The organism is Facivitalis istanbulensis (assembly GCF_040560405.1).
Classification (GTDB): Bacteria; Pseudomonadota; Alphaproteobacteria; order Sphingomonadales; family Sphingomonadaceae; genus Sphingomonas; species Sphingomonas istanbulensis.
The window spans coordinates 1-45,388 of the sequence record NZ_JAVSCQ010000033.1; the positions used below are offsets into that span (position 1 = coordinate 1).

Genomic DNA, 45,388 nt, shown 5'->3' on the forward strand with positions numbered 1-45,388 from the left:
CGACCCTCCCGGCTGTCCGTCAGGCCATCCTTGATCGTCTGTTACGCCCGCCGTCGCGACACTGTCCGAACTGCGGAACGGCGCTACCATCACCGCGTCCCACACTTCTGCCAAAGTAGTGCTAGGCATGAGCGAGTTCATTCAGCACGAACCGCACGACGAAACCGTGTGGATTTGCCTTTGTGACAATACCCCGTGCACAGACGCCTTTGCCACATGCGCCACGAACGGCGAGGATATGGAACCGAGCATGGGGAGCGATTGGGACGGTCTGTATCGCTGCGACCGCTGCTATCGCATCATCGACCAGAGCGACCGGCGCGTGGTCGGCATGGCCCCGCAGCGCTATCGCCTGGATTGGCAGGGGATTGAGATCGAGGCGCGCTATTGGCCCATCAAATGGGGTGCTATCGCCCATCTTGAAATCGAAAGCGTCGCGCCCGAGCGCGCGCCGCTGCCGATCAGCGCAACCGGCTACCGTTCCCATTTCCACCAGCCCGGCACCATCGAGGCAAACGGCGGTGCCGTGGTGGCGTAGGTCATTGCATGGCTGAACGCGGAATCGGAGACCAGCCGCGAATGGCTCGCCTATGTCGAGCGCAGCAGGCAACTGAGCTTGTTTTGAGATCGAATCGACGGTGCGGTGCGGTGCGGTGCGGTGCGGTGCGGTGCGGTGCGGTGCGGTGCGGTGCGGTGCGCGAGAAGCTCGCCAAGCGCGGTAGGCAAATCCGCAATTATTTCTGCACAGTTCCTACACAGGTAAAAAATGGCAGTTTTTATGACGAAATATCAATTAGATACAAGCGTCCTGTATAATGGTCGGGGAGAGAGGATTCGAACCTCCGGCCCCTGCCTCCCGAAGGCAGTGCTCTACCAGGCTGAGCTACTCCCCGACTAAGAGAGTACGGACCGTTTTCAGCGATCTTCGGGAAGACCGGTCCGTGCTGGAGGCGCGCCAATAGCCAGCGGTGCGGATACTGGCAAGCGGTTTTTTCGCCCCCCTGGAGAATTGTTCAGACCGCGCGGCCCAGCCGCCCCGCCAGATCGACGATATATTGCCAGGCGACACGCCCCGAACGGCTGCCGCGCCGCGTCGCCCAGTTGATCGCCTCCTGCGCGTCGAAGGGCAGATCGTGACGCTCCACATAGGCCCGCACGATCGCGACATAGCCATCCTGGTCGAACGCATGGAACCCCAGGCTGAGGCCAAAGCGATCGGCGAGCGCCAATTGATCGTCCACCACGTCGCGCGGATTGATCGCACTGTCCTGCTCGCTCATGTCGCGCGGCAGCAGATGGCGGCGATTGGCGGTGACCAGCAGCCGGACATGCGCGGGCCGCGCCTCCGCCCCGCCGTCGAGCAGCGAGCGCAGCGTGCGCGCCTCGCCCGCATCCTCAAACCCCAGATCGTCGATGAAGAGCGCAAAGGCGCGGTCGACCGGTTCGAGCTGCGCGAACAGGGCCGGCAGGCTGTCCAGCCGATCGACCGAAACCAGCGCCAGACGCCGCGGATGCGCCTGCTGGATCGCCGCGACACTGGCCTTGACCAGCGCCGATTTCCCCGTGCCCCGCGCGCCCCAGAGCAGCACGTCATGCGCCGAATGGCCCTCGGCCAATCGCCGGAGATTGGTGAGCAACGCTTCGCGCTGCCGATCCAGTCCTTGCAGCATCGACAGCGGCAGCGGCGCGAAATGGCGTGCCGCCTGCAACACGCCATCGCGCCAGATATAGGCGGGATGCGCCAACGGATCGTCGGACGGCGCGGGTGGCGGGGCCATGCGATCGAGCGCGGCCGCGATCCGTTCCAGCGCGGAGGTCGAAGAATCGGTCATGCCCCCATGCCTAGGCCACCAACCACCCGCTGCAAAGCGCAAGAGCCTTAAAGGGCGGCGCGGTGCGCCATGATCGCCGGATCGCCCGGCGCCAGCGCCAACGCCTTGTCGAACAACTGGCGCGCGCCCTCCCCCTCGCCCGCCGCCATGAGCGCGACACCATATGCATCCGCCACCGCCGCGTTCATCGGCGCCAGTCGATAGGCCAGCGCGCCATAGCGGCGTGCGACGACCCCATCCCCGGCACCGGCATAGGCCAGCGCCAGATCGCGGATCAGCGCCACGTCATGGCTCCCCATCTGGACACGCAAGCCCTCCAGCGTCTCGATCGCGGCATCCCACGTCCCGGCCCGGAGCTGCCACTGGCCGAGCAGCCGACGCGCCGCCACGCTTTGTGGATTCTGGGACAGATACAGGCCCAGCCCCACCGCCGCGTCACGCGTGCGCGCGGTTCGGCCATAGCCCTCGACCAGACGCAGCATGGTCGGTTCGTCAAAGGTCAGGTCGGCCGCGCGCGCATAGGCCGTGATCGCCTCGGGCATCCGCCCGACCCCCGAAAGAACGTCGCCCAGCGCCAGTTGCGCCGCCGGAGCGCCCGGGCTCGCCCGGACCAGGGCCTGCGCCCGTGCAACCGCGACAGCCCCCCGCCCGGTGCTGGCCAATGCACGCAGCACAGCGATGGCATAGGTGGGATCGTCCGGGGTCTGCGCGGCCTGAGCCAACAGGTCTGCAGCGGACTGATCCGGGAGGAAGACGGTCGAACGCCCCGGCTGTCCCCGCGCCGCCCGGTCGAGAAGCCCGGCGGCCGCGCCATCGTCCCGTCCCGCCGCCGCGCGCGCGGCCAGACGAAGCGCATAACCCTCCGCATCCGGTCGCGCGACGATCGGGCTTAACGTCGCCGAAGCCGCCGCCCGGTCGCCCGTGTCGATCTGGGCTGCCGCCAGCAACTGGCGCGCCGCGACGTTCATCGGCTGCATCGTCACCAGCCGTCCCCAGGCCCGCACCGCCAGTTGCGGCCGACCCTGCGCATAAGCCAGCGCTCCTTCCAGCAATTCCCCTGCGGGCACCCGCCGAAGCCTGCCGCCGGTCAATTGCAGCAGATGCTGTGCCAGCCCGTATCGGCCCGCACGGGCGGCGATGACGGCCTGGATAAAATAGGCTTGCGGACTGCCCGGCCGCGACACCAGGGCGGCGCGGCTGGCGGCCAGCGCGGCGCTCGCCTGGCCATTGTCGCCCAGCGTCGCGGCATATTTGATCAGCGCGGGGTGGTAATAGGCATCGCGCTGCAACGCCGCGCGGAACCAGGGTAGCGCGGCGATCAGGCCATAACGGGCCCGCACAATCTCCCCCCGCAGGGTCAACGCGGCGGGATCGGCGGGAGCCAGCGCCACCGCCCGCTGCGCCGCTGCCGCCGCGCCGCTCATGTCGCCCGCGCCGAAGCGGCTACGGCCCAGATCGGTCCAGCCGCGCGCATCGCCCGGATAGGCCGTCACCAGCGCGGCCAGTATCGCCCGCACCTTCCGGTCATTGCCTTCCCGCGCCTGGACCAGCCGTGCCCGGGCCCGGCGCATATCCGCATCGGAAACTTCCGGCATCCGGTCGACGGCATCCTGCGCGCCCTCCAGATCACCCTGGAGGATCAGGCTTTCGACGCGCATCGCCAGTGTGCGGGACAGCGGAACGCCCGCCGCCTGCGCCCGATCGAGCGCGGCCGCCGCCGTCACGCCCTCATCGAGCAGCAGACTGGTCCGGGCCAGCAGCATCTGCGCGTCCGCGGAGCGTGGCAAGGCCGCCGCCGCGCGTCGGGCCTGATCGTGCGCGGCATGATAATTGCCGGTTTCGAGCGCGATCGACGCCCGCCGCATGGCCGCTACCGGGTCGACCGGCGGCGCCCCCCGGTTCAGCAGCAGCAGGATCAGCGCGGTCATCGCCAGGGCGATCCCGCCCAGCAAGCCGAACAATTTGAGCCGCAGGCGCACCGACCGCCGCTTCCATGGCCGCCGCTTGCGCCGCATCATCGGATAGACACCCGATGCCCGCCGTTCCTTGCCGCGATAGACCTGCCCCGGACCCTGCGTGTCCGTCACCGCGCGCCCGACGGCCAGAGGATGACGCGCAACGTCTGCAACAGGATCAGCGAGTCCAGAAAGGGCGAATAATTCTTCGCATAGTAAAGGTCATATTCCAGCTTGTGTCGCGCATCGTCGATCGACGCGCCATAGGGATAGTTGAGCTGGGCCCAGCCGGTGATGCCGGGCTTGACCATGTGCCGTTCGGCGTAGAAGGGAATCTCCGCCTCCAACTGCTCGACGAACTGCGGCCGCTCGGGGCGTGGGCCGACAAAGCTCATTTCGCCTTTCAGCACCGACCAGATCTGCGGCAGCTCGTCGATCCGCACCTTGCGGATGACACGGCCGATCCGCGTAATCCGGGGATCGTCCTTCTCGGCCCAGACCGGCCGCCCCGCGACCTCGGCATCCTGTCGCATCGACCGCAGCTTCACGATGTCGAAGGGCTGATTGAACAGCCCGACCCGGCGCTGGCGGTAAAAGGCCGCACCCTTGGACTCGAGCCGGATCGCGACCGCCGTCAGCAGGATCAACGGCACGGCCACGATCAGCAGCAACAGGCTGACCGTGATGTCGAAGGCCCGCTTGAACAGGGCCGACCACATCCGGCCCGAGGAAAAACCGTCCGAGAAGATCAGCCAGCTGTGGCTCACCGAGCCAAGGTCGATACGGCCGGTCACCCGTTCCAGGAAGCTCGACAGTTCGGACACCTGCACGCCGGTGGTGCGGACACGCAGAAGATCCTGATAGGGCAGCGCGTTGCGCCGTTCCTGAAGCGCAAGCACGATCTCGCTGGCATTGCGATCGATCACGAAGGCCGGGAGATTGGGAATGGTCGACCGATCGACCGCCATGCCGACGGCGGTCTCGCTCGCGTTCATCGCGATCGCCGCCGCGACGACGAAATTCGCCCCCGGCTGCCTGGCCAATGCTAGCACCTGCGCCGCGCGTTCGCCGGCGCCCAGCAGGATCACCCGCCGCTTGAACCTGTCCCCGCCCAGCACCCGGCCCAGCACGCCGCGCACCACGACCAGCAGGACGACGGCGATGACCATCGAGTAGAGCAGGCTCGACCGCCAATAGGACAAGCCCGGAAAGAAGAAGAAGATCAGCGACAGGAAGATCACGCCGAGCGATACCGCCACCATCAGGCGCGCCGCCGCAAAGCGCAGCGACAGGAACGACGCCGCCGCATACGCACCGACCGCCAGCAACGCGATCTGCAACGGCATGGCGAAGCTCAACACCTGCGGCAGGCGTTCGGCGAGCGACCCGGGGGGATAGCCGATCTGCGACGCGCGGATCAGCCAGCCGATCTCGGCCGCCGCCATCAGCAGCAGAAAATCGACCAGCCCGAGCAAAAGCGCCGAATGGGGGACATAGTGCCTGAAGAGACGGATCATTACCGAAGGTGCGTTCCCAACCAGCGCCTGAGCACCGAATGCCCCGATTTTTGCAAAGAATGACAAACGAAGCGTGAAGATATGCGTTGTGTCACGCTATATACCACCACGGCGTCCGATGACGATGCGAACTTACAAAGGGCAAACATGCATAATCCGATTGTTCCGGTCATTCTGTCAGGCGGCTCGGGCACTCGCCTGTGGCCGATGTCGCGCCCCGAAATGCCCAAGCAATTGCTGGCGCTGACTTCCGAGGAGACAATGCTGCAACTGACGGCGCAACGGACCCATTCCGATGGCTTCGCCGCGCCGATCGTGGTCGCTGGACAACGCCACGCCGATCTCGTGGAAAGCCAGCTCGTCGAGGCGGGAACGCCTCCGCAATCGCTGATCCTCGAGCCCGTCGCACGCAACACCGCGCCTGCGATCGCGCTGGCCGCCCTGGCCGCCAAGCCGGAGGATGTGCTCCTGGTCATGCCATCGGACCATGTGATCGCCGATCTCGACGCCTTCCATGCCGCGATCCGGGCCGCGCTGCCGCTCGTGTCCCAGGGCTGGCTGGCGACCTTCGGCATCTCCCCGGACAAGCCGGAGACCGGCTATGGCTGGATCCAGGTCGGCAAGGAGATCGGCAAGGGCGTGCATCAGGTCGCCCGTTTCGTCGAAAAGCCCCGGCTGGAGCGGGCCGAAGCCATGCTCGCGCGTGGCGACTATGCCTGGAACGGCGGCATCTTCCTGTTCCGCGCGGATCGCTATCTTGAGGAACTCGGCCAGCACGCGCCCGAAATGCTTGTCGCCGCCGAAGAGGCGATACGCAAGGCGACGCGCGACGGCAAACGCATTTCGCCCGATGAGGCCGCCTTCTCCGCCTGCCCGTCCGACTCGATCGACTATGCGGTGATGGAGCGCGCCGATCACGTCGCGGTCGTGCCCGTTGCCATGGGCTGGAACGATGTCGGCAGCTGGGATGCCCTGCACGCGATCAGCGAACTCGACGGATTCGGCAACGCGCATCGCGGCGAGGTGCTGGCGATCGACACCAAGAACTGCCTGATCCGCACGGACCGCGTGCGTGTCGCTGCGGTCGATGTGCAGGACCTGATCATCGTGGCCAGTGGCGACGACGTGCTGATCCTTCCGCGCGGCCGCAGCCAGGACGTGAAGAAGCTGATCGAGGCGATGAAACGCTGAGGATCGCAGGGATGCCGATCGACTCGGCATCCCTGCCCTATCCGTCGAGCACCGTCAGGACGTCGGCGATCGTCGTCGGCCCGACGCCGTGCCGCGCGAGCCGATCAAAGACCCGGTCCCACCACCGATCGAACAGTGCCCGGTCCGCCGCGTTGCGGACATAGGGCGTATGCCCCGGCTCCAGCGTCGGCGAGTGGAAGGAAAAGGTCAGCAGGCGCACGCCATCGGCGACCGCCCGGTCGATCGCCGCCAGCGCGTCGGCCACGCCCACCCCCTCCGGGGTCAAAGGCACACGGTTCAATACGCCCAGCCGCGACAACACGCCCCGGCCATGTGGAACCCGGCCCGCCGCATCATGCAGCCATCCCCCGAACATGTGCGCCAGCCCGGTATCGACGGTGGTCAGCGGCAATTCGATCATGGCGTCACGCCGAAAGGCATGGGCGTCGATCGCCCGGAAATCCATGCCACCCTGCTGCCCGTAATGATGCAGCGCCCGCATCGAACTGTCGATCCGGTAGCCCCGCGATGCGAGCAGCGCCAGGCTATGCGGCCCCAGCCCATAGCGTCCCGAGCGGAAGATGCGCGGGCTTTGTCCAAATCCTCGCGCGATCGCATCGGTCAGCCGATCGAGCTTGGCCGTTTCCAGCGCGAGCGGCAGGTTTCCGGCATGGCTGGTGATCGGATCGACCACTTCCTCATGCGGCGGCGTGACCCAGGCATGAAGCTGCGCGCCGATCTCCGACCGGCCGTCCTCGGCGCAGGCCGCGAGGATCGCGACCGATGCCGGATCGACCGCCACGGGATGGTCGACCATGCAGGCCAGCCCTACCCCCGCCTCGGCGAAACGGCGATGCGCGGCGGGAAACGCGCGCATCGCGCGGGTCGAACGATGCCGCCGGTCAAGCGGCGCCGACCAGTCAAACTCCTCCTCGACATCGACAAAGACCAGGAAACGTGTCCCGAACGCTGCCGGCCAGTCGATACGTTCGGCGGCGGTCGCCGCGTCGGGGCGCCAGGGACGGGCGACCTCGACCATGATCAGCCGATCGAGGCCTGATCCGCCCGCTGCTCCGCCGCGGCTGGCAGCGACAGCGCCACCCGGTGCAGCCCGATCGTCAGGCCGCCGCCCATCTCGGCCGCCAATTTGTCGATCAGCCGCAGCGAAAAGCCGGTGCCCAGCAGCGGCGCACCGTCGCGCTGGTCCTCATCCCCCGCCTCGCTGAGCAAGGCGGCTTCGGTTTCGGCATTCAGCGAGAGCGGCCGATCGATCCGCAGCATCGCCATTCCCTGTTCGATCGACAGGCCGGCATTCAGCCGCTCGCCCACGACGCAATTGGACAACAGGACGGAGAACAGCCGCGCGATCAGCCTTTCGCTCGCGCGGTCATCGGCCATGGCGGCCACCCCCGCCGCCCCGGGCTCCACTCGGATCTCGGCGCGCCGCAGATCGGCCAGCGGCCCGAGATCCTTGAGCAATCGCTGGACCAGCGGGGCCAGCGGCACGACGGTCGGACGCAATTCCAGCACCTGCCCCTCGATCCGCGCCGCCGTGTCCAGATCCTCGACCGCCGACAACAGGTCCGAGGCCATCGATCGGATCGCGCTCGCCCGGTCACGATAGACAGGCGCGACGGGGCCCAGCAACTCGCTCTCGATCAGTTCGGCAAAGCCCGCCACCGCATTGGCCGGGGTGCGCAGTTCGTGCACCAGCTGACGCAACGAATCGGACGAGGCGCTGTCCACGCGCGCGGCGGGATCGGCAGGGGTCGCGCATTCGTCGCGCCGGGGCCGACGTCCACTGCCGCGATAGCCCAGGAAACGCTCGGCGACCGGATCGAAATAGGGTTCGGCCGACACGCGCCAGGAACCGGCCGCGTCCGATTGACCGCCAATTTCCAGCCGCGCGTCGCGAAAGGACGAGCGGCGACGGAATGCGCCCATCGCCACGCCGTCGAATTGCGCGAGCCCCTGTCGCGCCGTCTCCGCGATCGACACGCCGACCAGCGCCCCGCGCATCATGCCATCGACACCCAGGATCATACCGTAAGCATCGGTCTCGAAATCGAAATATGTCGGACCAGCATCGCCACGCGCGGCGTCCGGACTTTCCTCGCGGCACTGGTTGAAGGCGTCGATCCGCGCAACCAGATCGGCGATCTCGTAGCGCGGCGGCGTGGCCGGCGGCTCGGCATGGCGCAGGGCTTCGGCCACGAAGGGCAACCCGCGCGCCACCTGTCCCAGGGCGACGAAGGGCGTTGCCGCCTGGGCCGGTGCGGGCGCGGGGGCGGCGATGACCAGCGGGGGCACCACCGAGCGGGGCTTTTCGACCACGGTCATGGACGGAAGCGGCCAGGGCTGGGCGACGGCAACCCGTTCCGGCACAGGATCGATCGGCGCGGGCGCGACCTCGGCCCCCGCCGTTTTCGGTTCAGCCGCCGCGTCCGGCGTGGCGTGCGAAAGGACGAAATCGACCGGGCCGAAGCTTTCCAGCGCGCGCTGCACCCGTTCCGACAGATCACGCCGATGCCGCAATACCGAGCGGGTCCGTGGCGTCAGCCTCGGCAGGATGCCCAGCCATTCCTCGTCGGCCAGCATCGCCACGCGCAGGATCGGCGCGGCGATGGGCAGGTCGTCCTGCGCGAAAAAGGCGACCAGCGGTGCTGGCGGATGACAAAAGGCGAGCAGCCGCGCGCTGGCCGCCCGTGTCGAATCGGAGACCGAATCGCGCAAAGCCGCCAGACGATCGAGCAGCGCCGGATCGGCCGGAACCCGGCCACGCCCCATGAGGTCGACCAGCTGACGCCAGACGGTCTGAGCACCGAATGGCGTGGCGGTGTCGGCCGATAGAATCGTCGCCAGACTGTCGTCGAACCGCACTTAGCTCCCTTTTTCGCTCGGCCGCTCGGCCTTGGTCCTCCGGATATAGCGTCCTTATCCTTCCATCCGGTTACCTGCAATTATCGCGCGGGCTTGGGCGCAAATATCCCGGTCCGACCGTTGCAATAAGCGAGAATTGCGGTAGTCCGTAATTTTCTTATATCCAGCGACCAGAGAGCTCAGGGATTCAGCATTTTATGGGGAGTATCGTGTAATGGCGCTCGATCGCATCGATCGGCAGATCCTGGCGCTGTTGCAGGCCGATGGGCGTATGACCAATGTCGAACTGGCCGAACGGGTCGGGCTGACCGCGCCGCCCTGCCTGCGCCGCGTGCGCGCGCTGGAGGAAGCGGGCGCGATCCGTGGCTATCACGCGGACCTGGACGCCGCCCGTCTGGGCTTTCCGATCACCGTCTTCGCCATGGTGTCGTTGCGCAGCCAGGCCGAGCATGATCTCGCCGCATTCGAAACGCATGTCGCGGGCATTCCCGAAGTGCGCGAATGCCACATGCTCAACGGCGAGATCGACTTCATCCTGAAGATCGTGGCGTCGGACCTGAAGAGCTTTCAGGAAATCCTGACCACGCACCTGACGCCCGCGCCCAATGTCGCCAGCGTCAAGACATCCTTGACCATCCGCACGGCGAAGCAGGTTTCGGGGATTCCGATCCAGGCGGACTGATCCCGTCTGCATGGTCGGGACCTGACGGGCCGGTTCTCCGCGAGGAGGGCCAGCCCATTTTCGTCCCATATCCGATGATCGGCGGGATGATCCGCACCTGATCCGGCGGACCCGACCCCGGATCGCGGGGCCATGCCCCCGCGCCTCATCGGCGCGGGGGTCTTTGGCGTCAGGCCTGGGTTTCGAGCCAGGTCTTCCAGAACCCGGCCAGGTCGGCGCGGGGAGCGCCCTGGACCGCGTCGAAGGCGGTCTTGGCACCGGCCTTGTCGCCCTGTGCCGCCAGCGCGATGCCCAGGCGGGTATTCACTTCATTGGCGTCGATGCCGCCCTTCTGAAGAGCCAGCCGGTACAACTCGACCGCCTTCGCGTAGTTGCCCTGGCCATAATAGGCCTCGGCGGTCAGCGCCGCGATCTTGCCGTCGCCCGCCGCCTTGGCGCGCGCCTCGGTCGAGGCCAGCGAGCCTTCCTGGCGGGTCTTCGCCTCGGCGGCGCTCAGCATCGCCTTGGCGGTCGCGTTGCCGGCCGGGATCTTGCCGGTCGCCATGCCTTCCTTCAGCACGGTCGCGGCCTCGGCGGGCAGGCCCTTGTCGGTCGCATATTGCGCATATTCCATATAGTCGTTCTGGTCGGCCAGCGACTTGGACACGCGCATCAGGCGGAAGAGGTCGAGCCGCTGGTTCTTGTCCAGCGTGGCGAGCGAACCCGGCTGCAGGCCATAGATGACCAGCGCGTTGCGCCAGTTCTGCGCAGTCGGATAGGCCGCGATCCACTTGCGCATCCAGCCCAGCGTCTCTGGGACCAGCTTGGCCTTGTTCGCGCGCCCGATGGCGAACTTGTAATAATCCTCCGGCGCCTTCTGGCCCGAGGCGTTCATCTGATCGATCACCGAGGCGAGTTCGGCATTGCCGCCCGCGACATCGCCCATCTCGATCTTCGACTTGACGATCAGCATCGGCAGGTTGGGATCGTTATAGCCCAGCTGCTTGGCCTGCTGGAAATATTGCAGCGCGACCGGGTACTGTTTGCCGTTATAGGCCAGCGCACCACGACGATAGACATAGCGCGGCTTGTCCGCGGCGGGTGTGGACGGGCTGGCGATCAGCGCATCGAGCGGCTTGGCCAGCACCGATTCGTCGATCGGCGCATTCGGATTGGCCTGCTGCGCAGCGAAGAGCTTGCCCGATTCCAGTTCGTAGCGCATCGCAGCGGCGATATATTTGTCGTCTTCGGTCTTCGCGGCGGCGGCGACGGCCGCGACCAGAGGCTCGGCGGCGGCGAAATTCTTCTGCTGCAGGACCGGCTGCGCGGCCTGTGCGGCCTTCAGCGCCTCGGGGCTCAGCTTCAGGCCACCGGCTTCCTCGCCCTTGGCCTTCTTCTGCGCCACCGCGGGCGTGGTCAGGGCAACGCCGCCAACGCCCGCCGCGAGCGCCGCCGCCAGCGCGAGCTTGGGAATGATCTTCATGCGAATTTTCTCCAAGAATAGAGCCTGTCAGGTCCGGAACCGATAATGGCCGGGCTTGTAGGGACAGCGCGCCTCCCGTTCAAGCAAAGCGATGATCCGGGCCGCGGCTATCCTTCGACCACTGAACGCGGATTGAACGCGAACGCTCCGGGCGCTAGCGCGAGGACCATCATGATCGCCGTCATCTCCCCCGCCAAGACGCTCGACTATAAGAGCCCCCTGCCCGCCCTGGCCCCCACCCGGCCCCATTTCGCCGAGGAGGCCGACACGCTGGCCGCCGCCGCCGCCGGGCTGGGCGAGGAGCGCCTGTCGACGCTGATGCGGATCTCGCCCGCGCTGGCCAGGCTGAATGCCGAACGGTTCCGCGACTTCGCCATCGCCCCGGAACGCCCCGCCTTGTTCGCCTTTGCCGGCGACGTCTATACCGGGCTGGAGGCGCGGACGCTGGAGGAACCCGCCATCGTCTTCGCGCAGGACCATCTGCGGATGTTGTCCGGCCTTTACGGCCTGCTCCGGCCGCTCGACGCGATGCGCCCCTATCGGCTGGAAATGGGGACGCGCTGGGCACCCCCTGGCGCATCGGGCGGTGACAAGCTGACCGACTGGTGGGGCGATCGCATCGCGCGGCGGCTGGCGGAGGAGGTCGAGGCCGAGGGGTCGGGCACGATCCTGAACCTCGCCAGCCAGGAATATTGGCACGCGGTCGACGGCAAGCTGCCCGCCGCCATCCGCGTGATCGCCGTGGATTTCCGCGAGGGCGACCGCTTCGTCAGCTTCCACGCGAAGAAGGCGCGCGGCGCGATGGCGCGCTGGATGATCGAGCATGCGATCACGGATACCGACGCGATGCGCGGTTTCGACAGCGACGGCTATGCCTTCGATGCCAGCGAAAGCACGCCGACCCTCTGGCGGTTCGTCCGATGAGCGCATGGAAACAGGCGATCGTTATCGGCGCATCGGGCGGGATCGGCCGGGGCCTCGCCGATGCGCTGGAAGAGGAAGGCGTGGCGGTCGCCCGCTATGGCCGTTCGCTGACCGGCGACGCGCAGATCGATATCGAGGATGAGGCGAGCATCATCGCCGCCGCCGAACGGATCGCGACAGGCCCTGCCCCCGATCTGGTGATCGTCGCGACCGGCCTGCTGCATGATGGCGCGCAGGGCCCGGAAAAGGCGATGGAGCAGATCGACCCCTTCTGGCTCGCCCGCAACTTCGCGGTCAATGCGATCGGCCCCGCGCTGGTCGCCAAGCATCTCCTGCCGCTGATGCCACGCACCGGCAAGACGCTGTTCGCCGCATTGTCGGCGCGGGTCGGCTCGATCTCCGACAACCGCATGGGCGGCTGGTATGGCTATCGCGCGTCGAAGGCCGCGCTCAACCAGTTCATCCGCTCGCTGGCGATCGAGCATAAGCGCCGCAACGACCGCTCGATCGTCGTCGCGCTCCATCCCGGCACGGTCGACACCGCGCTGTCCAGGCCGTTCCAGGGCAATGTCCGCCCCGGCGGCCTGTTCGCGCCCGATCGGGCAGCGGTGCAACTGCTGGACGTGCTCGACGCGCTGAAAGCGCCGGACAGCGGCAAGCTGTTCGACTGGGAAGGGAAAGAGGTTCAGCCCTGAGCTGTTCCTGTCACTTATATTACACCATTGTAACATCCAGGACATTCAGGCGAAAGCGCTGACATCCCATAAGAAACGGGCTGGTCGCCGTTTACTCCCGTCGGCGGCCAGCGCACCATAAGTCCTGCGACCCTGCTACGGCGAATGCCGGCAGATACGCCAGGCCCATCCCCGCTGCCCCTTTCGCCCGGCGGCCGTTCCCCCCGAACGGCCCCGCGCGAATGCCGGTGCGCGGGGGTGGTCAGGCGGCTCCCGCTCGGCTAGTACCCTTTGTTCCCATCTGACCATCAAGCCGGAAAGCAACAGACTTTGGCCGACGAGACGACCCTCGCGGAACCTTCCGATATTTCGACGATCTCCATCGTCGACGAGATGAAGTCGAGCTATCTCGACTATGCGATGAGCGTGATCGTGGCGCGCGCGCTGCCCGACGTGCGCGACGGCCTGAAGCCGGTGCATCGCCGCATCCTCTATTCGGCCGCCGAAAGCGGCTTCGTCGCGGGCAAGCCCTATCGCAAGTCTGCCCGCATCGTCGGCGACGTGATGGGTAAATACCATCCGCACGGCGACAGCGCGATCTACGACGCGCTGGCCCGCATGGCGCAGGACTGGTCGATGCGCGTGCCGCTGATCGACGGTCAGGGCAATTTCGGCTCGATGGACCCCGATCCGCCCGCAGCGATGCGTTACACCGAAGCGCGTCTGGCCAAGGTCGCCAACTCGCTGCTCGACGATCTCGACAAGGATACGGTCGACTTCCAGCCCAATTATGACGGCTCGGAGCGCGAACCCTCGGTCCTGCCCGCGCAATATCCCAACCTGCTGGTCAACGGCGCGGGCGGTATCGCGGTCGGCATGGCGACCAACATCCCGCCGCACAATCTGGGCGAGGTGGTCAATGCCTGTCTCGCGTACATGGAAAACGGCGCGATCACGGTCGAGGAACTGAACGAGATCGTCCCCGCCCCCGACTTCCCCACCGGCGCGCTGATCCTCGGCCGTTCGGGCGCGCGGTCGGCCTATCAGACCGGGCGCGGCTCGATCATCGTGCGCTCGCGCCATGAGATCGAGGAAGGGCGCGGCGACCGCCGGGCCATCGTCCTGACCGAAATCCCCTATCAGCAGGGCAAGAACGCGCTCGTTGAAAAGATCGCCGAGGCCGCCAAGGAAAAGCGGATCGAGGGGATCAGCGACATTCGCGACGAATCGAATCGCGAAGGCGTTCGCATCGTCATCGACCTGAAGCGCGACGCGACCCCCGAGGTCGTGCTCAACCAGCTCTGGCGGCACACCCCGGCACAGACCAGCTTCCCGGCCAACATGCTCGCCATTCGCGGCGGGCGGCCCGAGCTGCTGAACCTGCGCGACATCATCCAGGCGTTCGTCCAGTTCCGCGAGCAGGTCATCACCCGCCGCTCCAAGTTCGAACTGGCCAAGGCGCGCGAGCGGGCGCACATCTTGCTCGGCCTCGTCATCGCGGTGACGAACCTGGACGAAGTGGTGCGGATCATCCGCGGTTCGGCCTCGCCGGTCGCCGCGCGCGAGGCGCTGCTCGCCCGCGAATGGCCGATCGCCGAGATCGCGCCGTACATCCGTCTGGTCGAAGCGGTCGAGAGCGAAGGCTTTGGCGACACCTATCGCCTGTCGGAGACGCAGGTCCGCGCGATCCTCGACCTGCGCCTGCACCGCCTGACCGCGCTGGGCCGCGACGAGATCGGCGACGAGTTGAAGGGGCTGGCGGACTCGATCACCGAGCTGCTCGCCATCCTCGCCGACCGCGTAAAGCTGTACGAGGTGATGCGCGGCGAGCTGGTGGCGATCCGCGACCAGTTCGCGACCCCGCGCCGCTCTGAAATCGCCGCCGCCGCCGACGGCATCGACGACGAGGACCTGATCGAGCGCGAGGACATGGTCGTCACCGTGACCATGCAGGGCTATATCAAGCGCACCCCGCTCGACGCCTTCCGCGCGCAGAACCGGGGCGGCAAGGGCCGCTCGGGCATGGCGACCAAGGACGAGGACGTCGTCACCGAATTGTTCGTGACCAGCACGCACACGCCGGTCCTGTTCTTCTCCACCCATGGCAAGGTCTATCGCTACAAGGTGTGGCGCCTGCCCGAAGGCGGGCCCGCCACGCGCGGACGACCGATGGTCAACCTGCTGCCGCTGGCGCCGGGCGAGACGATCTCGACCGTGCTGCCGCTGCCCGAGGACGAGGCGGAGTGGGGCAAGCTCCACGTCATGTTCGCCACCGCCAAGGGCGCGGTACGCCGCAACTCGATGGACGCGTTCACCAACGTCCCCTCGAACGGCAAGATCGCGATGCGCTTCGACGAGGGCAGCGAAGACCGGCTGATCGGCGTCGCGCTGCTCGGTGCCGAGGACGATGTGCTGCTGGCCACCCGTTGCGGCCGCGCGATCCGCTTCGCAGGCGACGATGTGCGCGAGTTCCAGAGCCGCACCTCGACCGGCGTGCGCGGCATCACGCTGAAGGGCGAGGACGAGGTCATCTCGCTGTCGATCCTGCACCGCGTCGGCACCACGCAGGAAGAGCGCGAGGCCTATCTCCGCTTCGCGCCGTGGAAGGGCGAGAAGGAAGGCGAGCCGGAGCTGTCGCTCGAACGCTATGAGGAACTGCGCCAATGCGAGCAGTTCATCCTGACCGTCTGCGCCAATGGCTATGGCAAGCTGTCCTCGGCCTATGAATATCGTCGGACGGGGCGTGGTGGTCAGGGGATCACCAATATCGACAATATCGCCCGCAACGGCGATGTCGTCGCCAGCTTCCCTGCCGCCAAGGGGCATCAGCTGATGCTCGTCACCGATCAGGCCAAGCTGATCCGCATGTCGCTGGCGTCGCTGCGCGTCATCGGGCGCGGCTCGGCGGGGCTGCGGCTCTTCAACGTCGCGGCGGGCGAGCATGTCGTCTCGGCCGCGCGGATCGAGGAGACCGAGGAGGATGCCGAGATGACCCTGGCCGACGGCACCCCCGAAATCGCGCCCGAACCCGACGCGGGCGTGGGCGAGGATCTGGCCGCTGGCCCTGAGGATGGCGAATGACCCACCCCTATCCCACCACCGCCTATAAGGTGTTGACCGCCGATCAGATGGCGGTGCTGGAACATGAGGGTGTGTTCAAGGGTGCACCGGTGGATCTGGCGGATGGCTATATCCACCTGTCGACCGCCGCGCAGTTGACCGAGACGGTCGACAAGCATTTCGCCGGGCAGACCGACCTGCACGTCGCGGCGGTCGATCTGGAGGCGATGGGCGACGCGGTGAAGTGGGAAGAGAACCGGGGTGGCCAACTCTTCCCGCATCTCTATGCACCGCTGCCATTGACCGCGGTCGTCGCCTATAGCCCGATGAAGCGTGGCGAGGACGGATCAGTCCGGCTACCGATCGCCGGCTGATCCCCGTTTTTGGGGTCATTTCGTCACTGAAACGTCACAAATCCCTAACGCCGCTTTTACCTTTGCGCGTTTAGGGAGGGGATGATGAAGCCGCCCCTTTTCTCGTCCTGGTCCGCCAATGGCGGTGATGAGCCGGTCATCGATGCCGGTGCGTCGCTGAACGATGCGGTCGGTATGTTCCGGCGGCACCCGGAATTGCGGCTGTTGCCCGTGCTGGACGAGAACCGGCACCCGATCGGCGCGATCCGCGAGGAGGATCTGAAAGGCCTCCTCTATAATCCCTTCGGCCATGCCCTTCTGCAGAATCCCGATTTCGGTGGCGCGCTGGACGGCTATGTTCGCTCCCATCCCTGTTGCGAGGTCCATGCGCCGCTCGCTGACCTGCTGACCATCCATGCCGATTGGGGGGCGCCCGATGCGCTGATCCTGACCGATCAGGGACGCTATGCCGGGATGCTCGGCGCCGCCGCCATCGCCCGCCGCGCGGCGGATGCGCAGATCGCGGTGGCCCGGACACAAATCGCGCGGGCCAAGACGATGGACGGCGCGACGCGCGACTTCACCCTCGATGTCGGCGGACTGTCCGAGGCGCTGTCGCGCGCCATCGCCGAGATCGGGCAGACCGCGGTCGACCTGACCGGACGCGCGGCCGACACCCATGCCGGCGCGCAGCACGTCGCGGAGACCACGCGCGAGACGGGCGTCGCGCTGGGCGATATCGCGACGCGCGGCCATGCGCTGGCCACCGCCTTTGCCGCGATCACCCAGGACATGGCGCAGGCGCGGCTGATCCACGACGCCGCGCAGGCGCGGATCGCCTCGACCGAGCAGAATGTCCACCGCCTCGCCGACAGCGCGACAGCGATCGACTCGATGCTGGCGCTGATCCAGGGCGTGGCGACCCGCACCAACCTGCTCGCGCTCAATGCCGCGATCGAGGCGGCGCGTGCCGGTGAGGCCGGACGCGGCTTTGCGGTCGTCGCCAGCGAAGTGAAGGCGCTGGCGCAGCAGACCCGCGACGCGGCGCGCGATGCCGCCGCCAATGTCGGGGCGATCAAGAACGCGCTGAGCAACCTCGTGACCGAACAGGCCGAACTGAAGGATGCGGTCGAGGCGATCGGCGGGATCTCACGCTCGATCGACCAGGCGGTCGCGGCGCAGGGCACCTCCACCACCGCCATCGCCGCGCATGTCGACCAGTCGGTCACCGCCACGCGCGATATCGCGATCCGCGCCGAACAGATCCAGCATGGCGCGGCGCGGATCGATCAGGATGCGGGCACGCTCCACCGGCTGGCCGCCGCGCTGACCCGCACCATCACCGAGCTTCGCGACCGGACCACCCGTTTCGTCGACATGGTCGCCGCCGCTCCTCAATCGACATAGAGGTCGATGACCTCCAAGCCCTGCCCCACCGCCTCCAGCAGCAAGGTCCGGTGGCAATGGCAGGGATCGCGTTCGAAGCAGAGCAGCGCGCTCGGCCTTTCCTCCGCCAGTGCCAGCATCCTCTGCGCCGCGACCTGCGTTTCGGGCAGCGCCAGTTGATCGTCATAGACGTCGCGCAGCGTCGTCACATCCCCCTTCTTGGCCGCATCGCGCCCGCGCTTGGGCGTCCCCAGATCGCGCAGATGGACATAGTCGATCCCGACCTCGGCCAGCGCGGCCGCCAGGGAGGATTTGGAGAAGCCCGGTCGCCGCGACGACGCCAGGGCGCGCACATCGATCAGACGGGTCACCCCCGCCTGTCGCAAGGTCGCCAGGAACCCGTCGACGGTGGCACCTTCATAGCCGATGGTGAAGATCATGGTCATGGCCGGGAGGTGGCGGCGGGGCGGGCCGGGTGCAAGTCCTTCCACCCGCTAGTTTCCGGGTCTAAGGCGCGGGCATGACTTATGACATTCATGTGATCGGCGGCGGGCTGGCTGGCTCGGAAGCGGCGTGGCAACTGGCCGAGGCCGGCTTGAAGGTCCGCCTGTCGGAGATGCGCGGCGGCGCGGATACGACGCCGGCCCATCATGGCGGCGACCTGGCCGAACTGGTCTGCTCCAACTCCTTCCGCTCGGACGATGCCACCTCCAACGCGGTCGGGCTGCTGCATCAGGAGATGCGCGCGCTGGGATCGATCATCATGGCCAAGGGCGATGTCCATGCCGTGCCCGCGGGTTCGGCGCTGGCGGTGGACCGCGACGGCTTTTCGGGCGGCGTGACGGCGGCGCTGGCGGCGCACCCCAACATCACCATCGTGCGCGAACGCATCGACACGCTGCCCGACGGTCCTGCGATCATCGCCACCGGTCCGCTCACCGCGCCGTCGCTGGCGGGCGGCATCGGCGCGGCGACGGGGGCCGAGGCGCTTGCCTTCTTCGACGCCATCGCCCCGATCGTCCACCGCGAGTCGATCGACCTGGAGGTGGCCTGGTTCCAGAGCCGCTGGAACAAGGGCACCGGCAAGGACTATATCAACTGCCCGATGAACAAGGATCAGTATCTGGCCTTCCATCAGGCGCTGATCGACGGTGAGAAGACCGAGTTCCGCGAGTGGGAAAAGGACACGCCCTATTTCGACGGGTGCATGCCGGTCGAGGTCATGGCGGAACGCGGGGTCGACACGCTGCGCTTCGGCCCGATGAAGGGCGTCGGCCTCGACGATCCGCGCACCGGCCGCTGGCCCTATGCGGTGGTGCAGTTGCGGCAGGACAATGCGGCGGGCACCTTGTGGAACATCGTCGGTTTCCAGACCAAGCTCAAATATGCCGAGCAGATCCGCATCTTCCGCACCATCCCGGGGCTGGAAAAGGCGGAGTTCGCGCGGCTGGGCGGCCTGCATCGCAACACCTTCATCCGCTCGCCGGAATTGCTCGATACCACGCTGCGGCTGAAGTCGCGGCCCAACCTGCGCTTTGCGGGGCAGATCACGGGGTGCGAGGGCTATATCGAAAGCGCCGCGATCGGCCTGCTCGCGGGACGCTTCGCCGCCGCCGAACTGACCGGCAAAACTATCGCGCCGCCGCCGGTCGAAACCGCGCTGGGCGCGCTGCTCGGCCATATCACCGGCCTGGCCGAAGCGGAAACCTATCAGCCGATGAACGTCAATTTCGGCCTGTTCCCGCCCATTCCCGGCCGGACCAAAAAGGCCGACCGCAAGAAGATGTACACCGACCGGGCGCGCGAAGCCCTGCCGGGCTGGATCAACTCTCTTCCGCCGGGGCCGCCTCCGGTGCCCCAGCCCGCGCCCGCTGTTCCGGCGGACAACCCCGCCGAGCCGGCCGACGCTTGACGGCGGTGGTCGCGAACTCGGCGGCGTCCATCGCCCCCGATCGATCATGGTCGGCGGTGGCGAACTTGGTCGTCGCCTTGATCGCCCATTCGTCGAATGACAGCTTGCCATCGCCGTCGCGGTCGAGCCTTGCATAGGCCTTGCGCCGCGATGCCAGATACTCCTCGCGCGTGATCCTGCCGTCGCGATCCTTGTCGTAGCGATCGAAGCGCTTCTGCTCGCGGGTCCGGGCGGAAGCTTCGGGCAGCGGGGCATCCTCGTCCCCGGCGGTCTGCAATGGCTGGCCGACAGCGGCGCGGGCGGAGGGTAAGGGCGACGGCGCATCGGGGCGACTGCCCCACAGGAACAGCCCTGCCCCCGCGAGCACGAGCGTGCCCAAGCCACCGGCCAGATAGCGCCACATCGGTTCCGTCTCCCCCGTCAGACGGGACAGGGTTAACCGGGGTTGGGCCGGGGCGGCAAGGTCCTTCCCGTGGCCTTCGACTTCGCTCAGGCTGAACGGAGATTTGGGGCACACCTCCCCTCTCTGTCCACCCTGGCGAAGGCCGGGGTCCAGTTGCGGTGAAGCCGATGATACGCCATCGACAAGACGCCGATACGGGACCACGGCCATCGCTGGGGTGGTGCGATGGAAAGGCGTCAGCGCCCCGTCAGGCCGTGCCAGGCGAGCCGCACTGCACGTAAGGGATGGCCGGGCAAACGATCCGGGTGACGCAGGCTTTCGCGCGCCAGAATGGCCAAACCCGTCAATCCCCGAGCGCCCTTCGCCGGTTTGCGAGCAAGCAGCCTATCCAGTTCTGACGCCGCCACGCCACCAGCCCGCCCGGCCATCGCCTTATCGGAGAGATGCCCCGCCAGATCGGCCCTGGCCCAAGCGGTCCCGAGCGGGGTCCATTGCGCCCCCTCCCCGAGCAATTGCGCGACACGCGCGAACAACACCCCGCCACGCGCTTCGGCATGGCGGGCGATGCGTTCGTCATCCAGTGGCTCGCCATCGTCGAGCAGCACTTCCCACCCCTCGACCATGGGGGCCAGGTCGCCTCCCCGCACCCCGACCGGCAGGACCGATGCCGCCAGCCGCTGCAACACCGGATGCGCGGGCGCCGGTTCGTGGTCGAGCTCTTCCAGCGCCTCGTGCCACCAGGTCAGCCGCATCTGGCCGATCATCGGCTCGCTCGTGGTGCGCAGGATCCCCGCCAGTTGGTGGTCCAGATCGAGCAGCGCGGCAAAGCCCTCCCGGGCCGCCGCAGGCGCATAGCCGACCGCCAGCGCCTGTTCGCGCATGACCGCCTCGATCGCGGCGGAGGGCATATCGGCGGAAGGTGGGGCGGACGTCATGCCGGCGGTCCTGCCACGACGCCCGGCGTCCCGCCACGAAAAAGGGCCCTCCGGACATGCCGGAGAGCCCCTTCTCTTGCGTGGTTTCCCCGTCGCTTAGCCGCGATAGGTGACCTTCTTGACGGTGGCGACGACCTTGGCGGCATCGACCAGCGCCAGCTTTTCGAGGTTGGCGGCATAAGGCAGTGGCACGTCCTCGTTGGTCACGCGCAGCACCGGCGCGTCGAGATCGTCGAAGCCCTCTTCCATCACGACCGCGGTGATCTCCGACGCGATCGAACAGGTGGGCCAGCCTTCCTCGACCACGACCAGACGATTGGTCTTGGCGAGCGACTTGAGCACGGTCTTCGTGTCGAGCGGACGCAGCGTGCGCAGGTCGATCACCTCCGCCTCGATGCCTTCGGCGGCCAGCTTCTCGGCCGCTTCGAGCGCGACGCCCACGCCGATCGAGTAGGACACGAGCGTGACGTCCTTGCCCTCGCGCATGATCCGCGCCTTGCCGATCGGCAGGACGAAATCGTCGAGCTTGGGCACGTCGAACGAACGGCCGTACATCAGTTCGTTCTCAAGGAAGACGACCGGGTCTTCCGACCGGATCGCCGCCTTCAGCAGGCCCTTGGCATCGGCCGCGTCATAGGGCGCGATCACGATCAGGCCGGGCACGCTGGCATACCACGGACCGTAATTCTGCGAGTGCTGCGCACCGACGCGGCTGGCGGCACCGTTGGGACCACGGAACACGATGGGGCAGCGCATCTGGCCCCCGGACATGTAGTTGGTCTTGGCGGCCGAGTTGATGATATGATCGATCGCCTGCATGGCGAAGTTGAACGTCATGAACTCGATGATCGGGCGCAGGCCGCCCATGGCGGCGCCGGTGCCGACACCGGCAAAGCCATATTCGGTGATCGGCGTGTCGATCACGCGACGATCGCCGAACTCGTCCAGCAGCCCTTGCGTGACCTTGTACGCGCCCTGATACTGCGCGACTTCCTCGCCCATCACGAAGACGCGGTCGTCGGCGCGCATTTCCTCGGCCATCGCGTCGCGCAGCGCTTCGCGGACGGTGAGCTTCACCATCTCGGTGCCTTCGGGGATTTCCGGCGAAACGGGCGCTTCCTGCTCGGCGGCGGCGACCAGCTTGTGCGTCCCGCTCTCCGGCGCGACCTTGGGCTCGGGCGCGTCGGCCTTGGGCGCGGGCGCTTCGGCGGCGCCGGTTCCGGTCGCCGCAGCGGCAGTGGCGACGTCCTCCCCCTCTTCGGCGAGGAGGGCGATGGTCGTGCCGACCTTCACATTGTCGGTCCCCTCGGCGATCATGATCTTGGCGATCACGCCCTCATCGACGGCCTCGAACTCCATCGTCGCCTTGTCGGTCTCGATCTCGGCCATGATGTCGCCGGACTTGACCGTATCCCCTTCCTTCACCAGCCACTTGGCGAGCGTGCCCTCTTCCATCGTCGGGGACAGGGCCGGCATCTTGATCTCGATCGCCATCTCAGTAACGCTCCACCAGCACTTCAGTGTAGAGTTCAGCCGCATCGGGCTCGGGGGTCTGTTCGGCGAAGTCCGCCGCTTCGTTGACCGTCTTGCGGATATCCTGCTCCAGCGCCTTAAGATCGGCCTCGGTGACGCCTTCGGCCTCGAGCAGCTTCTTCACATGGTCGATCGGGTCGGACTTGTCGCGCACGCCCTGCACTTCCTCGCGGCTGCGATACTTGGCGGGGTCGGACATGGAGTGGCCGCGATAGCGATAGGTCTTCATCTCAAGGATGATCGGACCCTTGCCCGCACGGACCCAGGCCAGCGCCTCTTCGGCCGCGCCGCGACAGGCCAGCACGTCCATGCCGTCGACCTGGATGCCGGGGATACGGAAGCTCTCGCCACGGCGATAGAACTGGTCCTCGGACGAGGCGCGGTTGACCGCGGTGCCCATGGCATACTGGTTGTTCTCGATCACGAAGATGATCGGGAGCTTCCACAGCTCGGCCATGTTGAAGCTCTCGTACACCTGGCCCTGATTGGCAGCGCCATCGCCGAAATAGGCGACGCAGACACCACCGTCATTGCTGTACTTGTGCCCAAACGCCAGCCCGGCGCCCAGCGAGACCTGCGCGCCGACGATGCCATGGCCGCCATAGAATTTGTGCTTGGTCGAGAACATGTGCATCGACCCGCCCTTGCCCTTGGAGATGCCGGCGCCACGCCCCGTCAGCTCGGCCATGATAACCTTGGGATCGATGCCGTAGGCCAGCATGTGGCCGTGGTCGCGATAGCCGGTGATGACCGAATCCTTGTCGCCGTCGAGCGCCGACTGGAGGCCCACCGCCACGGCTTCCTGGCCGATATACAGGTGGCAGAAGCCGCCGATCAGGCCGAGGCCGTAGAGCTGGCCCGCCTTTTCCTCGAAGCGGCGGATCAGGAGCATCTGCTTGTAGAAATCGAGCAGCTGTTCCTTGTTGGCCTGGAACGGCTGCGGTTCGGCGGGACGCTCCCGATTGGGAATGGGGGGCTCGCTGGTACGGCTTGGAGCTTTTGCCACAGTCGGGAACACCTTTGTTTCCGTTAGGGAAGGATCGACGCCTATTGGCCCGGTTCTGCGCGAAACTCAATTCCCCGTTGTCATTCCGGCCCGGACAGCTGGAATTTACCGGTGGATAGCTCCGCCTCGGTTGCCTTGCCGACGCGCCGCGGCCTACAACGCCCGTCGACCATGGACAGACCCCAGCACCCCTTCCGCATCGCAAATTTCCGAAGCTATTGGTTGTCGCGCCTGTCGGGCACGATCGCCCAGACCGCGCTCGCCATCGTCATCGGCTGGCAGGTCTATGGGCTGGCGCGCGAGACGATGGATATCCGGCAGGCCGCGTTCCTGCTGGGCATGATCGGCGCGGCGCAGTTCGTACCGCTGTTCCTGCTGACGCCGGTGACCGGACTGATCGCCGACAGCCTCGACCGGCGCTACATCGTCCGCGCCACCACCGCGCTGACCACCGTGGTGACCGCGGCGCTGGGCCTGTTGACCTATCTCGGCGCATTGTCGCTGCCCGCGCTGTTCGTCGCTGCGGTGCTGATCGGCGTGTCGCGCGCCTTTACCGGCCCGGCCTATTCCGCGCTGGCCCCCAATCTGGTGCCGCGTACCAGCCTGCCGACTGCGATCGCGATCTCCTCGATCGCGTGGCAGGTGGGAACGATCGCCGGGCCCAGCGTCGGCGGGCTGCTCTACGCCATCCACCCCGATGTCGCCTATGCGACGATCACCGGCCTGTTCCTGCTGGCGCTGGCCACGATGTTCCTCATCAAGCCGGTGCCCCAGCCGCCCGCCCAGACCGACCGCCGCCCGCTGACCCGCATCCTGGAGGGCTTTTCCTATGTGCGGCACAACCGGCTGGTGCTGGCCACGATCACGCTCGACCTTTTCGTCGTGCTGCTGGCCGGGGCGACCGCGCTGCTGCCCATCTATGCCCGCGACATCCTGCATGTCGGGTCGCAGGGGCTGGGCGCGCTGGCGGCGGGCATGGGGATCGGCGCGGCCGCGACCGCCATCTTCTTCTCGGTCAGGCCGATGCGGTCCAATGTCGGCGTCAAGATGCTGGGCGCGGTCATCGTCTTCGCGCTCGCCATCCTGACCTTCGGCCTGTCGACCCATTTCTGGCTGAGCCTGGCCGCGCTGATCGTCGCGGGCGGCGCGGACATGGTGTCGGTCTATGTCCGCCAGTCGCTGATCCAGCTGCACACGCCCGATTCGATGCGCGGTCGGGTGTCGGCGGTGTCGCAACTGACCATTTCCGCCTCCAACGAACTGGGCGAGGCGGAGAGCGGGCTGATGGCCTCGCTGCTCGGGCCCGTCGGCGCGGTGGCCTTTGGCGGGATCGCCGCGATCGTCATCACCTTGCTCTGGGCGCGGCTGTTCCCGGAACTCAAGCGCGCCCGAACCTTTGACCCACCAGACATTCTGATGACCGAACCAACCCACGGAGAAGCCAAGCCATGAAGGCCAACACCATCCTGGACACGATCGGCAACACGCCGCACGTCAAGATTCAGCGGCTGTTTCCGGGATCCGAGGTCTGGATCAAGTCGGAGCGGTCCAACCCCGGCGGATCGATCAAGGACCGCATCGCGCTCGCGATGATCGAAGCGGCGGAGGCCGAAGGCCTGCTGAAGCCCGGCGGCACCATCGTCGAGCCGACGAGCGGCAACACCGGCGTGGGGCTCGCCATGGTGGCGGCGGTCAAGGGCTATAAGCTCATCCTCGTCATGCCCGAATCCATGTCGATCGAGCGCCGCCGCCTGATGCTGGCCTATGGCGCGCGCTTCGACCTGACCCCGCGCGAAAAGGGCATGAAGGGCGCGATCGAGCGCGCGCTGGAGATCGTGCGCGACACACCCGGCGCCTGGATGCCGCAGCAGTTCGAGAACCCTGCGAATATCGACGTCCATGTCCGCACGACCGCGCAGGAAATCCTGAACGACTTCCGCGACTCGCCGATCGACGTCATCATTACCGGCGTCGGCACGGGCGGCCATATCACCGGCGTTGCGGAGACGCTGAAGCAGCAATGGCCGGACCTGAAGGTCTATGCGGTCGAGCCCGCCGCCTCGCCGGTCCTGCAGGGCGGCCAACCCGGCCCCCACCCGATCCAGGGCATCGGCGCGGGCTTCATCCCCGCCAACCTGCATACCCAGGCGATCGATGGCGTGATCGAGGTCGATGCCAATGCCGCCAAGGACATGGCGCGGCGTTCGGCGCGTGAGGAAGGGCTGCTCGTCGGCATCTCGTCGGGCGCGACGCTCGCCGCGATCCAGCAAAAGCTGTCCGACCTGCCCGAAGGCACCCGCGTGCTGGGCTTCAACTATGACACCGGCGAGCGCTATCTCTCGGTGCCGGATTTCCTGCCCGAACAGTGAGTGGCGGAACCGGGCCGCGCGGTCGACTCCGCGCGGCATTGATCGTCATTGCCGGTACGGCCAGCGTCGTACCGGCGCTGCTCGTGGCGAACGCGCCGTCCCCGCCCGCGCATCGCCGCGCCACGGCCCATGGGCTCGCGCGCGCGCCGCGCGTCGTGTCCCCCGCCGCTATGCCCCCGGTCGAGCCCGTCGCTTTCATCGCCATGTCCCCCGGACGAGGCGCGGGCCTATAACGAGCGCATTCCCTTCTCCACCGATCCCAATCCGGCGGCCCGCCCCTTCATCCTGCACGGATCGACGGAAGACAGGGCGCGCGCACTCGACTGTCTGGCGACGGGCATCCTGTACGAGGCGGGCGACGATGCGACGGGCGAGCGCGCGGTGGCGCAGGTCGTGCTCAACCGGCTGCGCCATCCCGCCTTCCCCAAAACCATTTGCGGCGTCGTGTTCGAGGGGCAGGAACGCAGCACCGGGTGCCAGTTCACCTTCAGCTGCGACGGCGCGCTGGCCAAATGGCAACCGTCCGACGCCGCATGGACCCGCGCGCGGGACATTGCGGCGATCGCCCTGAACGGGAAAGTCTTTCGTCCGGTCGGCTATGCCACCCATTATCATACCGACTGGGTGGTTCCCTATTGGCAGGCCAGCCTGGACAAGGTGGCTCGGGTCGGCAGCCATTTGTTCTTCCGCTGGTCGGGCTGGTGGGGCACACCACCCGCCTTCAACCGGCATCCGATAGCCGGGGAGCCGCGCATCGCCGCAATCGCGGCCCTATCGGTCGCGCATCGCGACGGGCCCGACGCGATCGGCGAAGCGGGAACCGCGCTGGCCGAAGCGGCGGTGGCGAGCGGCACGGCGGCTCCGCTGGCCGATGACCGCGACATGTTCCTGGTGGCGCTGCCCGCCGGGCTCCCGCCCGAAGGTTTTGCCCCGTTCGCGCTCAAGCTGTGCGGCGCACGGTCGCATTGCACCGTCATGGCATGGCGGGATGCCGCCGCCGCGCCCATGGCGACACCGCTTTCGCCCGCCCAGATGGAATCGATGGCGTTCAGCTATCTGCGCGACCTGGCCGCCGGCCTGGAACGAACGCTGTGGAATTGCGGACTATATCCGGGCTTGCGCGGCCGGACCTGCATGAAGCGCCGGACACTCGTCGCGACCCCCGCTCCCGCCGCAAGCCCCGTGCCCGCCGCTGCCCCCATATCCCCGAACGATCCGGCTCCAGGCGATCTGGCAGGCGTGCGGCGTGCCAGCGCGTCGACGCCCGCCGCGCCAGGGATTCATCAGTGATTCAGGGGCGATAAGTTTCGACCACCCCGATGAAATCGGTCAGTTCGGCGATGGCGGCGTCGATATCGCTCCGCTGTTCGCGCAACGCAGCGATCTTGGCGTGACAGCGCGCGACCGTCACTTCCCGCTGCTGGCGGCGGCCGTCATCCAGATCGTAGAGGTCGATCATCTCGCGAATCTCGGCCAGGCTGAACCCCACCCGCTTGCCCCGCAGGATCCAGGCCAGCCGGGCGCGGTCCCGGTGCGAATAGATGCGCTGCGTCCCGCGCCGCTCGGGCGCGATCAGCCCTTCATCCTCGTAGAAGCGCAACGCCCGCGCCGTGACGGCGAATTCGCCGCACAGATCGGTAATGGAATAATGATCCCGATCCCCACGCGGAGGTATCGCGGCATAGGCGGCGACCTTCGTCATGGGCCGGGACGCTATATCCCCTTTACGTCAACGTCAATCAGCGCAGAGCGGCGTGCCACCCGGCCCGCGCAGCGTGCGCGCCTCCGCCGCCGACGCGCTCACCCGCTCGACCATCAGCGCCGACAGGCTGGCCCGGCCGGTGCAGAAGGCCTGGCATTCGGCCGGCAGGCTGGCGGGGAACTGGATCGCCTCCCCATCGAAGCGCGCGGTGAAGCGGCAACGGCCCAGCGTCACGCCCAGCGTCGCTCCGTCGCGCGTCAGCAGACCGGAGGCGCTGCACCCCTGCCCTTCGCCATAATCGAGGACGATCCCGATCCGGCGCGGACGACCAGCCCCTTTCGCCGCCCCGTCCTTGCCGATGATGCACATCCGATCCGAATCGCGCGACCATATCCCGTCGAGCGGCGCCGCCGCCGGATCGGCGACCACGCCGGTGGCGATCGCCGTCGCCTCCAGCCGCGCACCCGCCGCATTGTCGCCATCGCCATCGCCCTGCCCGCACGCCGCCAACAGAAGCGCGGCGGCAAGCAGCGCGCCACCCCGCTTCACGCGACGGAGACCAGTCCGTCGCCCTCGATCCGCCGATAGAAACAGCTGCGCCGGCCGGTGTGGCACGCGGGACCGGCGGGATCGCAGATCATCCAGATCGCGTCCTGGTCGCAATCGATCCGCATCTCGACGACGCGCAGCACATTGTCGGAGGTTTCGCCCTTCTTCCACAGCCGTCCCCGGCTGCGCGACCAGAAATGCGCCTCGCCGGTCTCCCGCGTCGCCGCCAGCGCCTCGGCGTTCATATGCGCGACCATCAGGATCTCGCCCGTCGAGCGATCGGTGGCGATCGCGGTCAACAATCCCTGCGCGTCGAATTTGGGGTCGAGCGTCAGCCCGGTGTCACGATGGTCGGCCATGCATGGCCTGTAACGCCGAACGTCCCGCCGTCCAAGCCGATCGGATCAGCCATGGTGACGGATCGCATCGATCAAGGCCGCCTTGTCCATTCTGGACCGCCCCTTGATCCCGATCTTGCGCGCCTCGGCCAGCAAAGCGGCCTTGGTCCTGTTCTCCAGATGGGTGGCATTGTGCGTCAGGGTGCCGTTTGCCTTGGCATTGGCGATACGCGCCGCTTTCTCCGGCGATTGCCCTTCCTTGCGCAGCGTTTCGTACAGCGCGGCATCCTTGATCCGTGGGCCGTGATCGCGCGTCATACAGCTTCTCCTGGCTGCGGTGCGAAACGCGGCGTTCACGAAAATGATCCACAGAACCATGACAAACAGGCGACAAAAGCAAATCGCGTTTCTATATGCGCCGCATCCCTCCCCTTCGTTGCAATCGTGTGAGCCCCTCTCCCATGCTGACGACCCATCCTTTCGACGACGACAAACTCCGCGAGGAGTGCGGCATTTTCGGTGTCTCCGGCGCTTCGGGCGCGGCGGCGCTGACCGCGCTCGGCCTGCACGCCCTGCAACACCGGGGGCAGGAAGCCGCCGGCATCACCAGCTTCGACGGCCATTTGTTCCATACGCACCGCGCGATGGGCCATGTCGCGGGCAATTTCGACCGTGACGATGTGATCCGGGGCCTGCCGGGCGACACCGCCTGCGGCCATGTCCGCTATTCGACCACCGGCGAGACCGCGCTGCGCAACGTCCAGCCGCTTTATGCCGACCTGTCGACCGGTGGCTTCGCCATCGCGCACAATGGCAATATCTCGAACGCGATGAAGCTGCGGCGCGAACTGGTGCGGCGCGGCTCGATCTTCCAGTCGACCAGCGATACCGAGACGATCATCCATCTGGTCGCCACCTCCAATTATCGCACGCTGCTCGACCGCTTCATCGATGCGCTCAAGCAGGTCGAAGGCGCCTATTCGCTGATCGTCATGACCCCGGAGGGCATGATCGCCTGCCGTGATCCGCTCGGCATCCGGCCGCTGGTCATGGGTCGACTCGACGGCGCGGTGATCTTCGCCTCGGAGACGGTGGCGCTCGACGTGTGCGGCGCGACCTTCGAGCGCATGGTGGAGCCGGGCGAACTGGTCATCGTCCAGGGCACCGAGATCCGCTCCATCCATCCGTTCAAGGCGGTGTCGCCGCGCCCCTGCATCTTCGAATGGGTCTATTTCAGCCGTCCCGACTCGATTGCGGGCGATCAGTCGGTCTATTCGGTGCGCAAGGAAATCGGCGCGCAGCTCGCGGTCGAGGCCCCGGTCGACGCCGATCTCGTCATCCCGGTGCCCGACTCGGGCGTTCCGGCCGCGATCGGCTATGCGCAGGCGTCGGGCATTCCATTCGAGCTGGGCATCATCCGCTCGCACTATGTCGGCCGCACCTTCATTCAGCCCGGCGACAAGGTCCGCCATCTGGGCGTCAAGCTCAAGCACAATGCCAACCGGGCGCTGATCCGGGGCAAGCGCGTCGTCCTGATCGACGACTCGATCGTGCGCGGGACCACCAGCCTGAAGATCGTGCAGATGATGCGCGAGGCGGGGGCGGCCGAGGTGCATATGCGCATCGCCAGCCCGCCGACCCGGCACAGCTGCTTCTACGGCGTCGATACCCCCGAGCGCGCCAAGCTGCTGGCCGCCAAGCTCGACCTGGGCGGGATGACCGACTTCATCCATGCCGACAGCCTGTCCTTCGTGTCGATCGAAGGGCTGTATAAGGCGCTGAACGCCACGCGCGAGGGCACGCCCAGCTATTGCGACGCGTGCTTTACCGGCGACTATCCCACCACGCTGACCGATCATGACGAAAGCACGACGGTCGACCAGTTCCAGATGCTGGCAGAGCGGGTCGCCTGATGGCGGGCGCCCTCGACGGCCGGCTGGCGCTGGTCACCGGTGCCAGCCGGGGCATCGGCGCCGCCACCGCCATCGCCCTGGCGGCGGAGGGCGCCCATGTCGTCCTGACCGCGCGCACGCCCAAGGGGCTGGAAGAGGTTGAGGAGACGATCTTCGCCGCGGGCGGATCGGCGACCATCGCGCCGCTCGACCTGACCGAAAATGAGTCGATCGGGCGACTGGCCGCGGCGATCGGCGAACGGTGGCGGGCGCTCGACGTGATGGTGCTGAACGCCGCCATGCTGGGCTCGCTGGCCGCCGTGCCCGCGATCGATCCCAAGGAACTGGCGCGCGTCCTGACCCTGAACGTCAGCGCGCAGGCCGCGCTCATCTCCGCCTTCGACCCGATGCTGCGCCGGGCGCGGGCGGCGCGGGTGATCGGCGTCACCTCCTCGGTCGGCCGCAACCCGCGCGCCTATTGGGGAGCATATGGCGCGTCCAAGGCGGCGTTCGAGACGCTGCTGGGTGCCTATGGTGACGAAACCGCCGAGATCAGCGCGATCCGCACCGCGATCGTCGATCCGGGCGCGACGCGCACCCAGATGCGCGCCAAGGCCTATCCGGGCGAAGACCCCGCATCGGTCAAGGCCCCGGACATCGTAGCGGCCCGGATCGCCGCGCTGGCGACGCAAGGGTTCGAAGCCGGACATTTCGAACGCGTCGGATAAACGGGGTTCGGGACGTGGCGGGGATTATCGCAGGGTCGCGATGATCCCCGCCATTTCGAAGACCGTGCCCTGCGCGTCGAGCGACAGCCCCCTTGCCGCGCCCGCCAGATCCTGCGCCGCCGCATAGGCGTCCAGCGCGACCTTCAGCCCCGGCCCGGACCGTCCGCGCGCACGGTGCGCGATAAAGGCGGGCGCGCGGTCCAGAAACGCCTCGTACCGCGCCTGCGACGCCTTGCCCGCCAGCCCCTTGGCCAGCTTCACCCGCTCGGCATTGCCCGGATCGCCGGTCTCGGCGATGCGCGCAATCGCCTGGTCCAGACCGGCGATATCCAGCCCGGCGAAACGCAGCGCACGGCCCGGCGCGCCATCCGCCACCGCGACCAGCGTGGCGATCTCCTCCTCCTGCGCCTCGGGCAGTTGCTGGCGCAGCACGCGTGCGACATCGCCATCCGCCAGCCGCTCGAACCGTAGCAGCCGGCAGCGCGACCGGATCGTCGGCAACAACCGTCCCGGCGCATGGCTGACCAGCAGGAACACCGTTCCGGCCGGCGGCTCCTCCAGATTCTTGAGCAGCGCATTGGCCCCGCCGCGCTCCAGATCGTCGATCGCGTCGATCAGCACGACACGCGCCGGCCCCATGGCGGGCGCGGTGGCGAACATCGGCTGGAGCGTACGGACCTGCGCGATGGTGATCGACCGCGCGAGATCCTGATCGGGCTTGTCCGCATCCTTGGGCAGGCGCGCCAACACCCGGAAATCGGGGTGCGACCCCGCCGCCATCAGCTTCGCGGTCGGGTGATCCCCGGGTACGGCCAGACCGGGGGGCAAGCCCCCCTGCCCGCTGGCGCGCGCGAGCAGCCGCGTCGCCGCCGCGCGCGCGAACCCCGCCTTACCCACCCCCTCGGGCCCGGCGAGCAGCCAGGCGTGGTGGAGCTTGGCCCCGTCCAGCGCGGCGGCAAAGGCGGCCTGCGCCGCATCATTGCCGACCGGCAGGGTCATGCGATCAGCCGAACAGCGAGGTCAGTCCGGCCCAGGCACGGCCGAAAAAGCCCGCCTCGGCGACATCCTTGTCCGCGACCAGCGGCAGGTGCTGCACGGGCATATCGGGCGAGGTGATGACCAGATCGGCGATATGCTGGCCCGCCTTGATCGGCGCCTTGATCGGGCCCTGATAGACGACCTTCGCGCTCAGTTGCGGATCGAGTCCGGCGGGCAGCGTCACGGTCAACGCACGCGGCGCGACCAGGCCGACCTTGCTGGACGACCCCATCTGAACCTCGGCATCGGCGACCTTCTTGCCCTGCGCGACGACCGGCTTGGCCTGCCACGAGCGGAAGCCCCAGTTCATGAAGCGCACCGATTCGTCGGCCCGCTTGTTGAACGAGTTCACCCCGGCAAGAACCATCACCAGACGACGGCCATTCTGCTCCGCCGATCCGGTGAAGCCGAACCCGGCCTCCTCGGTATGGCCGGTCTTCAGCCCATCGGCCCCCGCAACGCGCCCCAGCAGCGGATCGCGGTTCGCTTGGGTGATGGCGTTGCCGCCCATCGTCTTGCCCCAGGTAAAATCGCGGCGCGAATAGAATTGCTTGTAGAGCTTGGGGAAGTCCACGATCGTATGCTCGGCCAGATCGGCGAGGTCCCGCGCGGTGACATAGGTCACGCCGCCATCGGGCCAGCCATTGGCCGTGCCGAAATGGCTGTTGTTGAGGCCGATCTGCTTGGCGGTGCGGTTCATCCGCTCGACGAAGCTCTGTTCCGACCCGGCGATATGTTCGGCCAGCACGACGCAGGCGTCGTTGCCCGACAGGGTGACGATGCCATAGAGCAGGTTGGCGACGCTGACCTGTTCGTTCGGCGACAGGAACATGGTCGAACCCGCCTGCGGCCCATGCCACTTGGCCCAGGTTTCGGGCTGGACCGTGACCATGTCGTCCAGCTTCAGCTTGCCCTGCTTCACAAGGTCGAACGCGACATAGACGGTCATCATCTTGGCCAGCGACGCCGGGGGCATCCGGCGATCGGCGTTGCGCTCGAACAGGATCGCGCCCGACGACAGATCCTTCATGAAGGCGACGGGGGCGTCGGTCTGGAACTGCGGAGCGGCGGCGATCGAGGGGTGGGCCAGCGCGACGAGGGCGAGCGGGGCGGCGAGCGATGCGAACAGCGTCTTCATGGGTGTTCCGTGGCCAATGGTCGGAGAGAGGTCAATCCTGATGCAGGATGCGGGCATCGTCATAGCCCGCCTGCGCCGCCGCGTCACGCAGCGCTTTTGCCGAATCCGCATCGAGCGATGCCCGCTCGACCCGCCACACCCGGCCGACCCTGTGGCTCTGCGCCTGAAAACGACGGGCCAGCGCGGCGGCACGCGACGGGCTGGAGAAGCTGGCGATCTGAACGCGATAGGTCGCCGCCGGATCAAGCCGGATCGGCCGCGCGACCGGCGTGACCGCGCTCGCCCCCGCCAGGATCAGGCCGGGATTGCCCGCGCCCGGACGCAGCGCGCGCAAGCGGATATGCGCCACCGAACGGCGATTGGTGCCGAGCAGCCGCGCGGCGCCGAGCGACAGGTCGGCCAGCCGGTCGGCCCGCCCCGGACCCCGGTCTCCCACCCGCGCGACGATCGTCCGGCCGGTATCGACATCGGTCACCTCGACCATGGATTCCAGCGGCAGCGTGCGATGCGCGATCATCACATCCTCCGGGTTGAAGCGCCGCCCCGTCGCGGTCCGCCGCCCGGCCAGTTCATGCCCGTACCAGCTTGCCTGCCCCCGGGCGTCATACCCGCCATAGCGGGCCGGCGATGGCGCTTCCTCGGCAGCGGCGGGCACCGTCAGGACCGCGCCCAGCGCGACCAGCCCGAGGGCCAGTGCCTCAGCCCGCAATCGCATCGGCCAGCAATCCCACCGACAGGGCATAGAAATTGGAACAGTTATAATCGAGGATGACGCGGTAATTGCCGGTCAACAGATAGGCGGTCGCCCCCTGCCCGTCCGGCTCCATCAGCGTCGCGAGCACGCGGTCGTCGGGCCAGGCCACGCCCTGCGGCACGATGCCCAGCGCGCGCCATTCGGCGATGGTCCGCCATCCACTATGCCGTTCGAAGACACGCGGGCAACGCGGGCTGACCAGCCGGTTGCGGACCATCGAACGGTCGAACCCCGCCGGGATCGTGACGGCCAAGCCCCAGGGCTGCCCCGGCCGCCAGCCCGCATTGGCGAAATAATTGCCGATCGAGGCCAGCGTATCCGCCTCGCTGTTCCAGATATCGGCGCGACCATCCCCATCCCCATCGCGCGCCAGACGCAGATAGATGGAGGGCAGGAATTGCGGGTTGCCCGTGGCCCCGGCCCAGCTGCCCTTGAGCTGCTCGCGCGAGACGCCACGGTCCATCATCTTGAGCGCGGAGATGAACTCGCCCTCGAACAAGGGCCGTCGCCGCCCTTCATAGGCCAGGCTGGCCAGCGAACGCAGCAGGTCGAAATTGCCGGTATAGGCGCCGTAATTGGTCTCATGCCCCCAGATCGCGACCATAATCGACTCGGGCACGCCGGTCTCACGCTCGATCCGCGCCAGGCGCGGGCGCTGCGCCAGATATTTGCTGCGCCCCCGGCTGATCCGCGCGGAATCGACATGCGCGGCCTTATAGGGCGCAAAGGGGCTGAACCCGCTATTGGCGGGCCCGCCGGGCTGTCGCCGATCCAGTTCGATCACCCGGCTGTTGAGCGTCAACGTCGGCAGCACCGCGTCCAGCGTCGAGCGGCTGACCCCCTGCGCCTGCGCCGTCCCGCGCACCTGTTGCAGATAGCGCTGAAAGCCGGCCTCGTCCTGCGCACAGGCCGGGGCCGCGCCGAACATCGTCGCCAGTACCGCACCGATCACGAAGCGCATCCCGCGCCGGGTCTTGTCCCCCCACATGCCCCCTATGTGCCATAGCCCCCGGCGAACCGGAACCTCACGTCACCGCGCCCCCGGCACGGCCAGACGCGTGCGTCGCCATGCGAAAAAGCCGTCGATAGCCAGTGGATTCGCCGCCGGGCTTGTCGTAAACGCCAACGCCCGCAGCGCAGGAAGAGTGTCCGAGCGGTTTAAGGAACTGGTCTTGAAAACCAGCGACGGGGCAACCCGTCCGTGGGTTCGAATCCCACCTCTTCCGCCATTTCAGTCCGCCTCTGGGCACGCCAATCGCCGCCGATTCCCGCCCTTGGCCAGCAATAAGCGTCTTCAGCAGCTCCGTTTTCGATCCCATGATGCGAATTGCGTCGTCGGCGACCTCGACGCGCTGCGCCAGGGCGCGTAGGTGATCCCGCCGATAGCCGCCCTCGTGACCGCGAATGCGCTCCCGCGCGCGGCGTGCAAACCCTTCGATCATCGCGGGACTGAGGCTGCTGTGGCCGGGGCTGTCGAGCAGGGCTTGCGCCCGGTCGGCGTCGGCTCGCGCCTGATCGCGGATGACCTTGAGGCCGGCGATGCGCTCTTTGAGCGCCGGGTCATCCAGATCGGCCACACCGGCCTCGATGGCGTCGTAGAGCCGCTTGAGGCGCGATTCGGATTCGGTCGCCTGCCGCTGCAAAGAGGCGATATGTTCGCGGCGGCGCTCGGCCTGATCCTCGCGGCGACCAAGGACGCTGCCAAGCAGCTTCTCCAGACGGGCGGGATCGAGCAAGCGGTCTTCGATATGGTTGACGACCATATCGTCGAGCTTGTCCATGGGGATCGCTCGGCCCTTGCAGCCGGTCTCGCCCTGCCGCGCCTTGATCGAGCAGGCATAGTAGCGGTAGCGGCCGCTTTTGCCGGTGCGGATGGTCATCGCGCCCCCGCAGTTGCCGCAATAGCAGATGCCGGTCAGCAGGGTCGGCCCGATCACCACGCGGGCGGGGAGTTCGGTCTTGGGGTTGCGGGCCTGCAAAAGCGACTGAACGGCATCGAAGGTCTCCCGTTCGATGATGGCGGGCACCGGGACGATGACGATCTCGCCCGGAGCGCGTGGGTCGTTGTGCTTGCTGCGCTTCCCCCATTCATGTTCACCGATATAGGTGCGCCGCGTCAGGACGCGATGGACCTGGCCGATGCCCCAGCGGCCGCCGTCGCGGGTGAAGATGCCCTTGGCGTTCAGATGCTTGACTATGGCTTTGACGCCCATCTGGCCGCTGTCGCCCTGACCTTCCAGAGCGAGCCGATAGATCAGACGGATCGTGTCGGCGTGCAGCGGGTCGATTTCCAGCTTTTTCTTGGTCTTGGCCCCGCGCTGTTCGGCTGCGGCGATCCGGTAGCCGATCGGCGGCAGCGAGCCGTTCCAGAAGCCCTGCCGGGCGTTCTCCTTCAGGGCGCGCGTGACGTGCTTGCCGTTTTCCTTCGACTGGTATTCGTCGAACAGGGACATGATCCGACGCATCATGTCGTGGATCGGGTCGTCCCCCAGCTCTTGCCAGATCGCACTTCCAGCATAAATCCATCACCATCCCGGTTTGAGTAGAGGGAGCGAAATGTTTTCTCATCCCCGACCGCCGGCCCCGATGAGGAGTCTAGCGAGGCTGTGCGGCGGGATCGAAAAGGGCTGACCGCCCCACCTTCATGGCGAGATCAAGCAGATTGCGCAGCGTCTTGCTCTGATTATAGGGTGACCAGACCGCCGAGAATGCAACGGTTCCCGACTCGTCGGCAATCTCACGAGCGACAACGCCGGATGGCACAAGATCAAGGTTCTCTGCCACGAAAAGGGACATTCCCTGTCCCGCCGCAATCATTGCCAGCAGGGAACCGCGACCGGCCGCGAGACGCAGAATATTGGGAACCGGCCACTTCCCTGCCGCGCGCACCACGATCAGGCCATGAACCTGTGGGCCAGTCCCGCTTTCGCGCGCGAGGAAGGTTTCCGCCGAGAGGTCTTTCCATTCGATGCGGCCGTGCTGTGCCAGCGGATGTGTTTCCGACATGGCAACCATGAGACGGTCGCGCCAGACCACGCGGGAGTGAAGATCGGGGATTTCTTGGGTGCAGGCCATGAAGGCCACGTCAAGCCGGTCCTCACGCACCTGTATCTGTGTCTCGCGGGCCGTGCCTTCGGTGATGCAAAGGTCTACCTCGGCATGAAGACCGCGAAAGCGATCAAGCAGTCGCTCGAGAAATCCGCCAACGATAAGACCGTGGACACCGATGCGTAGCGCGCCATGCTCGCCACGCGCCACCTTCCAGCGGTCTTGACGGCGCGGTCTAAAGATTCCAGCGCGCCGCTAACTTGAGCAACAAAGCTGCACCCGGCTTCTGTGAGCCGGACGCCACGCGTATTGCGCTGGAACAGCAGAACGCCAAGGTCTTCCTCCAGCGCCTTTACGCGCGCGCTGACGCTCGATTGGCTGGTGCCGAGCGCCCGCGCTGCGCGGTGGAAACTGAGATACTCGGCAACCGCAAGCGTCTGGACCAATGCGGCCATCGGGATTCGGTCGCTTGAAATTCCTATGAGGTCGCCCCCCCCCCGGCTGTCCCCTGATGATTTACGCCTGCGGTTGCGTCTCATGGTCGAGCATCTGTTCGGAATGACCAGACACTTATGGCCATTCCAACGCTCACGAACACCAGCGCGACTATCGACAATACAGACGGAATCTCGCCAAGTAGCAACGACGCCTCGATCACGGCGAAGACCGGGACCAGAGCAGCAAACGAGGCCCCGACAGTCGGGCCGAGCAAAGAAACTGATTTTCTATAAAAATAGAGAGCCGCGATTGAGACCATGACCCCTTGGTAGAATGCCTGAAAAGATAGCTCGCTTAAGGGAGCGTCGAAGATCACGCCACCCTTTATGACGGCGTAGACTGGGATATAAATCAACGCAGATACCACCGAGACGAGAGCCGTCGCATGCAGCGCGCCAACAGAGAACGCTCTCGTCGATATGGTATAAACCGCTCACAGAAACCCGCCGATCAAGAACACGCCGAGGGCGTTTCCACGACCTGCCATTCCGGTAAACTCATAGTAGCCCGCTAGGCAGATACCTGCCGTGATTGTCAGCAGACTGATCCGCTCTCCCCGGGAAATGCGATTGCGTAGCCACAAGGCGCTCAGCAAGCCTGAAAAGGCAATCATACTGCCCGGTGTTGTTACCGCGAAGACTCCGACCGGGGCCTGCGTGAGGCCATATGAGACAATGAGCATGTAGGGTGCGCCGATCCCAAAAACCATTAGTGCGACCGGCAGAAACCCAATCTTGCCGAACCCCGAGCGGACCAGCGGAGGTAGAAGCAGCAGACCAGATACCGCGAACCGCAGGAAGGTTACATCGAACATATCCAGCGACGAATGGGCGACCCCGAGACGGGTCATCACTGGAAAACCGCCCCATATCAACGCAGCAGCCAAGCCGCAGAGAATACCTGTCAGGCGGCGGCGGGTTTGGGCTGGCGGCTCCATGGGACCTCCTGCCGAGAACGGAGCCCCGGATGCGCGTCGATATATTTTTGTCATTAGTGTCATTTTTGACGATGGAGTCAAGAATGAACACGGCGCGATGAAAAACCTGCATGCTCTCATCTTGAACATGTCTGTAAATATTGCCCTTGCTGCGCTATCATCCGCTTCAGAAAAGGGAAGCATCATGGTCGGCGTCAGACAATTCGATGAGAGCGCAGCACTGGCGGCTGCACTTGAGACCTTCTGGTCCCAAGGGTTGGCTGCGACGACGATGCCGGACCTCGCGCGTGCGACGGGTGTTCAGCGGGGATCGCTCTACAACGCCTATGGCGACAAGGAGACGATCTTTCTTCGTGCCTTCGATCTTTACGAGGACCGTTTCCTGAAGGCAGTCGAAGTGAGCTTGACGCAGGACGATGCTGGCGCGCTGCTGCGCAGCGTCTTTGAGACCGCGATTGCGAACATGACCGCTGGCTCTCCTCCGCGCGGATGCCTGACCACAAAGACGGCAGTGGACGGCAGCACCGCCAGTGCTCTGGTCCATGACAGGTTGAGAGTGCTCGTGGAACGTCTGTCCACGATGTTGGAAGCTGCCTGTTCTCGACCCAGTATCGCCCAGCAACTGACACTCTCGCCACCCGAGGCTGCCGCAGTCATCGTTACATTCACGCGCGGACTCGCGGTGATGGAGCGCATCGTCGGGGACAGCGACTTCCTGTCTCGGACGGCGAGTTCACTGACACGGTCGCTTGTAGACCGACACAGTTGAAATGTCTCTCAGACGTCGCCAGCCTCGGGGAAAAGGGCTGTCAGTCGTTCTCTTGCGGCGGCGGGCAAGGGGCGGGACTTGCGCGTGGTTTCGTCCATCAGGACGATGACCGTTTCGGCGGTCGCGGCACAAGCGCCATTCTGGAATATAGCTTGTTCAAGCCTGATCGAGCTGCGGCCAAGAGCGGCGATGCGTGTGCCGATCACAACCTCGCCCGGCCAGACGATCTCGGATCGGAAGTCGAGGGCCAGCCGCGCGATGACGAATGCGCTGCCCGCGTCTGCCAGCGGCCATGCAGGATCATAGAGCAGTTCCACGCGGCCTGTTTCCAGCAACGTTGCGAAGATGGCATTGTTGACGTGCCCCTGCCTGTCGGTGTCTGCGTAGCGTATCTTGTCCGTTGCACGCAGAGGAAAATCATCCGGGTTGGGACTGTAGGTCATGAGCTTTCGCCCTCATGTTCCGCTGACGGTGCCGCGCGCGCGAGGCCATCGAAGGCGTCGAGCAACCGTTCCCGCCAGAGGAAGACTGGATCATTCGATGCGAGCAATTCGACAGGGCTCGTGCATCGCGACCACATGAACATCCCGAAAATACAATAATCGGCGTATGCGGCCGTCTGACCCGAGACGAAATCCTGTGCTCTGAGAATGTCGCGCAACGGTGCGATTGCGTGTCTTAAAGTTTCCAGATTCGTTGGGCGTTCCGCGGCCACTTCTTCGAGCGACCTCCCGAATCTTTCTTCCCGCGTCCTGCGAAAGTAACTTCTGTCTTGCGGAGCAAGACGGTTGTAGATGTCCAGCAGGATGATCCGTCCGATCACTGGCAAAAGCGCTTTGTCCGCCCATGCGTTTATGAAGTGCGATAGATCGACCATACGCTCACCGGGAAACAAGGCAGGCGCGAGAGGGTAACGTTGCTCCAGATGCACAGCGATTTGCCAAGAATCGTATATTGCCTCACCATTGTCGACAAGAACCGGCACATTGCCTTGTCCTGAAAAGGCAATTGCGCTCTTGTCCATGAACCTCCACGGCCGACGGTCGGCATGCAGCCCTTTGTGCGCAAGGGCCATGCGTGTCTTCCAGCAATGTGGGCTGAACCGAAGGTTTGGGTCCGCCCCCGCGAGTTCGTAGAGTACAATGCCCATCATCAAAGCTTTCCGCTCACAGTCGATGCCGTCTGACTGAAAAGGTGCTGCTTTGCCCCATCGGTAACGGTCGGAGCCGAGTTCACGGTCTCGGCGATCTCATATGCTCGGCGGATGGCAGGGCGGTCAGCGAGGGCGTCCAGCCATCGGGAGATAGCGGGGAACTGCAAAAGGTCTTGGCCCTGTCGTGCGTGCAGGCGCACCCATGGATAGCAGGCGATGTCGGCAATAGAGTAATCGCTCGCAATGAAGTTTCGTTCTCGTAGGCGGCGGTCGAGTACGCCATAGAGGCGGTTAGTTTCGTTCACGTAGCGGTCAGTCGCATACGGGATGCGTTCGGGCGCATAGTGAGTGAAGTGATGGTTCTGTCCGGCCATCGGACCGAGGCCCGCCATTTGCCAATACAGCCACTGGAGCACTTCAAACCTTGCGCGCCGTTCAGTTGGCAAGAGCTTGCCGGTCTTATCTGCCAGATATTCGAGAATGGCACCCGATTCGAAGACCGCCAGCGGAGCACCGCCATCGTCCGGCATGTTGTCTATGATCGCCGGGATTCGGTTGTTGGGGCTGATGCGAAGGAAGTTCGCGGCAAACTGCTCTCCCGAGGAGATGTTAACTGGGTGGATTCGATACGGAAGCGCCATTTCCTCTAATGCAATCGTAATCTTGTGCCCATTTGGCGTAGTCCAATAGTAGAGATCGATCATGCGTCGCCCGCCCCTTGACTGTTTTGTCAAAAGACGATCTGACCAATCTTTGACATATATGTCAAGAATGGTGAAAGGTTTGGACAAGAAAGGTATGAGCGCAAACTTCTTCTGTTGTGCCTCCTTGCTAGGATGGATTGCCTGCGCGGCGTTGCCGCGCGATGGCGGGCGGCGCTGCGATATGTGGGCCTCCGCGCTGCCCGCCATCGATCACGCCCGATCTTGCCTTGCCTGCGATGTGGTCGGCGCATCTGTCATGCGTTCCGCCTCGAACGCCTCTTTGCCCTTTCCGGCCCACAGTTCCCGCGCCCGTTCGCCATCCTCGCTTTTGAGTTTATCGGCCATCCAGAGCATCGCGCCGAAGATGATGGCGCGGCCGTCGCCGGTCAGGTCCACGATGCCAGCCTTGACGACAAGGCCACCGAGTTCGATCAGATGCCGTGTGCGCTTGCGGCGCTCGACCTGCCATGTCCGCATGTCATGCCGCGCCCGCGCCGCCTGATGCCGGTTGCGCGCCGCCCGATTGCGTTGCAGCGCCGCCAATGTCGCGGTCAGGCGCTGGTGCAGATCGCCGCGACCTGCCTCGAAAGAACGCCGCCCCACGCTTCGCCCATGCCTCCCGCTTTCCGGCATCCTTGGTTTCGACCAGCGCGACGAGCGCACCGGCCAATTCGTCGGCGGTGAGGCCATGGGCCCCGGTGGCGATGACCAGTTCGCCAAGCTGCTGCACCTTCCGTATCTTGAGTTCGCGCGCCCTGTCCTCAAGCGCCTTGAGTTCCGCGTCATAGTCCCGTGGCTTGCGCATCACATCCTCCATGATCTGTTGATGCAGAGAGGATAGTTGCGCAGGCGGTGGAACGCAGTATTGTTGCCGGGACGGTCTGGCATGCTCCGGTCCATCCCGAGATTTTTTCGAGGGAGGGCGCGCTTATACGTCGTTCCGACGTGCGCATTGGCCGTGGCAATGCTTGATCGCGATGGCGATCTATCATCTTCACGTCAAGGTCATTGGCCGCAAGGCGGGATCGAGCGCGGTGGCGTCCGCCGCCTACCGCTCGGCCTCGCGCCTGCGCGATGAACGCATCGACCGCGTGCAGGACTTTTCCGCCAAATGCGGTGTTGTCTATTCCGAGGTGCTGTTGCCCGAGAGCGCACCGGAGGCATGGGGCGACCGCGAACGGCTCTGGAACGATGTGGAAGCGTTCGAGGTGCGCAAGGACGCGCAGCTTGCCCGCGAGGTCGAATTCGCCATTCCGCGCGAGATGAGTGAGGCGCAAGGCATCGAGCTTGCCCGTGACTTCGCGCAGGCCGAATTTGTCGATCAGGGCATGATCGCCGATTTGAATGTGCATTGGGACATCGGCGAGGATGGCATGCCGAAACCCCATGCCCATGTCATGCTCACCATGCGATCCGTGCACGAGAACGGGTTTGGCCCGAAGGTCCGCGACTGGAACCGCACCGAGATGGTGGAGCGCTGGCGGAAACGATGGGCCGAGCATGTCAACGAGCGCCTAGCCGAACTCGATATAGACGCAAGGATCGACCATCGCAGCCTTGAAGCGCAGGGCATCGACCTTGAGCCTCAGAGCCAGATCGGCGCTCCGGCGCAGCGCATCGAGGGCGAAGGCGTTGAAGCCGCAGACCGCGCCGAACTGCACCGGGAGATTGCCCGCAACAACGGCGCGCGGATCATCGCCGATCCTTCTGTTGCATTGGGCGCGATCACGCATCAGCAATCGACCTTCACGCGGCGCGACATGGCGATGTTCGCGCATCGGCACAGCGATGGGATCGAGCAGTTCAACGAGGTCATGGGCGCGATGCGCGGTTCGCCCGATCTGGTCGAACTTGGGCAGGACAGACGCGGCGAGGATCGGTTCACCACCCGCGACATGATCGAGGCCGAACAGCGCCTGCATCGTGCTGCTGAATTGATGGCCGAGAAGGAATTGCACGAGGTCAGCGACAGGGACAGAGAGGCCGAACTTGCCCGCGCCGAACAGCGCGGCCTTGTGCTTTCCGGTGAGCAGGCTAACGCGCTGGCGCATGTCACGGACGGGCGCAATCTCGGCATTGTCGTCGGTTACGCCGGGACAGGAAAGAGCGCCATGCTCGGCGTGGCGCGCGAGGCATGGGAAGCGGCAGGCTACGAGGTTCGTGGCGTTGCCCTGTCCGGCATCGCGGCGGAGAATCTAGAAAGCGGATCAGGCATTTCGTCCCGCACCATCGCCAGTATGGAACACGGCTGGCAGAACGGGCGTGACATGCTCACCAACCGCGATGTGCTTGTCATCGACGAGGCGGGCATGGTCGGCACGCGGCAGATGGAGCGCGTGCTGTCCCATGCGGCGGAAGTGGGCGCGAAGGTGGTGCTGGTCGGCGATCCGCAGCAGCTACAGTCCATCGAGGCGGGCGCAGCCTTCCGCTCGATCCATGACCGCCACGGCGGTGCGGAAATCGGCGAGGTGCGCCGCCAGAGTGAGGACTGGCAGCGCGACGCCACGCGCGATCTGGCAAGCGGCAGGACCGGCGCGGCGATCCATGCCTATGACGCGCACGACATGGTGCATGCGGCGCAGACCCGCGAGCAGGCGCGTGGCGATCTGATCGACCGCTGGGACCGCGACCGGCAGGCGTCACCGGATGCCAGCCGCATCATCCTCACCCACACCAATGCCGAGGTCCGGGAACTCAACGAGGCCGCCCGCGACCGGAAGCGGGAGGCGGGCGATCTGGACGAGGACGTGCGCGTCACGGTCGAACGCGGAGAAAGAAACTTCGCCGCCGGGGATCGCGTCATGTTCCTGCAAAACGAGCGCGGGCTTGGCGTCAAGAACGGAACGCTCGGAACCATCGAACAGGTCAGTGCGCAGAGCATGACCGTGCAGACCGACGATGGTCGCTCCATTGCCTTCGACCTGAAAGACTACAACCGGATCGACCACGGCTATGCCGCGACCATCCATAAGGCGCAGGGCATGACCGTGGAGCGGACGCATGTGCTGGCAACGCCGGTTATGGACGCCCACGGCAGCTATGTCGCCCTGTCGCGTCACCGCGACGGCATGGACCTGCATTACGGTTGCGACGACTTTGCCACACAGGACAAGCTCATCAACACCCTGTCGCGGGACCGAGCCAAGGACATGGCGACCGACTACGACCCGGCACAGGACTATGCCGAGCGGCGCGGCATCACCTTCCGCGCTCGCGTTGCCCAGATCATGCGCAGGCTGGTGCCGGAGAACGTCCACGACAGGATCGAGGACATCATCGACGGATTGCGACAGCTCAGCGATGGAGTGCCTGGCGCTGATGTTGCGAAGCAGCCGGAAATGGCCGGAAAAGCGGCTGCGGAGAGGCGGGCCGGGGAAGACCCGGAGGAAGCGTTGCGTCGCGCCCGCACGCGCGCGCTGGTTCGTCACGCCCGCGCTGTGGATACGATCTTCGCGGCGCAGGAGCAGGGTGGCAGGGCCAGCCCGGAACAGGTGCAGGAGTTGCACGACGCCCGCAAGGTCTTCGAGGACGTGCGGCCCTACGGCTCGCACGATGCCGAAGCCGCCTACAAGAAAAATCCCGAGCTTGCGACGGAGGCTGCTACGGGGCGCACCGCCCGCGCGATCCGCGCCCTGCAACTGGAAACCGAAATCCGCACCAATCCGCAGCGTAGCACCGACCGCTTCGTGGAACGTTGGCAGAAGCTCGACCACGCCAGCCAGCGCCAGTATCAGGCGGGCGATATGTCCGGCTACCGATCCACGCGGGCCGAGATGGGCAACATGGCGAAAAGCCTTGAACGCGATCCGCAAATGGAATCCATCCTCGCGGGCCGCAAGAAAGACCTCGGCATCGGGATCGAATCAGGCCGCAGCCTCGGCCAGCAACTCGCCGTCAATCACGGCATCGACCTCGGCATCGGCCGGGATCTCGGATTATAGCCCACATTCTCCAAGTAAGTCGCTGATTTCGCTGTCGTAATCGTGATATTTCGCATATAAATCATGGCGTTGACGGCTGCGAGGGGCGCGTTTCATGGATCACCTGGAGGGTGCGGGCTTGGCGC

At 66.1% G+C, this 45,388-nt stretch carries 43 protein-coding genes, 2 tRNA genes and 2 pseudogenes; 17 read left to right on the top strand and 30 right to left on the bottom strand.

Annotation, left to right across the window (positions count from 1 at the left end):
• Positions 1-127 precede the first annotated feature (127 nt).
• Entirely contained in the window at positions 128-538 is a 411-nt protein-coding gene (locus tag RN629_RS15450) for a hypothetical protein (RefSeq protein WP_407036036.1), read from the top strand.
• Positions 539-816: 278 nt separating this feature from the next.
• Here RN629_RS15450 and RN629_RS15455 read toward each other — a convergent pair.
• The 4 genes from RN629_RS15455 to RN629_RS15470 all read right to left on the bottom strand — a co-directional run bounded on the left by RN629_RS15455 (position 817) and on the right by RN629_RS15470 (position 5,304).
• Positions 817-893: transfer RNA gene (locus RN629_RS15455), tRNA-Pro, on the bottom strand.
• A gap of 120 nt (positions 894-1,013) precedes the next feature.
• Positions 1,014-1,832, bottom strand: a complete 819-nt coding sequence (locus RN629_RS15460) for an ATP-binding protein (protein WP_407036037.1) — start codon at positions 1,830-1,832, stop codon at positions 1,014-1,016.
• Between the two features lie 47 nt (positions 1,833-1,879).
• Entirely contained in the window at positions 1,880-3,919 is a 2,040-nt protein-coding gene (locus RN629_RS15465; protein WP_407036038.1) for a tetratricopeptide repeat protein, read from the bottom strand.
• Positions 3,916-5,304: a TIGR03013 family XrtA/PEP-CTERM system glycosyltransferase gene (locus RN629_RS15470; protein ID WP_407036039.1), complete on the bottom strand. Its 1,389-nt coding sequence runs from the start codon at positions 5,302-5,304 to the stop codon at positions 3,916-3,918. The genes RN629_RS15465 and RN629_RS15470 overlap by 4 nt, the downstream gene beginning before the upstream one ends.
• Positions 5,305-5,451: 147 nt before the next feature.
• Between RN629_RS15470 and RN629_RS15475 the strand changes: the two genes are divergently transcribed.
• On the top strand, positions 5,452-6,495 hold the full coding sequence (locus RN629_RS15475; protein ID WP_407036040.1) for a mannose-1-phosphate guanylyltransferase/mannose-6-phosphate isomerase: 1,044 nt from the start codon (positions 5,452-5,454) through the stop codon (positions 6,493-6,495).
• Between the two features lie 37 nt (positions 6,496-6,532).
• On the opposite strand, the gene RN629_RS15480 is transcribed toward RN629_RS15475, so the two are convergent.
• Positions 6,533-7,534, bottom strand: coding sequence for a polysaccharide deacetylase family protein (locus RN629_RS15480; protein WP_407036041.1), 1,002 nt, complete (start codon positions 7,532-7,534; stop codon positions 6,533-6,535).
• A gap of 2 nt (positions 7,535-7,536) precedes the next feature.
• Positions 7,537-9,375 carry a sensor histidine kinase gene (locus RN629_RS15485; RefSeq protein ID WP_407036042.1) on the bottom strand — a complete coding sequence of 613 codons (1,839 nt, stop codon included), beginning with the start codon at positions 9,373-9,375 and terminating at the stop codon, positions 7,537-7,539.
• A 214-nt stretch (positions 9,376-9,589) separates the two neighbouring features.
• Between RN629_RS15485 and RN629_RS15490 the strand changes: the two genes are divergently transcribed.
• Positions 9,590-10,057, top strand: a complete 468-nt coding sequence (locus tag RN629_RS15490; RefSeq protein ID WP_407036043.1) for an Lrp/AsnC family transcriptional regulator — start codon at positions 9,590-9,592, stop codon at positions 10,055-10,057.
• A 169-nt stretch (positions 10,058-10,226) separates the two neighbouring features.
• Here RN629_RS15490 and RN629_RS15495 read toward each other — a convergent pair whose 3' ends face one another.
• The gene (locus RN629_RS15495) at positions 10,227-11,519 is read right to left on the bottom strand and encodes a tetratricopeptide repeat protein (RefSeq protein ID WP_407036044.1); all 1,293 of its coding nucleotides are present in this window, start codon (positions 11,517-11,519) and stop codon (positions 10,227-10,229) included.
• Positions 11,520-11,690: 171 nt separating this feature from the next.
• On the opposite strand from RN629_RS15495, the gene RN629_RS15500 reads away from it, so the two are divergent.
• The 5 genes from RN629_RS15500 to RN629_RS15520 all read left to right on the top strand — a co-directional run bounded on the left by RN629_RS15500 (position 11,691) and on the right by RN629_RS15520 (position 17,937).
• Complete coding sequence (locus RN629_RS15500; protein WP_407036045.1) at positions 11,691-12,443, top strand: YaaA family protein; 753 nt, start codon at positions 11,691-11,693, stop codon at positions 12,441-12,443.
• A complete protein-coding gene (locus RN629_RS15505; RefSeq protein ID WP_407036046.1) occupies positions 12,440-13,138 on the top strand; it encodes an SDR family NAD(P)-dependent oxidoreductase in 699 nt (232 codons plus the stop codon). Before RN629_RS15500 ends, RN629_RS15505 begins: the two co-directional genes overlap by 4 nt.
• Positions 13,139-13,447: 309 nt before the next feature.
• Positions 13,448-16,198, top strand: a complete 2,751-nt coding sequence (gene gyrA, locus RN629_RS15510; protein WP_407036047.1) for a DNA gyrase subunit A — start codon at positions 13,448-13,450, stop codon at positions 16,196-16,198.
• Positions 16,195-16,551, top strand: a complete 357-nt coding sequence (locus RN629_RS15515) for a DUF952 domain-containing protein (protein ID WP_407036048.1) — start codon at positions 16,195-16,197, stop codon at positions 16,549-16,551. Before gyrA ends, RN629_RS15515 begins: the two co-directional genes overlap by 4 nt.
• 84 nt (positions 16,552-16,635) lie before the next feature.
• Positions 16,636-17,937 carry a methyl-accepting chemotaxis protein gene (locus RN629_RS15520; protein WP_407036049.1) on the top strand — a complete coding sequence of 434 codons (1,302 nt, stop codon included), beginning with the start codon at positions 16,636-16,638 and terminating at the stop codon, positions 17,935-17,937.
• Here RN629_RS15520 and RN629_RS15525 read toward each other — a convergent pair.
• The gene (locus tag RN629_RS15525) at positions 17,925-18,362 is read right to left on the bottom strand and encodes a DUF488 domain-containing protein (protein ID WP_407036050.1); all 438 of its coding nucleotides are present in this window, start codon (positions 18,360-18,362) and stop codon (positions 17,925-17,927) included. The two genes, RN629_RS15520 and RN629_RS15525, sit on opposite strands and share 13 nt — an antisense overlap.
• Positions 18,363-18,436: 74 nt before the next feature.
• Between RN629_RS15525 and trmFO the strand changes: the two genes are divergently transcribed.
• The gene (gene trmFO, locus RN629_RS15530) at positions 18,437-19,828 is read left to right on the top strand and encodes a methylenetetrahydrofolate--tRNA-(uracil(54)-C(5))-methyltransferase (FADH(2)-oxidizing) TrmFO (protein ID WP_407036051.1); all 1,392 of its coding nucleotides are present in this window, start codon (positions 18,437-18,439) and stop codon (positions 19,826-19,828) included.
• Here the strand turns inward: trmFO and RN629_RS15535 are convergent.
• From RN629_RS15535 to pdhA, 4 genes are all read right to left on the bottom strand, one after another.
• On the bottom strand, positions 19,740-20,231 hold the full coding sequence (locus tag RN629_RS15535) for an EF-hand domain-containing protein (RefSeq protein ID WP_407036052.1): 492 nt from the start codon (positions 20,229-20,231) through the stop codon (positions 19,740-19,742). The two genes, trmFO and RN629_RS15535, sit on opposite strands and share 89 nt — an antisense overlap.
• A gap of 236 nt (positions 20,232-20,467) precedes the next feature.
• Positions 20,468-21,166 carry a squalene/phytoene synthase family protein gene (locus RN629_RS15540; RefSeq protein WP_407036053.1) on the bottom strand — a complete coding sequence of 233 codons (699 nt, stop codon included), beginning with the start codon at positions 21,164-21,166 and terminating at the stop codon, positions 20,468-20,470.
• 96 nt (positions 21,167-21,262) lie between these two features.
• Positions 21,263-22,660, bottom strand: coding sequence for a pyruvate dehydrogenase complex E1 component subunit beta (locus RN629_RS15545; RefSeq protein ID WP_407036054.1), 1,398 nt, complete (start codon positions 22,658-22,660; stop codon positions 21,263-21,265).
• A gap of 1 nt (position 22,661) precedes the next feature.
• Complete coding sequence (gene pdhA / locus RN629_RS15550) at positions 22,662-23,705, bottom strand: pyruvate dehydrogenase (acetyl-transferring) E1 component subunit alpha (protein ID WP_407036055.1); 1,044 nt, start codon at positions 23,703-23,705, stop codon at positions 22,662-22,664.
• 171 nt (positions 23,706-23,876) lie between these two features.
• Here pdhA and RN629_RS15555 point away from each other — a divergent pair, with 171 nt between their 5' ends.
• The 3 genes and pseudogenes from RN629_RS15555 (at position 23,877) to RN629_RS15565 (ending at position 27,364) form a co-directional block, all read left to right on the top strand.
• A complete protein-coding gene (locus RN629_RS15555; RefSeq protein WP_407036056.1) occupies positions 23,877-25,157 on the top strand; it encodes an MFS transporter in 1,281 nt (426 codons plus the stop codon).
• The gene (cysK, locus tag RN629_RS15560) at positions 25,154-26,074 is read left to right on the top strand and encodes a cysteine synthase A (protein ID WP_407036057.1); all 921 of its coding nucleotides are present in this window, start codon (positions 25,154-25,156) and stop codon (positions 26,072-26,074) included. Before RN629_RS15555 ends, cysK begins: the two co-directional genes overlap by 4 nt.
• A gap of 38 nt (positions 26,075-26,112) precedes the next feature.
• Positions 26,113-27,364 (top strand): annotated as a pseudogene (locus RN629_RS15565) (cell wall hydrolase).
• Position 27,365: 1 nt separating this feature from the next.
• Here RN629_RS15565 and RN629_RS15570 read toward each other — a convergent pair.
• The 4 genes from RN629_RS15570 to RN629_RS15585 are packed head-to-tail and all read right to left on the bottom strand — an operon-like array spanning position 27,366 to position 28,981.
• The gene (locus RN629_RS15570) at positions 27,366-27,776 is read right to left on the bottom strand and encodes a MerR family transcriptional regulator (RefSeq protein WP_407036058.1); all 411 of its coding nucleotides are present in this window, start codon (positions 27,774-27,776) and stop codon (positions 27,366-27,368) included.
• A 33-nt stretch (positions 27,777-27,809) separates the two neighbouring features.
• Positions 27,810-28,325 (bottom strand): hypothetical protein, encoded by a 516-nt coding sequence (locus RN629_RS15575; protein WP_407036059.1) that lies wholly within the window; start codon positions 28,323-28,325, stop codon positions 27,810-27,812.
• Positions 28,322-28,684 (bottom strand): phosphoribosyl-AMP cyclohydrolase, encoded by a 363-nt coding sequence (hisI, locus tag RN629_RS15580; protein ID WP_407036060.1) that lies wholly within the window; start codon positions 28,682-28,684, stop codon positions 28,322-28,324. Before hisI ends, RN629_RS15575 begins: the two co-directional genes overlap by 4 nt.
• A 45-nt stretch (positions 28,685-28,729) precedes the next feature.
• A complete protein-coding gene (locus RN629_RS15585; protein ID WP_407036061.1) occupies positions 28,730-28,981 on the bottom strand; it encodes a DUF7218 family protein in 252 nt (83 codons plus the stop codon).
• A gap of 143 nt (positions 28,982-29,124) precedes the next feature.
• Between RN629_RS15585 and purF the strand changes: the two genes are divergently transcribed.
• Together purF and RN629_RS15595 are read left to right on the top strand one after the other, a co-directional pair.
• On the top strand, positions 29,125-30,576 hold the full coding sequence (purF, locus tag RN629_RS15590; protein WP_407036062.1) for an amidophosphoribosyltransferase: 1,452 nt from the start codon (positions 29,125-29,127) through the stop codon (positions 30,574-30,576).
• The gene (locus RN629_RS15595; protein ID WP_407036063.1) at positions 30,576-31,283 is read left to right on the top strand and encodes an SDR family NAD(P)-dependent oxidoreductase; all 708 of its coding nucleotides are present in this window, start codon (positions 30,576-30,578) and stop codon (positions 31,281-31,283) included. The genes purF and RN629_RS15595 overlap by 1 nt, the downstream gene beginning before the upstream one ends.
• A gap of 24 nt (positions 31,284-31,307) precedes the next feature.
• On the opposite strand, the gene RN629_RS15600 is transcribed toward RN629_RS15595, so the two are convergent.
• Genes RN629_RS15600 through RN629_RS15615 form a run of 4 tightly spaced genes read right to left on the bottom strand, consistent with a single transcriptional unit; the run spans position 31,308 to position 35,201 of the window.
• Positions 31,308-32,282, bottom strand: coding sequence for an AAA family ATPase (locus RN629_RS15600; RefSeq protein ID WP_407036064.1), 975 nt, complete (start codon positions 32,280-32,282; stop codon positions 31,308-31,310).
• 4 nt (positions 32,283-32,286) lie between these two features.
• Positions 32,287-33,459: a D-alanyl-D-alanine carboxypeptidase family protein gene (locus RN629_RS15605; RefSeq protein ID WP_407036065.1), complete on the bottom strand. Its 1,173-nt coding sequence runs from the start codon at positions 33,457-33,459 to the stop codon at positions 32,287-32,289.
• Between the two features lie 31 nt (positions 33,460-33,490).
• A complete protein-coding gene (locus RN629_RS15610) occupies positions 33,491-34,174 on the bottom strand; it encodes a septal ring lytic transglycosylase RlpA family protein (RefSeq protein WP_407036066.1) in 684 nt (227 codons plus the stop codon).
• The gene (locus RN629_RS15615; protein ID WP_407036067.1) at positions 34,158-35,201 is read right to left on the bottom strand and encodes a lytic murein transglycosylase; all 1,044 of its coding nucleotides are present in this window, start codon (positions 35,199-35,201) and stop codon (positions 34,158-34,160) included. The genes RN629_RS15610 and RN629_RS15615 overlap by 17 nt, the downstream gene beginning before the upstream one ends.
• A gap of 151 nt (positions 35,202-35,352) precedes the next feature.
• Here RN629_RS15615 and RN629_RS15620 point away from each other — a divergent pair.
• Positions 35,353-35,442, top strand: a tRNA-Ser gene (locus tag RN629_RS15620).
• Positions 35,443-36,018: 576 nt separating this feature from the next.
• On the opposite strand, the pseudogene RN629_RS15625 reads toward RN629_RS15620, so the two are convergent.
• The 5 genes and pseudogenes from RN629_RS15625 to RN629_RS15645 form a co-directional block, all read right to left on the bottom strand.
• A pseudogene (locus RN629_RS15625) lies at positions 36,019-36,681 on the bottom strand (recombinase family protein); the annotation flags it as partial.
• Between the two features lie 127 nt (positions 36,682-36,808).
• Complete coding sequence (locus RN629_RS15630; RefSeq protein ID WP_407036068.1) at positions 36,809-37,471, bottom strand: LysR family substrate-binding domain-containing protein; 663 nt, start codon at positions 37,469-37,471, stop codon at positions 36,809-36,811.
• Complete coding sequence (locus tag RN629_RS15635) at positions 37,363-37,800, bottom strand: LysR family transcriptional regulator (protein WP_407036069.1); 438 nt, start codon at positions 37,798-37,800, stop codon at positions 37,363-37,365. Before RN629_RS15635 ends, RN629_RS15630 begins: the two co-directional genes overlap by 109 nt.
• Entirely contained in the window at positions 37,797-38,180 is a 384-nt protein-coding gene (locus RN629_RS15640; protein WP_407036078.1) for an EamA family transporter, read from the bottom strand. Before RN629_RS15640 ends, RN629_RS15635 begins: the two co-directional genes overlap by 4 nt.
• Before the next feature lie 12 nt (positions 38,181-38,192).
• Positions 38,193-38,696, bottom strand: coding sequence for an EamA family transporter (locus RN629_RS15645; RefSeq protein ID WP_407036070.1), 504 nt, complete (start codon positions 38,694-38,696; stop codon positions 38,193-38,195).
• Here RN629_RS15645 and RN629_RS15650 point away from each other — a divergent pair.
• On the top strand, positions 38,695-39,465 hold the full coding sequence (locus tag RN629_RS15650; protein ID WP_407036071.1) for a TetR/AcrR family transcriptional regulator: 771 nt from the start codon (positions 38,695-38,697) through the stop codon (positions 39,463-39,465). The two genes, RN629_RS15645 and RN629_RS15650, sit on opposite strands and share 2 nt — an antisense overlap.
• Before the next feature lie 8 nt (positions 39,466-39,473).
• Here RN629_RS15650 and RN629_RS15655 read toward each other — a convergent pair whose 3' ends face one another.
• The 5 genes from RN629_RS15655 to RN629_RS15675 form a co-directional block, all read right to left on the bottom strand.
• On the bottom strand, positions 39,474-39,908 hold the full coding sequence (locus RN629_RS15655; RefSeq protein ID WP_407036072.1) for an acyl-CoA thioesterase: 435 nt from the start codon (positions 39,906-39,908) through the stop codon (positions 39,474-39,476).
• Complete coding sequence (locus RN629_RS15660) at positions 39,905-40,618, bottom strand: glutathione S-transferase family protein (RefSeq protein WP_407036073.1); 714 nt, start codon at positions 40,616-40,618, stop codon at positions 39,905-39,907. The genes RN629_RS15655 and RN629_RS15660 overlap by 4 nt, the downstream gene beginning before the upstream one ends.
• A complete protein-coding gene (locus RN629_RS15665) occupies positions 40,618-41,322 on the bottom strand; it encodes a glutathione S-transferase N-terminal domain-containing protein (protein ID WP_407036074.1) in 705 nt (234 codons plus the stop codon). The genes RN629_RS15660 and RN629_RS15665 overlap by 1 nt, the downstream gene beginning before the upstream one ends.
• Before the next feature lie 210 nt (positions 41,323-41,532).
• A complete protein-coding gene (locus RN629_RS15670) occupies positions 41,533-41,799 on the bottom strand; it encodes a conjugal transfer protein TraD (RefSeq protein ID WP_407036075.1) in 267 nt (88 codons plus the stop codon).
• Between the two features lies 1 nt (position 41,800).
• Positions 41,801-42,127 (bottom strand): conjugal transfer protein TraD, encoded by a 327-nt coding sequence (locus tag RN629_RS15675; RefSeq protein WP_407036076.1) that lies wholly within the window; start codon positions 42,125-42,127, stop codon positions 41,801-41,803.
• Positions 42,128-42,299: 172 nt separating this feature from the next.
• Between RN629_RS15675 and traA the strand changes: the two genes are divergently transcribed.
• Entirely contained in the window at positions 42,300-45,263 is a 2,964-nt protein-coding gene (traA, locus tag RN629_RS15680) for a Ti-type conjugative transfer relaxase TraA (RefSeq protein ID WP_407036077.1), read from the top strand.
• The last annotated feature ends 125 nt before the right edge of the window (positions 45,264-45,388 follow it).

Bases quoted from the DNA above. Each gene is read 5' to 3' on its own strand.
- RN629_RS15450 (WP_407036036.1), top strand. From the start codon at position 128: ATGAGCGAGTTCATTCAGCACGAACCGCACGACGAAACCGTGTGGATT.
- RN629_RS15460 (WP_407036037.1), bottom strand. From the start codon at position 1,832: ATGACCGATTCTTCGACCTCCGCGCTGGAACGGATCGCGGCCGCGCTC.
- RN629_RS15470 (WP_407036039.1), bottom strand. From the start codon at position 5,304: ATGATCCGTCTCTTCAGGCACTATGTCCCCCATTCGGCGCTTTTGCTC.
- RN629_RS15475 (WP_407036040.1), top strand. From the start codon at position 5,452: ATGCATAATCCGATTGTTCCGGTCATTCTGTCAGGCGGCTCGGGCACT.
- RN629_RS15480 (WP_407036041.1), bottom strand. From the start codon at position 7,534: ATGGTCGAGGTCGCCCGTCCCTGGCGCCCCGACGCGGCGACCGCCGCC.
- RN629_RS15490 (WP_407036043.1), top strand. From the start codon at position 9,590: ATGGCGCTCGATCGCATCGATCGGCAGATCCTGGCGCTGTTGCAGGCC.
- RN629_RS15495 (WP_407036044.1), bottom strand. From the start codon at position 11,519: ATGAAGATCATTCCCAAGCTCGCGCTGGCGGCGGCGCTCGCGGCGGGC.
- RN629_RS15500 (WP_407036045.1), top strand. From the start codon at position 11,691: ATGATCGCCGTCATCTCCCCCGCCAAGACGCTCGACTATAAGAGCCCC.
- RN629_RS15505 (WP_407036046.1), top strand. From the start codon at position 12,440: ATGAGCGCATGGAAACAGGCGATCGTTATCGGCGCATCGGGCGGGATC.
- RN629_RS15515 (WP_407036048.1), top strand. From the start codon at position 16,195: ATGACCCACCCCTATCCCACCACCGCCTATAAGGTGTTGACCGCCGAT.
- RN629_RS15520 (WP_407036049.1), top strand. From the start codon at position 16,636: ATGAAGCCGCCCCTTTTCTCGTCCTGGTCCGCCAATGGCGGTGATGAG.
- RN629_RS15525 (WP_407036050.1), bottom strand. From the start codon at position 18,362: ATGACCATGATCTTCACCATCGGCTATGAAGGTGCCACCGTCGACGGG.
- trmFO (WP_407036051.1), top strand. From the start codon at position 18,437: ATGACTTATGACATTCATGTGATCGGCGGCGGGCTGGCTGGCTCGGAA.
- RN629_RS15535 (WP_407036052.1), bottom strand. From the start codon at position 20,231: ATGTGGCGCTATCTGGCCGGTGGCTTGGGCACGCTCGTGCTCGCGGGG.
- RN629_RS15540 (WP_407036053.1), bottom strand. From the start codon at position 21,166: ATGACGTCCGCCCCACCTTCCGCCGATATGCCCTCCGCCGCGATCGAG.
- RN629_RS15545 (WP_407036054.1), bottom strand. From the start codon at position 22,660: ATGGCGATCGAGATCAAGATGCCGGCCCTGTCCCCGACGATGGAAGAG.
- RN629_RS15555 (WP_407036056.1), top strand. From the start codon at position 23,877: ATGGACAGACCCCAGCACCCCTTCCGCATCGCAAATTTCCGAAGCTAT.
- cysK (WP_407036057.1), top strand. From the start codon at position 25,154: ATGAAGGCCAACACCATCCTGGACACGATCGGCAACACGCCGCACGTC.
- RN629_RS15570 (WP_407036058.1), bottom strand. From the start codon at position 27,776: ATGACGAAGGTCGCCGCCTATGCCGCGATACCTCCGCGTGGGGATCGG.
- hisI (WP_407036060.1), bottom strand. From the start codon at position 28,684: ATGGCCGACCATCGTGACACCGGGCTGACGCTCGACCCCAAATTCGAC.
- RN629_RS15585 (WP_407036061.1), bottom strand. From the start codon at position 28,981: ATGACGCGCGATCACGGCCCACGGATCAAGGATGCCGCGCTGTACGAA.
- purF (WP_407036062.1), top strand. From the start codon at position 29,125: ATGCTGACGACCCATCCTTTCGACGACGACAAACTCCGCGAGGAGTGC.
- RN629_RS15595 (WP_407036063.1), top strand. From the start codon at position 30,576: ATGGCGGGCGCCCTCGACGGCCGGCTGGCGCTGGTCACCGGTGCCAGC.
- RN629_RS15600 (WP_407036064.1), bottom strand. From the start codon at position 32,282: ATGACCCTGCCGGTCGGCAATGATGCGGCGCAGGCCGCCTTTGCCGCC.
- RN629_RS15605 (WP_407036065.1), bottom strand. From the start codon at position 33,459: ATGAAGACGCTGTTCGCATCGCTCGCCGCCCCGCTCGCCCTCGTCGCG.
- RN629_RS15610 (WP_407036066.1), bottom strand. From the start codon at position 34,174: ATGCGATTGCGGGCTGAGGCACTGGCCCTCGGGCTGGTCGCGCTGGGC.
- RN629_RS15615 (WP_407036067.1), bottom strand. From the start codon at position 35,201: ATGTGGGGGGACAAGACCCGGCGCGGGATGCGCTTCGTGATCGGTGCG.
- RN629_RS15635 (WP_407036069.1), bottom strand. From the start codon at position 37,800: ATGAGACGCAACCGCAGGCGTAAATCATCAGGGGACAGCCGGGGGGGG.
- RN629_RS15650 (WP_407036071.1), top strand. From the start codon at position 38,695: ATGGGACCTCCTGCCGAGAACGGAGCCCCGGATGCGCGTCGATATATT.
- RN629_RS15645 (WP_407036070.1), bottom strand. From the start codon at position 38,696: ATGGAGCCGCCAGCCCAAACCCGCCGCCGCCTGACAGGTATTCTCTGC.
- RN629_RS15655 (WP_407036072.1), bottom strand. From the start codon at position 39,908: ATGACCTACAGTCCCAACCCGGATGATTTTCCTCTGCGTGCAACGGAC.
- RN629_RS15660 (WP_407036073.1), bottom strand. From the start codon at position 40,618: ATGATGGGCATTGTACTCTACGAACTCGCGGGGGCGGACCCAAACCTT.
- RN629_RS15665 (WP_407036074.1), bottom strand. From the start codon at position 41,322: ATGATCGATCTCTACTATTGGACTACGCCAAATGGGCACAAGATTACG.
- RN629_RS15670 (WP_407036075.1), bottom strand. From the start codon at position 41,799: ATGCGGACATGGCAGGTCGAGCGCCGCAAGCGCACACGGCATCTGATC.
- RN629_RS15675 (WP_407036076.1), bottom strand. From the start codon at position 42,127: ATGCGCAAGCCACGGGACTATGACGCGGAACTCAAGGCGCTTGAGGAC.
- traA (WP_407036077.1), top strand. From the start codon at position 42,300: ATGGCGATCTATCATCTTCACGTCAAGGTCATTGGCCGCAAGGCGGGA.